Genomic DNA, 44,298 nt, shown 5'->3' with positions numbered 1-44,298 from the left:
CCAATTCGTTCGCTCTATCAGGAGATAACACTCCTGCTCCGATCCAAGCGCAGCGCTAAAAATCCAGCGGCGATTTGCAGAAAATCAATCTGAAATAAGCCACAAAATCGTTGCAGTCGTCGATAACGCGAGCTGACTTTCGCCTCCCCTCCAAAGGCTAAGGCAATCTCAGTTAAATTAATCGTTTTTACCGCAAATAAACTTAACAGCATGCCCACAAAGCAGCTCTTTCGCGCTTTGTTCCACCCTAAATATCCATTTTAAACTGGTTACTAACCCACTGATGTCTTTCATCAAGAACCCCTTATCCTTCAATAACATCAGGAATTCTACTGAATACTCAGCAGCTTTTCTGACCATTTCATCAACTTAACTGCTTTTGTTATGTATAGAGGTTTTCAAAAATGACATTAAGTCATAACACAATAACTCTGTACCTTCACGCTTAATCGCAGAAATTTTATAAACAGGGCCTTTCCAATTGAGTCGATTTATAATTTCCTGACACTGCACTTGCGTGACCTCAGGAGGCAGTAAATCAATCTTATTAAAAACCAACCAGCGTGGTTTTTGCGAGAGGTTTTGACCAAATTGTTCGAGTTCGCTGATGATCCCCTGAATAGATTGAACGGGATCAGAACCATCTAAGGGAGTGATATCGACAATATGTAATAATAATTGGGCTCGTTCTAAATGTTTGAGAAACTGAACGCCGAGGCCTGCGCCCTCGCTAGCACCTTCAATTAACCCCGGGATATCCGCAATAACAAAGCTTCGGTATTCTTCCACGCGAACAACGCCTAAGTGCGGATACAATGTTGTAAAAGGGTAATCCGCAATTTTGGGGATTGCCTTGGAGACAGCATGCATGAAGGTGGACTTTCCGGAATTGGGCAACCCAAGTAAACCGACATCAGCTAATAGCTTAAGTTCAAGTTTAAGTTCGCGGGCTTCACCCTCTTCTCCAAAGGTGGTCTTCTGAGGAGCGCGATTGGTGCTGCTTTTAAAGTGCGTGTTTCCTAGACCATGCCGACCCCCGCGAGCGACGCAGAGTTTATCACCAGCCTTAATCAGATCACCAATAAGCTCGCTCGTTTGTTTGTCGTAAACGGTTGTGCCGAGGGGCACCGGAACTATTAAATCTTCACCCTTTTTCCCACTTCGGAGCCGTCCCATACCAGGCTGCCCGTTTTGCGCCCGTAATAAACGTTGATAGTAAAATTCGACTAAAGTACTGACGGATTTATTTGCTACAAAATAAACATTGCCACCGTCGCCACCGTCGCCACCATCTGGCCCACCGCGAGGTATAAATTTCTCACGACGAAAGCTAAGGCAACCATGCCCCCCATCGCCTGCTTCTACACGCACAAATACCTCGTCAACGAATTTCATGCTTTAGTCTACTCAACCTCATTCTTAATAAATGGAGCCTGATCAAGACCCGCACAAGTTTTACATAAAAGAAGAACACTTCTCTTCCACCCTTTCCACTTACCGGAAATGGTGGAAGAGAGGAAATTATCTGAGACGGCAGAGTAGTCGCAACAAAGGATAATTCTAAGACTGCCTTTCTTCAAGCGGCTCAATGGAGACAAAGTTACGCTTCTTCGGACCCTTGCGTGTAAATTTTACTTTGCCTTCGACCAATGCATACAAGGTATGATCACGACCTACACCCATATTTTCATCAGGACGATAATGCGTACCTCGTTGTCGAACAATAATATTCCCCGCAAGCACACGCTCTCCCCCAAAGCGCTTAACACCCAGCATTTTAGGATTGGAATCACGTCCATTTCGCGTACTACCACCGGCTTTTTTATGCGCCATCTGTTTTCACCTCTTTTTTCGCCTTTCCTAATGCTATTCTCATAATTTTAACTGCGGTAAAGGCTTGTCGATGTCGTTTCCGTTTCATGTGATGTTTACGGCGTTTGAACTTGATGATTTCAATTTTGGCTTGCCGCCCCTGATCTACCACTTCCGCCGTCACCGCTGCGTTTTTCACGGAAGGCGTTCCGATGTAAAGCTCATCACCTGCTGCAACCATCAATACATTATTAAATTTCACGGGTTGACCGACACCTTGCGCCAACTTCTCTACTTTTAACATTTGCCCTTCGGTAACGCGGTGCTGCTTACCTCCGGTTTTAATGATTGCATACATCATCAAATCCTCTGCTAATCAGAAAGAGGTACATTTTACGGAATCTTTTGGGAGATGACAAGCATGAGGACCAGGCGTCTATGAGTTGGCAGATAGGCGAGGGGGCGGGAATTGAGGCATAACAACTGAATTGGTGGATAATACTTTCATAGCCAGGAAATTCTTTTAATAAATCAGTCTCATCAGCTATTTCAAAATCCCGAAAATCAAATCCTGGCAAAACAGCGCAACCATACAAACCCCACAACTCATAGACCCTTTTACAGTAGCCGAAAACCAAACGCCTGCCTTTACTGCAAGCTAAAGCTTCGACTCCCCCCCATCAACTAATGGATCGCCTACAATAGCCCGATTATACTTCCTCGAAATGGGATCTAAATAAATAAAAATGGGATGATCAAGCTCCCTGCATGATGATACCAAACTTCGTCAATTTTATCCGGTGTCAAGCGAAAAAATCGCTTCTTGGCAAAAGATAATAAATTAGACGTGCTGCAGGGCCGTTCGCCATCTTCAAATTCTTAACAGCACATTAACTACTGCTCTTTACTCAGCGTATAAATCTTCTCTTTACGCATTAGTCACCGGATTATTAAAGCTCCTTACGCACAAACAAGCGACATTAAAATCTTTACACGTTTGGTAAAATGCTGCGGTCTCGATATCAATAGCATCTGCGGATTTATCTTTAAAAACAATTTCTTATAATCTTTAAATCTTTATACTAAGTTAAAAAGACCCAAAGGAAAAATCCCTTTACATGAGTAGATCTCCCATTACATGAAGGGTCTTTTTCTGGTGCGTTCGTTCTGATTGTGAGTTTACGCTTTGATATAGAAAGATTCTAGAAAGATTGAAATCAGCCATGGCTGAATTATTGGTGAGTAATTTCTGCTCATTGCTTACACTGAGGACAGAAAGATTGGCAAGTTTTTATTTCTTCGTGGCGAAAACAATTCGTCGTATGGTCATTAACCATCCCCACCGCCTGCATGAAAGCATAACAAATCGTGCTCCCAACAAACTTAAATCCTCGCTTTTTCAGATCCTTGGACAAAACATCCGAGATAGGTGATTGAGTAGGTATTTGCTTGGAATTTTTCCACTGATTCTGGATAGGATGCCCACCGACAAAATGCCATATGTAATCGGAGAAGTCCCCCCCCTTTTTTTTAACTTCCAAAAACGTTTTTGCATTGTCTATAGTAGCTTGAATTTTTAATTTATTGCGAATAATGCCAGCATTTTCTAATAAGCGATCTATTTTACGCGGGTTATATTTTGAAATAATTGATGCGTCGAAATTATTGAAAGAGTCTCGATAGTTGTTTCGCTTTCTTAGAATAGTCAACCAGCTTAAACCAGTCTGCATCCCTTCTAAAATTAAAAATTCAAACAACAATCGATCGTCATAGATGGGAACTCCCCATTCCAGATCATGATAATGAATGTAAAGAGGATCATTGCTTACCCAGGCGCATCGCTCCTTGGGAATATTAGTTTTCTTTTTATTCATGAGATCTCCTGCACTTACAGTCACTCCAATAATTTAAAAAGTCAGAGTTACTTGACAGTTCCAAAGAACCACCCCTAGCATGTGGAACCATGAAAGCGACGCTTAAAAAAGACACATTTGAGATCGAATCCCTTCGACAGCCCGTGCGAAAGGACATTGAAGCAGTGGATGCACTGGTTGTCAAAGAACTTTCTTCGGATGTGCCTTTGATTGAGACCATCACCCAGCATATTATTCAAAGTGGTGGGAAACGGCTACGACCGCTGGTTGTGTTGTTGACAGCACGCGCTTGCGGTTACAGGCAAGACGTTGAAAATCAGGAACTCGCGACGGTTATCGAATTTATCCATACAGCGACCTTACTTCACGACGACGTGGTTGATAAATCAACGCAACGCCGCGGTCAAAAGACCGCTAATGCGCTCTGGGGGAATTCTGCGAGCGTGTTGCTTGGAGATTTTTTGTATTCCCGTGCCTTTCAGATTTTGGCACGGCGTAGTAACGTTCCTGTAATGAAAATACTCGCGACAACCACGAACCAAATCTCAGAAGGAGAAGTGTGGCAGTTGATGAATCAAAATGATCCCGATATCGATGAGGCGACTTACTACGAAGTGATTCGCCGTAAAACGGCTCAGTTATTTTCCGCTGCCGCTGAAATCGGTGCTATTGTCGCAGCAAAAAATAAAACCTGGCAAAAATCCATGGCCGCATTCGGTTTGCATTTAGGCATGGCTTACCAAATTATTGATGATCTTTTAGATTACAGCAAAGATGCTTCGGCACTTGATAAAAATGTGGGAGATGACTTGGCGGAAGGGAGAGCCACACTTCCCTTGATTTACGCTAAACAACAAGCGCAACCCGCTCAAGCCGAACACATCCGCGAAGCTATTAAAAATGGGGGCCTGAATGGTTTGCAGTGGATAATGAAGCTTATGGATGAAACTCGGGCCAGAGAATACACTCAACAATGTGCTCTGAGGCAAGCAGAAAAAGCGCATACTTACTTACAGCAACTTCCGCCCTCACCCTATCGAGATGCGTTGAACGCGCTAACGCAGTTTGTAGTAAGCCGTCATTATTAATCAATTGCGATGTGGGGGACCTATCCAGTAAACTTCGCACATCGTTGGAAACCTACTTTTTCTAAACGGGGTGTAGCTCAGCCTGGTAGAGCACTGCCTTCGGGAGGCAGGGGCCAGAGGTTCGAATCCTCTCACCCCGATTTAATAATCAATAGCGCGTAGGCTAGCTGAGCTTGCAAAGCTCAACGGTGCGAGATTTTATTCTCAAAAACTAGCATTCTTATCAAGATCAGCAGCCAAGTTGGCAGGAAAAATACCTTTAGCAAAATAACAATGAATACTTGAATATTGCCGGTCAATAGGATTTTTTCACATACCCATATTTTACTTGATTGTAATGAATGTAATTGACATCCTTTCCAAAATCATCTTCATTACAAATAAATGTGTTCCAAAAATCATCTTTGCCAAATTTCTCATTCTCCTTTTGATTTCTGAATCGTAGAAATTCTTTCAAATTTTTCTATTGAACGAGAAAAATAACCTTTAATTAAATTCCATCGTTGAGAATATTTTGCGTCATTTTCTGGTAACGATATAATCATACGGAGATGCAACATATTTCTTAATCACTCCTTTTACTTTCTTAACCGTTAATTGTTTTAACATAAAATAAATTCATACCAGCCTCTAAACAAACAGGTTTGTAAGATCCATCATAATTAGTGGTAATAGCTACAATAGGTACACGCAATTTGTTATTTTCTATCTTTCTTATTTCTTCTGTCACTTCTATGCCATTCATATCTGGCAACCCTACATTAATAAAAATGAGTTCATATTTATTTTTTGAAACATTTCAAGCGCTTTTTGTCCGGTTTCAGCAATATCTACGTGATCTCCTAAAATATATCAAAGTTACTTTCGCTATTTTTTTAGCTATTTCAAGGTCTTATACTATCAATTCTTAATACCAATATTTAAAAATTCTCCTTAAGATTCAACAAAATCGTCACTTAAAGGAAGCTTAAAATGTATCGTGCAAATAAATTGCGTTCCTTTCTCATACTCGCTAATTAAGTCGATCTCCCACTCCATTTCATGAATAAATTGTTTAACAATCCGCAATCCAAGGCCAATGCCTTTATAAAATCCTTTATTTTAAAGTGACAACCGAGAAAATTTCTCAAAAATATATTCTTTTTTTCTTTAGGGGTACCAATACCTGTGTCTTCAACAATAAATCGAACGATAACAAATTTATCCGTTTTTCGGACTAAATTTGATTTTAACTTAGCATACTTTTGTACAGTAAAGTTAATTGCGGTGATTAACAAGTTAATAATAATTCTATGAAGTCGATAGCGATCACCAATTAAAATTAGAGGCACACTGGAATAATAATCTAATTTTAATTTTAACTGTTTGTAGATTTAATCCGGTTGCTCAATTTTTATGGAACTGTCAAGAAATTTTTTTAGATCAAATTTATTTTTAAAAACAGATAGTAGCCAAGATTAAAATTTATAAAAATCCAAAATACTATTACAATAATCAAAAATCTCTTTAGCGAACTGCGTAATATCCCCTAAATATTCCTTTTAACTTTATTCGTTTCATGTTCCAATAAATAATTAGCTATCCCAAACACCATTTAAGGGTGTTCGAATATCGTGTTCCATATTTCGCATAAATTCAGTTTTAAAAAGGTCAGCCTGTTCAGCTATTTCTTTTGCTTTTCTCAATTCAGCTTCTATACTTTTAAGACGGGTGATATTAATCGTATTTCCAACAATACCTACGACGTTACCTTTTTCATCTAACAACGTTCTTTTATTTGAAAACTGAGAGATCCGCTCTCCTGAAAGAAAGATATTCACTTCCTCTCTCGCTATCATTTTTCATTTTTTATGACCTATAAGTCATTTTTTCTAAATTCATCAGCGGTTTATTTTTTAAAGAGTTCGTAATCCGTTTTATCTATAACATCGTTTGGTTTCTATAAGAATCCCATTTTCCGCAAACTTTCATTTTCCGTGGCGATTAGTCATAACAACACTCCCTTTCTTTCTTTCCAATAAATATCGCCATGAACGTTATCAACAATGTACTTTAATTTAAAATTTTCTGCTTTCAACTGTTCCACAGTTTTTTTAATTTAGCCACTTCATAGCGAGTATTCGTTTTCCAGAGTTAATAAAAATAAATGATTAAACAGATATATTGTAAAGTACAATCATTTATTTGATTGAAAAATATCTAAATAGGTATATTTTAACCTTACATCTATAGACTGTCGCTGTTTAAGATCCTATAGAGGATTTCGTTTATCCGTTTCAAAACATAACAGTGTCACATGGAGTAGTAACTGTTAAAAAACCTCGTACTTTAAGAGGCTGGAAATATGCATTTAAGTTCTTTCACTAGTATTCGTTGGAATTCCCACTGGCTATTATTTTACGTTGCAATAAGAAGTCAAACAGGTTTTAAAGTCACCCGTATATTGGCGAGCTTGGCTATTGCTTCTCAAAAACAGAGTCGACCCTTTTCTGCTCACCCTCCCCCCCTTCCACCAGTCTTTGATCGCTCACAAGTTGTATCGTCCACATCGACAGAAACCACTCTGCTTTTTATTTACCCCACATCATTTTTCAACAAGGTCTTTACCTCGTCTTCCCATTTTGGACACGATGATTAATAAGGACTTAGCTGAAACAATTTTTTTTACCTTTAAAAATAAAATCCATTGTTTATATTCATCACCCATTACAAACGTCTGTGAATTTAATTGAGACACTAATCAGTCTGGTAGCTAACCCTCAGAATATTTTTGTTCTTGGTAAGCATTATTCCGAATGTCAATTGGTCGTTGAACAAATAAAACAGTTTGGTGTTTTTTATCAGACATGCTCGATACAGATCAGTTTATGAAAATTTTCTAAAAATTTTATCCGAGATATTAATTGGTTATAGTTTAATGTAATGACTCATATAAAAGAAGACGTTGAGGAGATTTTAATTTTTGATCATAGCGGATATTATTTTTCATTTATTCCTGAAAAAATATTACGAAAATATAAAGTGATAGGAGTAGAAAAAACGACAGCGAGGTTAATAAATCTAAATGCACAGGTGTTTCCTCCTTTTCCTTTGTTTGGAGTCGATAATTAAGACACAAAAAAATTATAGAATCGCCTCTTATTACAGAAGCTACAATAAAAAATTACTGCCTTTAATATCGATCAAGGAAAATAATTTAATGTTCGGTGTCATAGGGTATGGATCCATTGGAAAGGCTATTAGCGATAAATTGTTATCGATGAATCATAAAGTCATCGTGTATGAAAATGATCCTAATCACTTAAGAATTGTAAATAAGATAAAAATTTAGTCACTACAAATGAATTATCGGAACTTGTAGAATTTTATGATTATATTTTTTTTGCACAGGTCGTGATGTCGCTACTTCAATTGATTCCTTTAGACTTTCTCATAAAAATAAAACTTTAATTAATTGTTCTTCTGAAGATAAAGAATTTCTGTCTCTATTACAACTTATCTAAAAAGAAAATAATGCTAAAGTAGCTGAAAAACCTTTGTCTGATGTTGAATATAAGACGGATATGAGCGACACTATCCGTATTCTTCGTTGATAATTTCCGATTAATTTCGATAATTCTGGTGAATCTGTTACTGCAAATGATATTCAATTTACTCGAGAACTTGTACTAGGGAGCGTATTATAAGCTATTCAATTTTTCAAAAAACCTGGAGATATTAAAGAAAGGCGGCGTTTATGCACTCGACCCTCAAATTCAAAGTTTTATAATTCGAGAATGGCTAAAATATCAACCAGATCAAAGTGTTAAAAAGGATATTATTGATAAATCCAAAAATAAAGAATAGATTTTAGAACATTCTGTAGGAACTTAGTAATCATGTGAGATTTTTTAAGAAAATTATACTGACAGAGACACTCACCATTTTCTACTAAAATAATTTAAATGTAAAAAAATCACGTAAGTTATACTGAACTTGTGAAGCTAAACAGTATAAAATTTATTTTATAAAAAATTGTCATCCTTATCAAGTTTAGCAGTCCAGCTTGCAAGAAAAATACCTTTAGCAATCTAACAATGAAAATTTGATTAGACTCTGCGATATTGTATTATTTTTCTTTCTTTTTTGTTTGGCTTCGCAAGTTTAGTATAACTTACGTGCTTTATCATAAACTACTAACTATAACTAGATGAATTAAAAGACTCGGACGATGAATATTAAAATCTAAAAATGTAAATATAGCTTATGGTTTTCAGTATCTTGATCATTTGTAGAGACTCTTAAATAGGAAAAATAGGAGTTGCAAAGTGGGTGTATGAATTTAAACAAATCTATGAAATCAATGTGTGCAGTGAAGGCGACATTGCTGAAGATACAAGTTTTATGACGCTATAGAATGTTCTTTAGGGGTGATTTTTTCTGTTCTTCCAGAAGCTCTTTCCAATAGATTATTAGAAAAACATGGATACTCGACCTGAAGAACAAGACACCACGAAAATACTGTGACACGACAGTCGCTATTTCTATAGTAAGAGTGGATTGCACAGCATATTTAAGAAATTTTAAGATCGATCCGATCATATTAACGTTTTTAACAATTTCCTTTTTTGCTTATATTACTTTATAATCTTAAAGACTTCTCAAAAGATATTTACTACCTTAGGAGCATGAATTTCTCGAAATTCAGTGTTATATCCTCGCTGTGTCTTACTCCTAAGTCTCCTAGTTGCGTCGATTCAACCTACAAAGTCATCTCCTCAGCAATCTTTTCTTGAATTTTTTTAAGCACTTTATTCAATTGTATTAGTTTTATTCGAATCACTGTATCTTTTTTATTCGTTAATTCTAAAACTTTAACAGCCATTAACTCGAAGAGCTGATCTCCAAGCAACGTTAATGCGTTCGATAAACAAAGGGAAAACCATCTTCTAAATGTCCCGATTGTTGAGGCAGTTTGGCAAAAGATAACTTCTTTTTTTGAGTTTGATAATTCCGTATTAGATTACCCATCTATTTATTGACAATTTCAGTTAATTTACACACCGCTAGTTTATTTCCATTTCGATAGGATAAGTGGATATAGTAATTATCAACAGTTTTTTCATCATTTAAAATAAAAATAAAAAAACGCTCGCGATCGACTACTGTATGAGTAGCCTCATTGTCTAAGGAATGGAATTCTAATCCAAAGGCTTCAAATTTTTCTGGCAAAGAAGAATCTGGATTTTTATACCGAGTCTAATAATCATTAGTCATTACAACAATATAGATCTTACGCAATTTTTTCTTCAACGGAGTCTTTGTTCGATCCGCTTTCCGCATCTCTTTCTTTTAGCCGACGAATCCGAGATTCAGTTAAGCCTAATCCCTCGCAAACATAATCGGTGACTTCATCATTCTTAAAAACAGCGTTACACAATAACGATATTGAATATATTATCTTTTTTACGGAAAGGGACTGCGAATTCGCGTATCGGAAAACAAATTTAGGATATCTTTTTTCGTCTTCTTCCAAACACTGAAAAAATTCTTACTCGGTAGTGAGCTGCAAGTAAAGACCTTCTAATTTGCGACGGCTTGCTTCCTGCATTGGTGAAACATTATAACCAACCAAGATCTTATAAGCTTTTATAATTTCTTTATACACAGCCCGATGATAATCGTATTCAGCACGAGTTACTGGGGTCGCTGACGCCTTCGCTGGCTTCATTGATTGCTTGAACCAGTTTTGGACAGCTTCTTTTGTTTTCGAGGAATCCCCCCGGGGGATGTGAGATGTTTTATCTTTTCTCAATTCGTCAGGATGCCAAATAAGAACTAACTTGTGATAGGATTTTCTCATCACTTCGTTGCTCGCATCCGAAGTCAGCGCTAAAACGGAATAATAATCCTTTCTGGAATTAAATTTTTTATAGTAAACTTTTCTGTTAATTGATGTCATTAACGAGTCAGTGTTTTTTTCTTCCGCTTCGTTTTCATCAACTTCATCGTCTAGTTCCCCATCATTCCGTTGAACGGCGCAGAACGAAGCAGTTCCGTCAAAGAAACGAATGGGAACCACTTCCTGCTCTGTAAGCGCCGCCCCACGAGAACATAATTCCACTTCAGTGCCATAGGTTCTCGTAGCCAACGATTGACCGGACTCTTTGCGTCGAGCTGCTTTTCTTTCCGGAATTAACCTTTTCTGCAAGTGATTGATCTAATAGCAATCCAGGTGAGACGCACACAAAAACTGTGTGAGTTGTTGCACATCCGGAAGTCGTTTTTGCTTAATTTTTGTATTTAAAAAGAAACGGGTAGATCAGTGCGAAATGGCCTCTTTCGTTTTGCTGCTGTATTCCACCAGTTTGGCACGCATTTCTTCGCTAAACGGCGTAGGCGTTATCGAGGTATTTCAGATCAACTCTAACAAAGGGCAGTTATAAGGGGTTCGAAAAGCCGGTGAGGCCATGCCGCCACCATTCTATAATAAAACTCCATCGCCACGAAGAGAATTTTCTTATCTGTTTCATCAATAGCCACCATACACTGCGCTGCGGGATAATCAAATAAGGACTTCCGATCTCCCTCCTCATCCTCCCAAAATAACTTGTCAGATAAACTCACTTCAATAAATCGGCTGGCTTTTAACCATTCGCTATCTCTAGCAAGTTCGCTTCTATCCTGAAAGGCAATTTCTATTTTAAATTGAAAATCTTAGCAAAATTTCTCTTTATTTTTTGGATTATCAGATTCGCTGTGTCGTTTGTTCAAAAACGCTTGTCTTTCTTTACAATCCAGAGACGTGGATTCCAGTCTATATCGTTTCCCATTAAATCAAGTAAGAATATTTTCTTAAGGAAGAAAAAGAAGCTTAAGCCATTTTTTCTATTTCTAGAGTGATAAATCCGCGCAAGTGCTCGTGGGCAAGCGCTTCAGTAGTCTGATCGTTTAAACTACATTGAGCAATTGTAGCTCCGATATTTTCCTTTGCCACATCTCAGGCTTCTTCTAAATCCGCTTTTAATATTTTTTCTATTCCTCATTTAACTATTTAGGATAGCCTTTCTTATCAGCGAAATTCTTAAATATTTCCACTTTCGTTTTGAGAAAAAGCAACTGGCATTTCGCATTTAGGCATCTCACTAAGCCGAGCCTCTTTGAATTTCCTTAAATAAATTTGACGAGGAGAAACCAATGATGGCCCTAATAAAAAATAAAGATGAGGTAGCCCGATTCCATTGCATTGATCAACAGCTTTTCTTAGCTGGACTATTCGCTAAAGAACGATTATATCGAGAAAGTGCGGAAAATTTATTCAGTCCAACGGTGAAATTTTATTCTATAAAACAATCATCCTTGGGAAAATAATTGGCAACGGTAATAAATACTGGAGTAAGAGCCTGAGATATTGCTTGTTGCTTCTATCTTGTTTCGCTTCGCAAGATCAGCCGAACCTACGCGTTACGGAACTACTTTAGATCACGAAATCCAGGAGATTTTTTTCTAAAGCGCTTGCACATAATCCTGTTTATTTTGAACATACCCTCGTCGATCATGAGCGAATTACTAAGCAGTTCAATTTTTAAATCGGCGTACTTTTTAACTTTAGAGAGGTGAAATTTAAGGTAATCACAAAAATAAAGATGCCTTATAATTTTTCGGTCGCCTGTCTTGAATGTATGTACATAAAGCGATGTCCTAGAATGCAATATTCTCCAAAAGATTCATAGCATAATTTTTCTATTTGGTCATTAAATTTATCCACTAATCGTATATCTTTCACTTCAAGACCAAGAAAAAATGTACTACCAATATGGTGGATTTCAGAAAATATATCTTAAAAATTAACTTAATCAGAAAATCTTATTTTTCAAATTCGTTTGAGCAATCAGGATCACATGGAATAACTTCAATAATTTATTACCCTTTATTCATAAGTTTTTTAAAAATTATTGAAATCTCATCATATAAATTTGGCTCAGCTCAACCATGCGCTGTAATAAATACTTTCGTCATTTCCGTAATGGTGATAATCTATCATAGAGTAAGTTTAAAATTTCAATTACATAAAACTAATCCATTATCGAAATTTTAAGTCGATAAAATGAAACTTTTAGAAATGAAGAAATTATTATTAAAAGGTAAATGAACTACAGTAAAAAATGATGACTTATAAAATTAATCTGAACTACCAATCAAAAAATTTCGATAAACACATTCGTTTTTTAGTTTTACATTATAAAACTGATAATTTTGAAGAATCCTTTTAAATCTTGACGAAAGAATTTTTTGAAGCAAATGTTCATTATCTTATTCCTAAATCACTAATCGATAGAAAAAAAGATTTTTCAACTTATCCTGGAAAAAACTGTGCATGGAATTCGGGAATCAGTTTCTGGAAAGATCGCATACATCTCAACAACTTATCAGGAGGAAGGTGAAAAAATAGATTGGTTCCTATTTCTTGATTATCAAATAGAATTAACATTGAATTGATGAAATAAATTATTGAGCATTATCAACTTCACCCAACCTGCGTTGTCGGCCATTCTGATATTTCGCCAGGAAGAAAAGCAGATCTGGGTCCTCTATTCCCATGGAAAAGACTATACGAGCAGGGTATTGGCGCCTTGTATGACGATGAATTCAAAAAAGAATTGAGCACAGCACAGACTTTCATGAAACGACTGATATTCGGTGTTTACAAAGACATTTAAAAGCTTACGGCTATTCAATTAAGGAAACGGTAGAATTGGATAAAAAAACAAACAACTTGTTTTCACTTTTCAAATGCACTTTCAAAAAAGCGATTATTCAGGCGTCCCAGATAAAGAAACTTATGCGATACTCTATGCGCTGGTTAAAAAATATTTTTCTGAAAAAATTTACTTACCACTAAGTTGATTAAAGAAATACGATCATTTTCTCAGGGATAATAGATTTTTTAATTTTTGTAAACGCCTAGAGAAGTGTAGGCACGATGCACAGTCACGTACAAAGGCGTATTTTAATACCATTTTCCTTTATTTTTGCTGAGCAAACAGATAGCCCCCGAAACAGGCAGCGTTACCACTTACACACTTTGATGAGTCCCTTTTACGATAGAAATGTATTCGGTTAATAACATTAATTGAGAAAACATTATTGAGGTCACAATTATCTTAATAAAATTTCGTTATAAAACTGAATCAGTAATTCTTATTATTAGGTTCGTTCCTATACTCATCTATCTTTTTCAAAATTTATTAATCTTAATAACATATCCTCAGATAACGAAACCCGAGTTTTAGAACCCTCTTCTGCTCTGCGTAGAGAGTCTGAAGAAGAACGATTAATGCTGCCAATTCTACTGCAACTCTCTTTACAAATCGGACTTATTGAACTTTGTAATGCATTGAATAAAAAAATGTGACGACACATAATTACTGAATCCAAAGTAGATTTCATTGAAAATTTCAAGAAAGAACATCCTCATCTTAGCAGAATAGTGGAAAGTCATTTAATAAAATCGGAAAGAAACCGATAATCGAAGAGTATTTATTACATTATTACCGTATTCCAAAAGCGAGTTGAGGTCTGCCAAAGCATGGTCGCTCGCTGGAATAAAATAGAGGAATTAATGCAAGGCCTTTTTTATTTGATAAAAATAACTACTTCTGATCAATTAGAGTCTTTAAGTAAAGAAGAAAATAAGTTCATAAAGAAACTCTCTAGCGTCTCAAATACTATTAATAAAATCTCTCTGCATGCAGGCTTGCTATTTAAAAAAGAAAGTGAGGAGACCTCTATTGATTTTAAAAAAACTTACGCCTTAATACAGGATTGGGTTAAAAATAAAGAACCTCTTTCAGAAATTGATATAAGAACATTGAAAAAATTAAATTTTCTTTTAACTAAAGGCCGCGGTTCTAGTGATTTTCGCGATAAATCCATGATTAGCCCTAGGATGCGACGATTATTTTACCTACTTTACGACTTAGATAGCGTCTCGAATGATATCATTAATTTTCTAAGATCAGACCCCACCACAATTTATAAAGCGATAACAGTTCAAGAATTGTTGTTATGAGACCATTTATTTTGTGATGCCAATCACTGACTTGCATCGCTGATTCGGATTTAGGTCTTAGAAACTCATGGAGTTCCGGCCAATGTTATCTCTACTGAGGATCCAGAATGACTCATGCTGCTGGTGAAGCTGTTACGGATGCCAGGTACTATTCCCCAAGAAGAGCTGAAACAGTTAGAATTTAATTCCAAAGATGCAGATAAGTTAGCAGGTCGGTGCTTTCCTTACGCATCACGATTTCTTAACAATATTTGTCTTTTTTCTCGAATCGAACTAAGTTTAGAAAGTCTCTATGTCAAACGTATGGAAATCTTGTATAAAATCTTACATAATGATTAACGTTGATTTTTTGTCCGGCCATGGCCTGAAAAATCAGTTAAATTATAACACCATTAACTTTGCGATCGATTCTATTATAGCTTCGTTTATCAGCAGCTATCTTCAGCATTATTTCGGATAGCAATCTAACTTTTATTTCCTATTGATTTGCATCATTATTTTTTCTGGTTTGGTACTCCTCTTTTACCGAGAAACACTTTCATTTCAACATTTATGCAAAAATTACGGGATTATTTCACAAAATTTCTACTTTTTACTTCTCGGCATTTTCATAGAAACACTTTAAACAGGGCTACGTAGCGATCTTTAACACAACAGCGCCTTTTTTTAGTCCAAACCTTTTATAGCGGTCAGCCATCACTTAAGGTCATATCGCTCTTCTTATGGGGATTACTTTATTTTCAGGGAATATTGAAAGTCACCTATAATTTTATATCAACAAAAAAATAAATTCAGGTTGCCATTTCGTCTAGATCGTTACCTGTCTTAATCATGCTTTCCCTTACCTTAACTAACCATCCCCCCCTTTTTTTTCATTATTTTTTCAGTGGTATTGTTATTCCTATTCCTCATAGGCGAAGCCATAATATTTTTCCTGAACTAGCGACCTTAGTCAATGCCTGCTTTTTCATTTTGATTTGGTTGACCTTGAGTTTATTCTATACCTAGCTACCTGAATCAAAGTTCATTCTCTATTCCCATTGGCAATTGGCTGTTAAGCATTAACCTATTTTGTTTAATTGGTTACGGTTTCATTTTCCGATTAAACTAAGGTTTATTTGCAATTCTACTATGCTCCAGAATTCATTGATTTTCTGTACTGCACTGATCACGTACTTCTATGCACGCTACTGCAGTGCTCGACAATCAATGAATTCTGATGAGCCTATAGGGGATTGTAAATAGACCTAAATTGGCACTAGTTGCACTCCAAAGGCCGCTAGTCTACGTATTTAAGAAAGGAACTAACTTAAATAAAAGGATTATTTATGACTATTTAAAAATCCGACTCTTCTTACCACCCTATCTTTATCCTTATATCTTTATCCTTATTAGTATTCGGTCTTAGCAGGCTGAGACCAGCGCACCGTTGGCGCGCAACACTAGGGCTGCTGAGGGGGTAAACGGTGCTATGGTGGTGTTACTCTGGTGCAGCCTTGGGGGGGCAGGAGCGCTTACTAGTCGTCGATACCGCCATTACGACTAAAAATCAGCTACCAATCATTTGAGGCTTTTCTGAATTTTTGCCTGCACAAACAAAATCTAAATGTTACTCGGGGATTTTTGTTTCGTGGTACTTCATCTGTGCGAACAAGTTCGCGCAACGGTGACCCAAGAGGAGTGTTTGCCTATTCTCTTTTTTAAATTCCCTGCGCGACCCACCCGCAAGCCGCTCAGAATAAATTTAAAGTTTTTTCAGATTAATAACGAGTATTTCATCGTGGCGAGGAAGTCCTCTTCCGTCCCGATTGCTAGGGGTGACCATCAGGTAAACCATCGGCGCCGCCGCCCAGCACGACGGTTTTCAACCTCCCAAATTCTCCCTCAAAGTATTTGTGGAGGTCATGTTTCTATATTGAATACGTAAAGTGCTTCCCCCCTAAGCCCGACAAAATAAAGTTTCTCCCCAATTAGCCGCGCCGGCTGGGGCCCACATGAGATCGCCACTTTGAAGAATAGGCGACTCAATGTCGCCCCGCGTTTTTCACTGCCTCAAATGATTGGCTAACGATAGTTTTTGCCTGGTTTTATTAGATTAATTTCATCATGCGCGTCAGACCCATGTTCCATTGACCAGAGATTTCCAACTTTATCCCAAGCAACACCTTGAAAATTTCGATGACCGTAAGAATAAACAGAAGAACTTGGAAAAGGATTGTCAGCAGTTATGCTTCTATCGTCTTTAATTCGTAAAATTATTCCTGCAAGAGATTTCAGATTTTGTGCAGCCTTGGCTACTTTGGTGTTCCCCGCAGTGATGTACAGGTAGCAAGGTAACCATCGGGCCCGAATTTGATCCTGCCTCCATCATGCGTGCAGGCAGCGGATATATTATCGAGAATAACTTTTTGATTAATAATCTGATTATTCATTACTTCATAACGAACTGCTTTATTAACATAACGCCAATTAGACTTTAAGTGTAATTAAAGTTAACCCAAATGATTTTGTTGGAAATGCGGGTAAACTGCTATCCCAGATAAACCACTTTCAGCAACGGAAAAAACTTCATCAATTTTAGCGACCACCTTTATCACCGGTTTTTCTGACTGTAAATCGATTAATAAAATCCAGATTTTTCGGTGACTACTAAAAGATTTCGATTGGGAAAAAAATACAGTGTCCAGCGAAGCTCTAAGGCACTGACGAGGACAGAAACCGAGGGTGCTTCGCTAGATCTATGTATTCTCAACGGAGAGCGATTTTGAATTCGGATTAGAATGAAACCTTCTCTCCAATGACTTCCACAACCCAAATACCATGGCAATTACTGCCAGGACCATCAAAAAAATTATAAAAACTGTCACTCTTTCATAAAGGTATTATACATTTTTAACTTTGATACGAAAGGGATTCGATTAAAACGGGTATTTCTAAATTCAATCTGGATAAGCACTAATGGGAAAGTCGCCGCCCTTAGAGTTTGCATTCCTGCTGTCTGCTGGAATGACGAAAAAAGAATATGCATTATAATAGTGAAATTCATAGGATTGATGGGTTTATACAGTGATAAAAATAAAATTGTTAATTATTGAAGATGAAATCGCTATCCGAGATATGATCCGTTTTTCGTTGCCGGATGAGTTTGAACTTCTCGACGCAGAAGATACTGCAAAAGCGATTAAACAATTGACCACTCAAATCCCCGATCTCATCCTATTGGATTGGATGCTTCCCGGAAAAAACGGCATTGAATTTATCGAATGGATAAAACAAAAAGAAGTTTGGCAAGATATTCCTATTGTTTTGTTAACTGCCAAAGCGGAAGAAGAAAATAAAGTCAGAGGTTTAATGAGCGGCGCTGACGATTATATTACAAAACCTTTTTCCCCCCATGAACTAATTGCTAGGATAAGAGCCATACTTCGTCGTGGGCCATTACTTTCCGCCAACCATGAAATTAAAATAGGTGATATTAAAATCAATACAGCAAAACATCTCGTCACTGTTAGAGAGAAATGGATTTCTCTTTCACCCACGGAATATAAAATGCTTCATTTTTTTATGAAACATCCGAATAAAACCTATAGCCGAGATCAGTTGATTACTTATATCTGGGGCGGGAATATTTATATCGATGATCGTACGGTTGACGTTCAAGTTCGTCGATTGCGGAATAAATTAAAAAAATACGATCACCATCATTTAATTAAAACTGTTAGAGGCTCTGGTTACCAGCTTTCAACCGATGATACAAAGAACACATAAATTAAATTTAAAAAAATTACCCAAAGCAGCCAGAGAACATATTAACCAACTCGAACGTATTCGTAGCGATTTCGTTGCCAACGTTTCTCATGAACTTCGCACACCATTGACAGTAATTCGCGGCTATTTAGAGACATTGCTTAAAAAAGAAGTAAGAGACACGAAATCCTATCAAAAAATTTTCCAGCAAATGTATCAACATAGCACGCGAATGGAAACAATCATTGACGATCTTTTGTTGCTTTCTAGGCTAGAAAGCGACGATCATCCTACCAAAGAAAAAAGAAATGTTAATGTCTCTGAAATTTTAAAAATGCTTTGCGCGGATGCCGAACGAATAAGCGGTGAAAAGCAACATCTCATTCAATTAAAAGCCGAACCTAACTTATACATTAGCGGTTCAGAAGAGGAATTAAAAAGTTTGTTTTCTAATATCATCATTAATTCCGTGAAATACACGCCATCCAAAGGCTGGATTAATGTGAAATGGTATCGAGATGACGATCGCGCCGTATTTAGTGTCGTAGATACTGGCATTGGCATCGCCAAGATCCATATCCCCAGAATTACCGAGCGTTTTTATCGTGTAGACAAAGCCCGTTCACGCGAAAGCGGCGGGACGGGACTTGGACTTGCGATTGTCAAACACGTCTTAATGCGTCACGATGGTGAATTACATATTGAAAGCAAACCAGGTAAAGGGAGCATTTTTACCTGCCGATTTCCACTAACTTTCCAAACGATTAAACCAACTCGGAATACTGCTGTAAGACGCGATTAAGGGTTAACAAACGAATATGCGTGTCGAGCAATAAACGAATTACTTACCTTCAAATTGATTAATAATGTCATCAGGCAGTTGAGCATCAAAACAACCACAATTTTATTTTACCTTTCAGAGTCCCTACTTTGCGTTGTGGCTTTACCGCTTCAATAGGAAGCAACTTCGCAATAAGTTTTTCCGCTCTGGTAATAATCACTTCTTCCGCATGCGAAACGGCATCGACTAATTTAGAAAAGTTTATTTTAGCCATATGGATGTTCACCGTACTTATTAGTTTCTCCCCAGGCTAAGTTTAGTTTAGTCTATTTCAAAAACAGAATAGCAATTGTCATCAAATTGTCACAATAACTTGATATCGTAATGCCAAAAGAAACTGTCAGAGGATGCTTATGACCCATCAGGTTCAAAACCCTACGCTAGAATCTTTAGACGAACAGAAACTCAATCGCGTACATTGGCGTATAGTAATTACCGCTGGGACGGGATTTTTTACGGATGCTTATGATCTATTTGTTATCGGCGTTGTCACGGCATTATTGATGCCGTTATGGCATCTTAGCGCCTCTCAAATTGCGCTCTTAAACGGTGCTTCGCTTGCCTCGGCAGCTGTAGGGGCGGTAATGTTTGGATGGTTTGCCGATAAATTTGGTCGAAAGAAAATGTATGGCATTGAAGTGTTTATCCTGTTTATCGGCGCTTTGCTTTCGGCTGTTTCGCCTTCTTTTGCTTGGCTTTTGGTTTCTCGAATTATCGTAGGCATTGGAATCGGGGGCGATTATCCAACTAGTGCTGTCGTAGCGAGTGAATATGCTAATCGAAAAAATCGTGGCTTTTTAGTGTTGCTCGTGTTTGCGATGCAGGCGGTAGGGTTGATTATAGGTCCGCTGTTTGCTTCTTTATTGATGGCGTTTCATCTGTCCGATGCGCTTGTATGGCGACTATTGCTCGCTGTTGGAGCGCTGCCAGCAGCCTCTGTTTTTTATTTACGAAGAAGAATAGCGGAAACGCCACGATTTTTATTAAATAAATCAACACTCGAAGTAAGCCGTGTGGTCAGTGACCTGGCGGGCCACTCTGACACAGCGGTCACCACTCCTGTCGAAAAACTCTTCTCCCCGAAATGGCTTAAATGCTTGATCGGAACTGCTGGTGCCTGGTTTTTGCTAGACGTCGCTCTTTATGGCAACGGTGTCTCCTCCGTGCTTATCATGAAAGCGATTAGCCCTCACGCCTCATTATTAAAACACACCCTTCTTTCTGCTCTTACTTTTCTGTGTTTTGCCGTCCCCGGCTATTTTTTCGCTTCGACCTATGTCGATAAGATTGGACGAAAGACGCTTCAAATAGCAGGTTTTGGCATGATGGGTTTATTTTATCTACTCATTGCTGGAATTCCGCATATTAGTGATCAGTTGCCTCTCTTTGTGGGAATTTTTGGAATCAGTTTCTTTTTTATCAATTTCGGGCCTAATGCAACAACTTTTCTGATTCCTTCCGAAATTTATCCCATTCACCTGCGTGCACGAGCACACGGATTATCCGCCTCTGTGGGTAAAGTAGGCGCGTTTATCGGTGCTTTCTTTTTACCTTTATTATTAAAAAATATGGGGCTGGTCTATACAATGGCGGTCGTAGCAATCGCTTCTTTTCTCGGCATTTTTGCAACTTTTTTAGTACCTGAAATGAAAGGGATTTCTCTGGGAAAACCCCAGTAGTATTGTTGTTCATTTTGTACTACCTTCAAAAGATCGGCCCACCGGCCACTTTTAAAAGGAACTACGTAGGAAGCGATTCAAATGGACAATCATATTATTGGAAGCCCAGCCAGAGCTCGAAAATACCTGTAAATTCATAGTCATTCTTGTTCAGATGACATACCTTTAACTCCTAACCTTAAAGAGGTCGAAGGCGACGGTCAGTATGCTTTAGAAATACCGGTCGTCACGTCCCTTTGTAAAAACGGCGGGTATTGAAAAGGCTGTTCTTGGCGAAACTCACGGCTCTTTTTTATTAATCGATTCCGAAATTAAAGAAATGCTCAGTTTTTGTGCTGAAGCGGATTTTGACATGATATTTTTGCCCAGCCCTCGCCCCGAGTACGACAGGAAGGCCACTTTTTAGCGAAGTTAGTTTTCCATCGAACAAAGACGGCGCCTCAACAACAACGATGCGATCGCTTATACAGTCAAAGACGTGCTTAAACTAACGGATTTTGATTACCGCGGCATTGTTATTTACATCTCGGGCTCCTTAAAATATTATTAAACGAGATGTGAACAAAGCAAGCCCTGCCGAATGATCTTATACTCGTCGCTAGACTGCAGCACCATTAGCAATTCCGTCACCACGACGAGTGTATTTGCGATTTAGGCACTGATCAAATAGTCGCGCTGCATGATGTAGGACTTTCCGTTCTGTAAAACATGCGTCGATTATTACCTTCCGCCGTAACGTTGAGCGCACCTATATGATACTTATGAAACTAAAAGCAGTTTTATTCGCTATTATATTCCGGAAATTTTACAAATCACATCGCCGATTTTTCTTAAATTAGGTTCGAGCGCTCAGGCGCATCCCTATAGCCCTGTCAGCAAGGGGATGCTTAAAAAAAGAGTATCGAACGACTGCTACTGGGAGTAGGAAAATTAAAAAATCAAATTTAGCCCTCAAAGAAATATCTTATCTCTCAAAGCATTGGTGTCTTCTGAAAATTGGATCTGATAGAATTAAAAATTTCAGAATCATTAGTGTCTGCTAGGCACCTGCGCAATAAAAAAGACCATCGAGCAGTTAGTCCCAAAAATAACACCGATTTCCAGCGAGATTCACGCTCACCAAAAGTGCCTTTCAAAGAAAAAACAACCGCTTTAGTGATAAAAACTTTGCGCGCCCATGGCTATGAAACTATCGAACGCTTTTGGAAAATGGTGTCGTTGCGACTTTAGGCACTAAAGGGCCAGGAAAGACCCTTGGATTTCATACTAACATGGATGCTCTTCCACTCCCTAAAACAAATACTTTTTATCATAAATGAAGTACAAAAATGTCATGCATGCCTGCGGCCATGACGGGAACACCGCCATTCTCTTAACCATTGGTGTAGAATTAGCCATTCACAAGGAAAATTTAAACGGAAAATTTAAGCTAATTTTTCAACCTGCCGAAGAAATTAGGAAAAGCACAAAAGTAATGATCCAAGAAGGTAAAGAAGGTGGCTTAAAAAATTTTAATATAAATGCTATCTCTTTAGTTTTCATAATTATCCTACGTTGGCCGTGTGCAAAATTGATTTAAAAGCGGGCGCAATGTTCGCTGGCATAAGTTAATTTACTATCAAAATTAAAAGCTAAAATGACCATGGACATCATTCTTCGGAAACGTGCAATCCTATCTATATTGGCAATGGTGAAAATTTCTCTATGGTCCATACCAGTACCTATGATTTCTGTGATGACTGCCTGATTCATGGAAAGAATGAAGTAAAACAGTCGGCATGGATTTTTTATCACTAACTGTTACCATTCCTATCACGTCGCTCTTATACGAAGAAATTAAACCAATACCAGAAATATGAATGCAAGGCGTAGCTATTGCTTCCAACATACTCGTAATTCTAACCCGGATTTTATTATTTCACTGCTGAATCAATACTTCATTACCTCGAATCACTGCTTTTTCACACCAGATAAATAACTGCCGCCAATTCCCTACCTTGTCCAATTCCGAAAAAAATCTATCTCATCGATCGACAACTCGAAAAAACTGAAAGGCTTTTAAAAGGACTCACCGATATAGAATTAATGTTTACTACCATTAGGAGCAGTGATAAATTGAATTCCGGAGCAATTCCCCCAATTATTAAATTAACTACTAATTACCTTCGTACTCAAGCGCATGGGAAATTATTCCCTCTATTCGCGGAATAACAGCTGCGCTTATTAGCTTGGCATCAGCTAATATAGTAATATGATGCGGAAATTATCGCTAGAAGTATTTAGTAATCAATTTCAATTTTTTGGAATGTCTTTACAAACTTCCTTTAACCTAGTTATGTCGCTTTCTCTTTTGGCGATGTTGATGTTTTCTACTTTTATCGGTTATGCTGTCGATTTTTCCCGCGATAAATTTTTCTTCTGCATTACTCTCATAATTAGTCATTATTTTTAGCCACTAATGAAGCTCAAGGAATTAATTTTCAAATACACCAACCATTGCGATACTTTACTCGCTCTCGTCACAAAACTGCCGACACTCTTACCGACTTTAAATAAAAATTATATTGATGACATCTACGCGATTATTCCTGAACAAGACATCCACCACCGCCCCTGCATTTCTTAAGTGAACCTTGGCAAGCTCTTTTACGGGACCATTATCAAGAGTTAACCATCTTGAATACCGTACAGAGCGCTAGATTCCCGCCTGCGTGGGCATGACCTTTAAAAAAACGAAACCTTGATATAAATATTTCCATTTTATGTTTTTTCTATGAGACTAATTTCAAAAAAATTTCATCGTCGCCGCGAAGGCGGAGACCCGGCGCACGACGTACGCAATGATTTTTACATAACCAGACGGTCCTTTGAAGGCTTTATTTCTTCTATGCTGGTTCGAGAATTAATTCTTCAAAAGGGATTGCAAGTACCATTTTAATTAGGCTTGCGTTATTCGAGTTATCCGCATACCAAAAAGCAGAACACCCTATAAAATCACATATATTGAGTTGTAGATTAGGATCGTGACTGAGTTTACGAATAAAAACAGCTTTCATCAACCCACTCTTGGCAGCCAAATGCAATCCATTACCGCCATTATTTTGTTGCGCTTCCCAAATACAATCCCCAAAGTATTGATTACGTATTCTATTGCTTTAACGGACCCGCTCAGTGCGGCATAATGCAAAACGTTAACGCCATTTTTATGTTCCCTAGTATTCACACCCAAAACATAAATTACATATCTCACGGCCTCTATCCCCACTGTGCAGCATAGTGAAGAATACTTTTGTCATTAGCCTGTATTGTTTGTGTCGACCCCTAACGTTTTAATGGCATACTTGCTTTAATCGAACGACTGAGCACAGTGTAGTACAGAACGTCGTGTTGTAATCACCGAGACTGTTTGGTTTAATTTCCACAATCGGCCAACAGCAAGGAGGAATGGAAGAAAACCGAAAAAATGAGTAGTCATGATTTTAATTAAGTCAAATTATAACCAGTTTATAGTTGTAGTTTTTCAAGCAGCGAAATACTGGCAAACAAAAATACCGAGAATGCTTTGCAGAGAGTAGTGGGCGATGTTAAGATGGCTCATTATGGATTTTCTGGCAAACTACGGTTTATTTCTAGCAAAATTAATCAGCTTGGCCCTAGCCATTGCTGTGCTTTTTTTTATTTTCTTTGGCCTAATCGCCCACACCAAAAACAAAGCAAAAGGTAAGCTGGATATTCACAAATTAAATGACAAATATAAAAGCTATCATCGTACGCTTTCAATAGCAATTAAAGATAAATATGAGCTTAAACATTTTTTAAAATCTCAAAAAAAAGAAAAGAAAAAGAAACCTAACATCACCGAAGCAAAAAAACGTATTTTTGTCCTTGATTTTCAGGGCGATATTCTGGCTTCCGCAGTCTGTGCATTGCGTGAAGAAATCACGGCCCTCCTAACGACCGCCACTCAGGACGATGAAGTGCTGCTTCGGCTAGAAAGCGGCGGCGGGACTGTACATGGTTACGGTTTAGCCGCCTCTCAGTTACAACGAATCAAAGATGCTCATATAAAATTAGTGATTGCCATTGATAAAGTGGCAGCGAGTGGTGGTTATCTAATGGCCTGTGTGGCCGATCGCATCATTGCTGCGCCTTTTTCTATCGTTGGATCGATCGGCGTGTTGGTGCAACTACCCAATTTACACCGTTATTTGCGAAAAAAATATATTGATTTTGAACAGATCATGGCTGGTGATTATAAACGGACCCTTACCCTCTTTGGTGAAAATACTGAAAAAGGCCGCGCAAAAATAAAAGAGGAAGTTGAAGAAACGCATATGCTTTTCAAATCATTTATAAAAAAACACCGCCAGAAAGTGGACGTTGAACAAATCGCGACGGGTGAGCATTGGTATGCTTCGAAAGCACTCGATCTCAGACTCGTTGACGAACTCAAAACCAGTGATGATTACTTACTCGCTGCTAGCCAAAATTACGACCTCTTCGAGGTACAATATAAACGTAAACCACCTTTAGCTGAACGTGTTTTCCAGAACGCCAGTCGTACTCTTACCACCAAACTTTTAAATGGCTTAATGAATTAACTTTAACCCTGTGCTTGTAAGATTAAGAGAGGATTTCATATCGTTGCCTACAAGTCACAGCCATTTCCAATTTTTAGGCTTCGTGATCCCGCGCAGGAGTCCAGGAACGCTTTAGCGCGCTGCGCACGTCGTGCTGCGCGCTGGGTCTCCGCCTTCGCGGCGACGATGAAATTTTTTTGAAATTAGTCTCATAGAAAAAACCTAAAATGGAAATATTTATATCAAGGTTTCGTTTTTTAAATGTCGTTCCCGTGCGTGGGCCGTCTACTGACAGACAAAGAATCGAGGGCTTTCACAGCCGAAGTCACGGGAGTCCCGGCTAAAAGGCTAAGAAAAGCACCATCGGTGTTTTTCTTAGCCCCTAGTCTTTTAGGTCTCCTCCTGACTCCGCCGTGAAGGTTTTGTATGCTTCAATAATACAGCAGATGCCCCGCGGAGGGCGACGGGGTTTAAGTTTTTCACGCTTCACCACGGGTGGGTAATGATAGAGGCCCCTTGTATCAAGGAGCTTTGAAAGGAACAAGGCGAAAGAGAAGCATCAACTTTACAGTCATTAGGGGTTTATGCTTAAGTTGATGGCTAGGTGCGCAGGCGGGGATGACCAGTTATTAAAATTACTAGCGGTTTATTATAGATAAACTTGAAAGATTCGTTATTTACCTTACTAGAATCCGCTAGATGGATATTTTGGATTTTCTAATGGGGTTATTCTATTAAACAAATTTTTTCTTTATGGGATGCTAATTTCTTTACTTCGAGTGGAGTGTCACAACGTCTTATTTTTCTTGCTATACATAATAATTTTGTATTGAAAAACCTACCTCGCTTAGTGCCTCATGGACCTGCTATATTAGGGAATCTAACAGCAGTAATTTTATTCTTGATTTCAGTGGTAATAATTTTGTTTATTATTAGGTGCAAAGTTATGTTTTTTACAGCTACCTCGATATTTTTCTTTTATTATTTATCGCATTTTAGTTTTCTAGGCATATCGACGTTTGAATATTTATTGCCTTTTTTATATTCTGGATTTGTATGGTTATCCTTTTTGTCAAATCATGACTTGTTGCAGAGAAAGAATAAAAGAATTCAGTTCTTTGGCTTTAAAGTTTTTGAAAATAACCAAGTTTCAGTGAATGTTATTCTTGTCGCTTCCTTATTGCTTTAGTACATTAATTATTTATCAAACAACCTTAATTATTATCCAGCCTTGCCAGCATTAAAACAGAAATGACTTTTTAAATCTTTTGAATAATCAGTTTATAGATGTATAAATTACGTTATAAAATCAGACTCGGAATGACTATGATAATAATTCGTCTTTCCGTACAGTCCCCGTATTTTCGCTAAATTACTGAATTTCCTATTGTTAGAGTTATTGACAGTGCTGATTGGGGCCATGTTAGTATTTCAAATTTACGAAGACTATCTGTTTCATTAGTTTACTATATTATGGGCTATCAACAGATCATCGATGTTTACAGAAAATACAGATTCTCTGCTTTTTTCAGAACCTTCATCGAATTTCTCCGCACTAAAGCAGAAATTATAATGTCCATCCAGCTTGTAGTGGAATCCATTTGTGCGTTGTCACTAGTAATTTTAGCACTATGCGTATCTTTTATGATTATTGCCACACTTTTATTTGGGTTATTAAATAACTTATGTTGAATTCGGCGTTCTAGCAAAATGGCCAGCGACGGCTCTATCTATCTAGAATTGGACGTGGGAATTATTGTTTACGATTGTAGTTAGTATTGGACAAGAACTACCTTTTTCTCCTGAAGAAGATCTTTATATTTTAAATCTGCCTATTTCCGCCATGCGTTCTGGTTTTTAAGATCAATCTAGATTTGCTAAGTGGTTTTCTACAAATTATCCAAATATAACCACCCCGTTTCCATCCAGAACCTATTTTAGTCATTATTTAACCGATTTATCTATCTCTTTGCAAGAGCAATCCTAACGACAGGGCATCACAGTAAAATATTTTCTAACACTGAAGTAACTGCTATTAAGGCCTTAAAGCAAAATCAATATGAAATTACGAAGACGAAGGGCGTCAAAGGGGGATTATATCGTTCTTTTCAGTGGTCACATGTCTAATAATGGGTATTCTAATTTAAGAGGATTTCGAGGTTATCGACATAATCAATAGCTTGAGGGGGCTTTTGATAATATAGATTCGAATGAAGCAGTTGAAATTCTTAGATCAAAATTATTGGAAATTGATGTTGTTCGTAAATTAGAAAGGCAAGGTCATGAAGGAAAAATTTTTATGTTTTCTCGAAGCAGTTTATTACCTGCTGTGTTAGGTAAGGAGGTGACGCTTTATCCTTTGAAGCATCTAACGCTTGATAATTTTGACCGCCTTAAAAAAAGTGGGATACAAAATTTACCGTTAGATGCCCTGGTGGAGTTATTTTGGAAAGAAATCAACGAGGCATAAGTCAAAAAATATCTTATTTGACAGTATTAAAAAATCCTCTTTTGAGATTTCGGGAATCGAATGAATGGATCGCGAGATTAGACAAGAAGAAAAATCTCGTGTGCTTGGCAACGAGTCTTATTTGCATTCTATCCTATTGTCCCTCGAGTATAGCGATTATTGTCTTTATGAGGAGAAAAAACGATTTTTGAGAGAATACTATAGTCTTTAATATGACTTATTTAGCGATTTTTCCATTAGATAACGCTTATAATATTCGTCAGATATTACTTGCTGGTCAGTTAGAGGTAATTAGTGGATATTATCAATATCAATATTTTATCATTCAGACTAGCGATAAAGAATATCGTTTTAAAACCTTATTTAATGCTATAGGTCCAAGCTATGACCCAACAGCTTTTCCGCTTTATCGTCGGTATTGAAGTTGAGGAGCGGCATCGCCATCTGGATAAGGCGCTACTTTCTCAGGACCTCGAATGAAGCTTCGTGTTTTTAGAGTTGCTACTCGAATTTAAAAACAAAATAGGAAGGCGTCTTAATGAGGTTGTCGGTATTAGCGATTGCTCCTTATGTATTTTGATAAATTTAAAAAGTCATCTTATATTTTATATTTTCCCTTTTTCTAATTTTTCGTTATCAATAAAACCGCTTTTAAAAAAAGCTATCGCACTTAAAGTACAATGACGTTTTTTGAATTAATTGATCGTATTGATACCTTTTTATCTGGTGTTAACAACGTTCAAGAAAAACTACGACGCTTATAAAGAATTCTTGGAATCTATTAATTAGTGACATTCCTAATTTTACCTGGATCTACTGAAAAAAATAAAGAGTTTCTGATCTTAATATTAGAGCAATACATAATTCATTTAAACGAAAGAAAATAGGATTATGAGTCCCAGTTTTTTTATTCTTTAGAGAAGGAATTTCAATAAAAGAAAAAATGGTGGCGGCATAAAAATTAAAGAATATAGTAGTGGATCACTGGGAGAAAGGATAATAGAATAAGTTAAGAAATTTGAAAGACGACCCTGTATTAGGGAACAAGCGACTAGGACAGATCTATTTCCATATGTTAAAATTACAATCTGCGGAAGACAAGCGTTCCTTGAATGAAGGCAGATGCCAGATTACTTCAAGCCGCCCCTTTTCCTAAAGAAATCTTTAATAACTGTTTTTTAATGGGTGATTTATAATTTCATCTATTTTTGGCTGTCTTGTGTTCGAGATTATGTTTATCTGATGGACTTAGCAGAAGCTTATTGACTAACTTTTCTATTATTGTCAGTAGAAAAACTCTCTAATTTTAGCCGTTTTTATGTGATCTCTAGGAGTTCAACTTTAAAAGTGTATCACATGCTATTGAGCTGGTGTCAAAGAAATTTACAATGTATTTTTTGTAAAGTTTCTGATGGACTTAATCTATGGTGAAACCAAAGAGTAGAGGAGACAGCATGCACCTGAAATTGTCTAAATCACCTCTGACATACGTATTAGCGCAGGTGAAGTTTACTAACATCGGGGCATCGAAAAATATGTTCCTGAGTTGCAGGATAAGATTCGTGATCTCTTCCTTCATTATCAGTTTTCTAATATTTAGGCGCTTCAATTAAAGGAAGGCCAACAGCTCAATCACCCTATTTTGAAGCAATAGAATTTTATAGATAAAAACGAGAAAACCGGTATTATCCTTGATAAGCAAACAATCATCAATTGGAAAAATTTGCAGGGGTATTGAAAAATTCCATGAGTTTTTAAAATTTTCTCTCTTTATTCGTTTAGGATTACGTTATATCAATTTTTAACTAAAACAGAAACCACTTAGTACAGCGAAGATTGTCTGGATCAGGTAAGTTTATAACTTTTGAAGGACGACGTGAGCCAGAAAAAGATTTCTTATTATTAGATCTTGATTATTTCAGTACGGACAAAAGTGATTTTGATATAGACCTCATTTTAAGACGGCTTCATCGATTACATGAAGTAATTTATTAAGGATTCTCTCAAGCAATTTGGGCGGCGAACATGGCAAGCTGGAAGTAAGGGATGTATGTACAAAAGCAAGGTCTCATTATCTAATCTGCCACATAGTGGATTGGTTGAGGTGGAAGATAGTTCTACGAAAGGGCATGACTTTATAGAACACAATCCTAAAGTGACTCCTACCCTTGTAGCTGCCTTATTGGTAGGGTTATTGGATTGGCACAGGGTACAACTCAATTAGGCTTCTATCCCCCTGCTAGGACAAGAGTCCACCGCTGTTGTCGGCACTCAATCGCAGCAAAGTGCTGTGCCTCATGTCATTGAGGTACGATTATTTAATAAGCAGTTCCAGCAAGTAAAGCGATCAATGGATCTCAATGTTTTAGAATTAGCAGCTATTTTACGAGTCACTCGTCCTACGATTTACGGTTGAAGTTGGATGGTATCAGAAGAAATTGAAATGCGTAAGAATAACCAAGAGCGCTTAAACGTCTTTATGAAATTTAAAGCTTGGAGAGAAAAAATTCTGGCGTCTAGGAAGTTGTTTTCATAAAACATTAAGCGATTCTAATGAGTCGTTTTTAAAAAGATAGACAATAGGATTTAGGTAGAATCTATCAATATTTAAACAGCGATGATCGATCTATTACAACCAGACGGCAATAAGAGGAGGCGCATGAGGCGTTCTAAAAACATGGTTTTAACCTTTATGTAAGGAGGAGAGGGAGGATAAACTCAATGATATTGATTTCATGGATTCATAATCCAAAAACATTCATCGACTCTCATAAAATAAAACAGAATGGCTGGAAGAAATGAGCCAGTCGTTGAAATTATTCGAACATATGACATTTGGCAATGTTATTAATATCAAGCTAAAGGAAAAATCCTAGAGAAATAGACTTATTTATTGACGTGATTGGTAATTTAGCATTTTCCCTTATGAACGATATTTTATTCAACGAGATCAGCTAAAAAAACTTACAAGCAGATTCTGTTGTAACGGCAGATCAGCCGTTAAAAATTCTTACTACGTGGATTTTTAAAAGATACATACGCCAAGGATTTCCAGATGAGCCCAATGATCGCATTAAGGAAATCAATAGAAAAAAAGAATATCATGGAAAAGAACGTTTGGGTTATTTATTGATGTGTTACCTGATCAAGAAATTTCTTCCGATCAAACCCTATAAAATTAGTGTGGTTGTATTGATGTACCAGGAATACGAAAATAATGAAGAAGAACTACAAAAATTTAAAGATAGTTTCGATCGAATACTCATTTTACTAGATAAAATTAAAAGAGTTGAGATTGATGAAATTTCTCAGTTTCTTACAACTAACATTTAGTTATTTTGAAGCCAAGAAACTGAAATAGTAGGATTTTGATTATTTAAATTTCTTAAATGACGAAGATCATGAGATTATCAATAATACAGTGTTATAGCGAATAAAAAAGAAATGCAATTAAATGGATTACAAAATCTCAAAAGCGGATTGAACTCTATACCAGCATTTGCTTAAATCCTGTAAGGAAAACAATAAGTTAGAAAGACGAAGGCTGATTAACTCAGTTCATAATGAACAGAGCGTGATGTTCTTGAAGCATTCTTTAGCAAGATTATAATTAAACCATTTTTCGATTTTATTTTGAATCAAAAGGAGGTGGAGCAGGGTTTCCGTCTAAGTTCATTGTCCCTGGTTTTTCTATGAATGAGTCTCTGAGAGGGAAAATCCTAAATAGAAGTGTGAGAGTCTAAAAATCCTATATATTTATTTTCTTGAGAGACTTGAATAACAAGGAGACTATTGTAAGTATACTCATTTGTTGATCTCAGATCGACGTTATTTTTATAATTGCTTGAAATAGAGTTGTCCATGACGGAGATAACAAAGCAGTTATCAAAGTATCGGAACTCTATACCGAGAACTGAAAGGCAATAGTGATCCGGATGGGTACTGATCCTAAAAGAGCCAATTAAAAACAGAAGAGCGGGCAAAGCAAAAACGGTTAAGCAAATTATAAAAAATGGCGTATTGCGGGATTACGTTGTCAGAAGCTTAAAAAATGGAAAAATACGCTTAAATTACGCAAAGGTCTGAGGACATTGCAACCAGAAAACTTTGGACACTGTGAAGAAGATACTGTTCAGTTTAAGGGAACGAAAGAAAAAGTCGTAACAATATTAGTTGAACGAAAATATCGAAAGGTTTTTCTAATAAAAAATAACCGTAGATATTTTCGAGTTGTGATGGATAAAATAAAGAAAAAACTTGCCACCCCTTTCCGAAAAAATGTTTAAAACTATTACTTTTGGTCAAGGCATTAAGGCATTGAGTTCGCTGATTACAGGCATTTGAACCCGATAATGAATGTAAGGTTTATTATTGCGAAAGATATTCACCTTGGAAAGGGGAGCAATGAATAATATAAATGGTCGGTTAAAATTGTACTTGCAAGGAAGCTGACATTGACAGGATTACACAAAAAGAGCCTGATCAACTCGCTACAAAAATGAACCAGCGCCCTCGGAGATGTTTAGGGTGCAAAAACCAAAGAACTATTTATTTATACAGCAGTACAAAAATGATCATCGTATTTGGTTCTAGAATACATCGAGCTCTCTTGTGCAAGATTTGAGAAATAGTCTTTAAAATCAAAATATTACATTGTGGAGGCGGCGGGAATTGAACCCGCGTCCATAAATCATCCACCGTTGACACTACATGCTTAGCATCGTCTACAATTTAACAGCCAATCGCCCGACGAGCAGGGGAAATTGACTGCTAGCTCTTCTGTTTAACCTTTAAGTCATGAGCCATGCTTGAGGGCGAGCTTATATACTATGGCCGCTGGTAGGGATCTATAAGCAAATCCCAGCAACGGAGGAAGCTTTATGCGTAAGCTTCTTGGAGATAATTACTATCGTTTGCAACTATCTGTTTGCAACTGATGGATTTACGAGCCTTCGTTGCCGGCTCGACATGCGTCTCGGGTTTCAGGATCCATGTCGAAGCCTTGTCGCCCCCGAATTCACACTTTATTGTAAATCAATTGGGCGGTAGGGTAAATACTGCTATCGAACGGAAAAATAGACATTTAAATTGGCCTTCAGTAAAATGCATTTCACGAAGACCTTGCAAAAATTATTTGCTCTCATAGGATTGGTTTTATCTTAAATAATGGCTGTGCCCCCATTTATGAGGCTAGCTTACACTCACATCCTTCCAAAATCGTTTCGGGCATGTCAATGTGTTAATGAATGTTTGGTAAAAAAGTCTGATTCTCAATCGCATTGTAGTTTTGGGGAGTAGCGGTGTCGAATAAAAGTTGTAGCGGAATGATTATTTTGCGTATTATTTTTATTGTTCTTCCAATTGCGGTTGTCAATCGGATAATCATCAGTGTTATTCCAATTGTGGCGGCAAAGTGATTCCACACACCCGCTGTATCGTGTTTTGTAAGAAGCAAAATGCTTATTAAAGACGCTTTACATAGTGATGACAATAAGGCTGTTCCTTTTTGATAATAATCCTGATGATAATCTTCCGCAGGCCAAAAAATACTCACTGGCGCTAGTCCAGTGGTAATGCGATAACCCTTTTCTGTTAACATATTTATTGCCGTTTCAGCCATCCGTTTGTGTGGGATCGTGAATTTCAAAAAATAATGAAGTATTTTTTCATAATTAATTTGTTGAGGATCGTATAAAATGCGGATAGCTTCGACATGTCCCGTCGTACCGCTACACACTTCTTGAGAGGTGGGGTTGTTTTTATGTCCGCCTGTGTAGCCGACTTCAGCTTTTAAAACGCCCGGTAAACGTTTAAAATAATGATTTCTACAGCCTAAAAGCACCCGTCGGCGAAAATCGCTTCTTCGGTATCGCGGATCTGGTTATCAGTTACAAAATCCAAACTCAAGGAATTTACATAATAACGTGTATTTTTAGGCGTTAACGCTTCTCCTTTAAAAACATGTCCTAAATGGGCCCTCAAATGTTCGCAACGAATTTCAATGCGCTGTCCATTGGGATCGGGGGCAATCGCTTTATTATTTCCGCAATAGTCGTGTCGAAACTCGGCCAGCCAGCCGCAGGGCGAATGAAATTTATCTTGTGAACGAAATAATGCTATCCCGCATTGTCGACAGAGATAGCTGCCAGTCTCTTCTAAATCGGTATATTTACCCTGGAAAGCAGGCTTCGTCCATTTGGTCGCAAGTGACGTGACGAGCTATTGGTGGAAGCGAGGAGCGTTTATCCATGAGATTTCAATACACGATGTTTCTCGTGTTCCCACTCGCGGCGTTTGATGGTTTCTCGCTTATCGTGGGTTTTTTTACCTTTTGCAAGGACGATTTCAGCTTTGACATGATTTTTATGCCAATGTAAATCCAGTGGAACCACTGTTAAGCTTTGTTTTTGAACTGCTCCAAACAGTTTTCCAATTTCATGCTTGTTCAAAAGTAATTTCCGCGAGCGTTGAGGGTCAGGTTTCATATCTTCCGCGACATTGGGAAGCGGGGAGATGTGCGCACCAATCAACCAGGCTTCACAGCCTTTAAAAACAACATAACTATCCCGCAATTGCACGCGGCCCGCGCGAATACTTTTGACTTCCCAGCCTTCCAGCACTAACCCTGCCTTAAATCGCTGCTCAACGTAATAGTCGTGCAATGCCCTTTTATTTAGAGCGATAGTTTGTTGTGCCGGTTTTTTAGAAATTTGCTTGTCCATGGCGTTGGCTATATTATCGGAATGGTATGCCCAATATCAATAAAAGTAAAGTTGTTTCTTATCCTCAAAATCAAATGTACGAATTGGTTAATGATGTGGAATCGTATTCTGAATTCGTTCCTTTTTGTAGCGAAAGCCGCATCAATAGCTGCACGCACGAAGAAATACGCGCCACGCTCTCGTTTGCCCGGGGTGGATTCAGCAAGTCATTTACTACTTTAAACCGGCTCCAGCCTTACAGAATAATAAAAATCCAGCTAATTAATGGGCCTTTTCGGAAATTGGAGGGTTTTTGGTGTTTTGGACCCCTGGATGGCGACCGTTGTCGAATTTCTCTAGATTTGGAATTTGAATTCGCTTCGTGCTGGTTAGGGTTAACGTTAATGTTTGGGTCACTGTTTAACCAAATGGCCACCCGGTTGGTCGATACTTTTTGTGAACGAGCGGATGTCGTTTATGGAAAAAAGGCATGATCTCCGTTATTGTCGCCTACGCTATTCCTGAAAAACAAGTTGAGATCCCATTAACGGTTGAAGAAAGTTGCACTTTGGTGGTGGCTGTTAAACGTTCCGGGATCTTACAGCAATTTCCTGAACTTAATTTATCTCAAGCGATCGTCGGCATTCACAATAAACGCACCACACTCGATTCGGGGCTGCGTGATGGTGACCGGATCGAGATCTACCGCCCTCTAACCATGGATCCTAAGCAAGCACGTTTATTGCGGGCTAAACGCGGAAAAATTCGGCAAATGGCTAAGGGTGAGGGAGGATAACCCTGTGGCTGAGTTGATTTTTATCAGTCCAGAAACTCACGACGCGATTATCACGTAAATACACAATTAGACGCGTAGAATGTATTTTGTGATGTCCTTTTTTAAGGGTATACACGTACACCAAACGGTTGTCAACATAGATATTGGTCAATACAGGAGTTCCTAACAGGGATTCCACCTTGGTTCTTGTTATGCCTTTATGCAAAGCACCTAAGTCTTTATCGGTAATCACATTGCCTTGTTGGACGGGCGGACGGTAAATGCAGCCAGTTAGAGTAATGACCATACAGATCAAAAGAGAGAAAAAAGTCATTGTACGCTGCATAGAAGCTCCTTTTTTATTTGAAGAGTAATGATTATATCGCATCTGTTTTTGAATGCCATCCAATCAGGGATTTTTGATTGGTGTGTGATAAGATACTTCTTCGACAGTAAATTTGCTGGGAGTCGCTTTGGAAAATCAAGAATTGCGAAAGGCAGGCCTCAAGGCTACCCTGCCGCGAATTAAGGTATTAAAAATTTTAGAGAATGCGGACCCGCACCACATGAGCGCAGAAGATGTCTATCGTAAATTAATAGAAATGGGAGAAGATGTTGGGCTTGCTACTGTCTATCGGGTACTCACGCAATTCGAAGCGGCGGGCCTGGTCAAACGGCACAATTTTGAAGGCGGCCATTCTATTTTTGAGATCGATCAAGGCGAGCATCATGATCATTTGGTGTGCGTGCATTGCAGCAAAGTGGAAGAGTTTGTAGACGCTCTAATAGAGGATCGCCAAGCCGTCATTGTGAAGAAATCTAAATTCAGAATGACGGACCATAATCTGACGATTTATGGCATTTGCCATGATTGCGAAAAACAGTTGTTTGAGAGGCAGCGGGCATGCTGAAAAATTGTACATTTTATTGCGATAAGGTAATATTATCCCATTGCGTTATTGCGCAACGTTAATAGAAAGAGGCGATAACTTTATGAAAATTAATAAAAATTATTAATCACCCTAGAGCGATTAGTGGCTATCACTAGCCTTTTTGCAGTGACGCCTTCTTAGGCCTATGCTCATTACTGCTCCTATTAATGTCATCACTACCACCACGGTGGTGACCTTTTTGTTGCTGCACTTATTTTTGGAGCAGCGTTAGGAATGATTCTAGGTGTGGCTGCAAGTCATGATTATGCTTACCGACAAGTAACTTACGTTCGTCATTGCTGATACAACCCCTGGTACGGCGATCGCACTTGCTACGTAGAAAGGTACGTTCCCTGCGTCTGTTAATTTAACCCTCTAAGCGGGATCTTTGCAGATAGTAGAGATTTTCTAGATGGGATTATCTGTCCTATTTGGCGGGCTCACGCAAGTGCTTCGCACACCGAGTAAGACTTCTAATTTGATGAACCTGCAGTAAGGAAAAATATATTATGTTTCGTCAAGCGTCGCCTTCGTCGCCCAGCAAGGGACTAAAATTGAAGAAAAAAATCGGATTGGCCAATTGTTTCCTATCAGGAAATTTCTGAGATTGCCTCTACATTTAAGTTTCAGGATTACCGCACACCCGAAGAAGCCTTGGTTGTTTTAAGTCGATCGGTGAGTGAAGGTCCCTTTAAAGGAGCTACGGCTTTATGGATGAAACTTCATTATTATTCTAGGGATGATAGGGATGAAGAAATTGAAAATTGAATACGGAAATCCAAAGTTTTTTTGAATAGCTAATCCCCTAGTTAAAAGACGCATACCCTAATCTAAATTTTGTGGCGACGTTTTTTCAGTTGCTCCAACAACAGCCTAAGCCGCAAAAAATGAGCACCTTTCTTTATTGTTAAAGATAACGCTCTATCCTCCCTCCACACCACTCCGATTTGTCGTCGAGATAATTGAAGAAGAGCACTTTTCGTTGATTGAAAGACATTGGGAATATTCTCCGGTTTTACCAGATCTAAATGAAAAAAATAATATTTACTCTTATCTCGATGGAATTATCAACCGCCTCCCTTTCTCTCGGGGGATAAGCTTTCTTGAAAATCATTATATATGACGAAGACAATGATTCTGTCACGCTGTTTTTCCACTATGTTAATAAAATAGAATCACCCTATTCGAATTTTCTAAAAGAGAAATTGGCAGAGTTGGTTGAATATATTTGTGGTTTACCTGATAATGAATTAATCGCTTTTTTATGGAAGGGAACGAAAAAAGATACCTGTGTATCAGATAAGGACGAGGAAGGCCCTTTTTGGTGTTTATATATCAGGTGCCTAAATAAAATAACCCCCAGGTTGCTTTAGTGCCATCCAGATGTTTTAGAAAGTTTCTTATGTTCTAAATACTACGAAGATAAATCTACTATGAAAATGTTCTGGAGCTTGCTCTCGAAAGTACTGTAGAAATAGAAGCTTTTGAACAGTTATTATTTCGTGTTAGCCGAACTAAGAGATCTGTGTTTCACGATCAAAAACTATAGCGTAAATTATATCAGAATTAAGCGGAATCTTTGCAGTCTAGCAGGGATTCCGAATGGGCAATTTTTTGTTTGGTAATTTTAGTTCCACTTAGCATTCGCGCTAATTCTTCTACACGCTCTTTTTGCGTTAGTTGCTCAATTGCGGTAGAAACAATGTTTTTTCTAATTACTTTTTTGACGTAAAGGTGATGGTGTCCCAGTGCGGCAACCTGTGGCAAATGCGTGATGCAGAACGCTTGTGTTTTTTCGCCGAGTTCACGCAATAATTGGCCCACAATTCCCGCTGTTTTCCCGCCGATTCCGGTGTCCACTTCATCAAAAATCAATACTGATGTATTTTCTTTTTTTGCGGTAATGACTTGAAGCGCTAAGCTAATGCGAGAAAGTTCTCCAGAGGAAACAATTTTTTGTAACGGTAAAAAATTTTTCCCGGGATTAGTGTTGATATAAAAAGCCACCTTTTCTTTTCCCTGGGGTGAAATTTCGGTTTCAGCTTTTTCAAATCGAACCATAAATTGGCCATTGTTCATTCCTAAGAGCTGCATTTTTTCAGTGATCTTTTTTTCTAAAATTTTCGCAGCTTTTTTTCGGCTGCCTGAAAGTTCGCTTTCTGTTTTTTCATAATTAGTTTTAATTTCAAGCTGGCGTTGTTTTAAGCTCTGAATGTACTCTTCAATATTTTTGAGCTTTTCAATCCGCTTTTAGAGGGATTTTCTCACATCAATTAAATCGTTCGGACTGATATGATGTTTGCGCGCTAAATCGTGAAGTAAGGATAAACGCGTTTCTAATAAAGTTAAATTCTCTGCGCTTAAATCCAATCGTTCGCAGTAATGATTAATCTCGGTTCCAGCCTCTTGCAAATAAATAGCGGCGGTATTGAGCATCTCTTTTATGGTAGCCAATTGCGAATCTTCCATTTTAATTTCATTCACTTGTTCAATCGCTTGTTGTAAAAGTCGCGAGGCTGATATTTCATCGCTTTGCACGGTAAGCGAAATCGCTTTCGTCAATTTTTCAATGAGTGATTTGGCATTGTGCAATTGTTGATGTTGTTGACTTAGGGTCTTCCATTCGTCTTCTTGTAAATTTGCATTTTCTAATTCTTCAAATTGATAACTGAGAAGCGATAATTCGTGATCACAGTTTTTGGCTTGTTCATTTAATTGATTTAATTCCATTCGGAGATTTTTCCATTTGAAATAATCCTGTCGAATTTTATCAAGCGGTTCGTGATGATGCTCAAAATTATCTAACCATTGTTGCTGTCTTTCACGTTTTAATAAAGTTTGATATTGATGTTGGCCGTGAATTTGCAAGATAAAGTGAGCAAACTCTCTGATTAACTGCTGTGTACAAGGATGGCCGTTAATCGTACTACGGCTGCTGCGCCCATCAGAAAAAATAATTCGTCGTACAATGCAATCAAAACCATCCGAAAAATCTTTTGCTTTTAACCAAGCTTTCGCATCGGAGTTATTCAATATGTCGAAGTATAAACTGATATCGCATTGATCGGTTTCCTTGCGGATAATAGCCGTATTTGTTCTCTCGCCCAGAGCAAGGTTGACGGCGTCAACAATGATGGATTTTCCAGCCCCGGTTTCTCCTGTTAACACAGTTAAACCTTTATCCAAATCAAGATTAAAGATTCTACGACAACAAAATTTTTAATGTGAATATGCGTAAGCATACCTTATACCTTAGCCGTTCGTTTTTCCCAATCCAGCTTGCGACGCAATGTCTCATAATAATTGTAATCAGTCGGATGAATAAGGTGCAATGGGTAAAGATATTGACGGGTATAAACCTTTCCACCAGGTTTAATCGATACGCGTTCTTGTCCGTCGTTACTCACATAAGGGAAAACGTCATTTTCAGGCGAAATAGTAATTTTTATTTGGCTTTCCGCATCGACCACGATAGGGCGACTGCTTAAAGTATGGGGAAACATAGGGACTAAGGCCATCGCATTTAGCTGTGGATGCAAGATAGGTCCTCCGCCGGATAGGGCGTAGGCGGTTGAGCCGGTCGGGGTTGTGATGATTAGCCCATCGGCGCGCTGGTTGCAAACAAATTCGTCGTTGATAAAGATATCAAACTCGATCATTTTGGGAGCATTGCCAGACAACAACACGATATCATTGAGGGCGATGCCTTTCGCAACGATTTCATTACCTTCTTCGACTGTCGCTTCTAACAAAAAACGTACCTCTTCGCGGTAATGACCGTCGAGAATATTACTGATTTGGGTAAGATCATTTGGAGGGATATCAGTTAAAAAACCAAAACGACCGCGATTGATGCCAAGCACAGGGAGTTGCTGAGGCACGGCGATATGAGCTGCATTTAAGAGACTTCCATCTCCGCCCACGACGATAAGTAAATCTGCTTTTTTTTTGAGATCGCTGGCTGGGACAGTGAGTAAACGACCACCATTAATTATATGTGCCGCATTTTCTTCTAAAATAACTTCCCTGTTTAACGAGACAAGATAATCTTTCAACGCGACTAACGTTTCGGGCACTTCCTCGACCCCTTCCCGCCCCATTAAGGCAATCCGACTGAATGATAGTTTACTCACAATTTTGAGCATAGCTTTTTTGCGCTAAGAATTCTAGCTGGATCGATTGAGATTGGAATATACTTTTCAATTATGTATATTTACATATTTAGAGGCGAACATGAAAGCATCTATTTTAAATTTACATTATAACATGAAATCTGTACTAAAAGCACTGGATCCAAATGAGGAAATTGAAATTCTCTATCATGGTAAAGTGAAAGGGACAATTCTTCCCTATCGAAAGCCCAGCACTAAAAACAAGATCACCGAGAACCCCTTTTTTTGGCATGCTCGCTGATGAAGAGAAAAGTGTCACTGAGCAAGTGGATACATTACACGGTGGTTGTTACAATGATCTTTGATACAGACATATTGATTTGGGTTCAAAAAGGGAATATGAAAGCGGCAGGATTAATTGAAAAAGCAGAAGAGCGAATGATTTCCATCTACTCTTACATGGAAATGGTCCAATGCGCCACCGCTAAATCCAAACACAAAATTATGTATACTTTTCTTCGCGAATACGATTTTAAAATCCAGCCGCTTTAAATGCATCAAAGACTTGCAATTCAATTTGTTTAGGCCTTAAGAGAGTGTGAATCTTTTTGTGAAAATCAATTTTTTGTTGTAGTATGTCCCATCATTAGGAGGCTGTATGAGTAGCAAAAACAATCCAGAATCTGAAACCAAACAAAAAAATAAATCGGAAAAAGTGATGGAAGCTGAGCAAGAGCAAGAGGAAGGCGTTGGGGATGGTGTTCAAGAGATGGAGACTCATCGAGAGGGCCTTGAATTTCTCAGCCGCGAAAAGCTAGAAGGTCAGCTCACTCGCATGGAGCGCAAGGTCGATGAGTATAAAACTCAATACCTGCGTGCTCAGGCAGACATGGATAATTTGCGCAAGCGCAATGAACGAGAAAAAGCGGATATTATTAAATTTTGTTCAAAACAATTAATTACTGACCTCTTGCCCGTCGCTGACAGTCTTATTCATGGACTTGAGAGTCCAGCCTCAGAGGATCCTCAAGTGAAAAGCATGCGCGATGGCATGAGATTGACTCTTGATTTATTGCATAACACGTTAGCGAAACATGGCGTTCAGGTCATTAACCCAAACCCAGGTGATCCTTTCGATCCTGCCCTTCATGAGGCCATGTCTGTACAAGCAGTACCTGAGGCAAAACTAAATACAGTTATTCAAGTACTCCAAAGAGGTTATCAACTCAATGGTCGGGTTCTGCGTGGGGCGAGGGTCATTGTGGCGAGTTAAAAATCTCGGCTGAAAGCGGACCCATATTTTTACTATTTTGAATTTCGCCTGCGCTGGAACTCGTACCAACGCCGACCAAAGGGGAGCGTTGCAATTACTTCTTTTTGGAGACCCCATCGCTCTTATCTCTGGCGGCAGAGATTTTTCTGTTTAAATACCTTGTCCAACTCATAAGCGTGTAACAAGCGTTGTAAATTTTGCCCAACATACGTGGAACGGTTGTAAACATAGAATTGAATATAATTTCGAGAATATATTCATATCCTTTAGTTTTTAAGATTTTTATAATCGGCTTTGCGCGTTCAATATGCTGTGGGTTATCCGCACAGAACACTGTTGAAAAAGGACACCGGCTAGCAAAGCCGCAATCGATGCTTTACGGGCCGGTGAGGCTGATTCAAATTCTTGGATGACCGCTGATAATGCTCGATGTGTATCCCAATCCCGCCAGCGATGAAAAAGTTCTAAGCTATTAGTAATTAAATGATCCGTAGAGGAGGGTGGCTGCGGTGATTCATGAGATTACAGTTGTAACATCAAAGTGAGGCTGGGAATAATGGCTTCTACGTTTGCCCATGAACAATTTCCAATGACTTGATTTTTTAAAGGAATCTCTGCAATAGCCTGAAAATATAATTTTCTTTGCAATGTGTTTTGAATATCTTGGATGGATTGTTTATGAAACAAAAGATCGGCTATCAATGGTACCGTTATATTTGACGATCGATTTATAAAATAAATTGGTATGTGATCGAAAGGTTCCGATTCTAAAGAGCGATCGCAAATCGCTAAAAGATTTTTATATTTTACGCCCGTTATCGCATAGCCTTCTTGGCTGATGGGTAAAAGGATGGGATCGTTTTTTAATAGCCGGACAATGGCTTCCTGTTGTTGTTCTGGTTTTTTTAAGTAGTGATCGTATTGTAATACCTCGCGCTCTTGCCAAAATACCGTACTTATTGTTTGAATATAGCTAAACCATGAATTAATGGGACGGGCGGCGAAATTGTGGGAGAAATTTAATAACGAATCCCGAATTAAATCGAGGCTGAACTCCAAATAAAAACCTTGATAATCAACTTCCATGAAAACACCATCCGCATAAAGAATATCTACACTGCCAATCAATTCAAAACGATGAGCTAATAATTTTGCATGGATATAGTTGTTGGCGAAGGTATACTTGGCGCCGTGTTTAATCAATAGTTTTTTATCGTGACGTAAAATCGGTTTTGCTAAAATAGGTTCGCTCAAGCGTATAAGCATTGGGATTAGCACCATTGGTGACTAACAGTTCTATCAATTCATATTTATTATTAGCCACAGCCCAATGTAACGGGGTGCGGCCAGTGATATCTTTTTGATTAACGTCTGCACCGGCGGTGATAAGCATTTTTGTTTTTTTAATATCATCAACAATAACCGTTTGAATGAGGGGCGTATAACCATACTCATCCAAATAATTAATCTCGGGCGATTATTTTATCTGATGTTCCAGATCTTCTACGGAACCGATGATAATCGTGTCTAATAAATTCATAATTATCGACTAAGTGTGGGTGATTTATGCAATGCAGATCTTGTTTGCAATTGTTGTTGTAATTGCTGACTAAGTTGTTTAGCTAATTCTGGATTGTGAATAGCATTATCTGCCGTTTACTCTATGGCTGCCTTATTCGTGGCTACATTGGCGCTCATTTTATTGAGTGTGCCTTCTTTCATTCCAAGCAAGTGAGGATGAGGTTTCACTGAGCCTCGGTAACCCATTCCACTGCTGCTGGCTTCTGGAGCATCAAATAACGATTCTGCAGAATAACCAAATGAGCGCTGACCTTGGCGTTTAAGCCCACGTCGCCCGGCTTCACCTAATTCCCTATGAGAGTTAACTTCTGCAGAATCCGGTTGAAAATCGTTGACGTCAACGACGTCGATAGTAAATAGTATAGTAGCTGCCCAGTACTCTGTTTGCTCGGATTTTATAAAGATATGATGTATCCAACCGTTATAAGCGATCACCACGGGGGTGAGCGCTTCTCCAGATTTAAGTTTCAGCAGCGTTTGACCCTGGCGAATTCGGTCGCCGCGCTGAACTTATATATATCGGTTACGGTACCGGTTATTGGCACGTAAATTTTCTTTAGCATTTTCTTAAAGTACCCTTTTCTATTGCTATCCTCTTCCCTTATTGTAATGAAGAAAGCTTAACTTTCTATTAAGAAGTATTCTTCAAATTTCCATTTCCTCTATACATAACAAAAGCAGTTAAGTTGATGAAATGGTCAGAAAAGCTGCTGAGTATTCAGTAGAATTCCTGATGTTATTGAAGGATAAGGGGTTCTTGATGAAAGACATCAGTGGGTTAG

General features: G+C 38.1%; 35 protein-coding genes, 1 tRNA gene, 1 other RNA gene and 13 pseudogenes. 24 read left to right on the top strand and 26 right to left on the bottom strand.

Features of this window, described 5'->3' with window-relative positions; all coding sequences use genetic code 11:
- Positions 1 to 369: 369 nt before the first annotated feature.
- The 4 genes and pseudogenes from cgtA to FIV31_RS08105 form a co-directional block, all read right to left on the bottom strand.
- Positions 370 to 1,395, bottom strand: coding sequence for an Obg family GTPase CgtA (cgtA, locus tag FIV31_RS08120; RefSeq protein ID WP_280124411.1), 1,026 nt, complete (start codon positions 1,393 to 1,395; stop codon positions 370 to 372).
- Between the two features lie 165 nt (positions 1,396 to 1,560).
- Positions 1,561 to 1,833, bottom strand: a complete 273-nt coding sequence (gene rpmA / locus FIV31_RS08115) for a 50S ribosomal protein L27 (protein ID WP_280124410.1) — start codon at positions 1,831 to 1,833, stop codon at positions 1,561 to 1,563.
- Positions 1,823 to 2,176, bottom strand: a complete 354-nt coding sequence (rplU, locus tag FIV31_RS08110) for a 50S ribosomal protein L21 (protein WP_280124409.1) — start codon at positions 2,174 to 2,176, stop codon at positions 1,823 to 1,825. Before rplU ends, rpmA begins: the two co-directional genes overlap by 11 nt.
- An 896-nt stretch (positions 2,177 to 3,072) precedes the next feature.
- A pseudogene (locus FIV31_RS08105) lies at positions 3,073 to 3,710 on the bottom strand (DNA-3-methyladenine glycosylase I).
- A gap of 65 nt (positions 3,711 to 3,775) precedes the next feature.
- On the opposite strand from FIV31_RS08105, the gene FIV31_RS08100 reads away from it, so the two are divergent.
- On the top strand, positions 3,776 to 4,774 hold the full coding sequence (locus FIV31_RS08100; RefSeq protein ID WP_280124408.1) for a polyprenyl synthetase family protein: 999 nt from the start codon (positions 3,776 to 3,778) through the stop codon (positions 4,772 to 4,774).
- A gap of 66 nt (positions 4,775 to 4,840) precedes the next feature.
- Positions 4,841 to 4,914: transfer RNA gene (locus FIV31_RS08095), tRNA-Pro, on the top strand.
- Positions 4,915 to 5,360: 446 nt separating this feature from the next.
- On the opposite strand, the pseudogene FIV31_RS08085 reads toward FIV31_RS08095, so the two are convergent.
- The 4 genes and pseudogenes from FIV31_RS08085 to FIV31_RS08075 all read right to left on the bottom strand — a co-directional run.
- Positions 5,361 to 5,558 (bottom strand): annotated as a pseudogene (locus FIV31_RS08085) (response regulator); the annotation flags it as partial.
- Between the two features lie 149 nt (positions 5,559 to 5,707).
- On the bottom strand, positions 5,708 to 5,854 hold the full coding sequence (locus FIV31_RS08755) for an ATP-binding protein (protein WP_425278288.1): 147 nt from the start codon (positions 5,852 to 5,854) through the stop codon (positions 5,708 to 5,710).
- Between the two features lie 494 nt (positions 5,855 to 6,348).
- Positions 6,349 to 6,594, bottom strand: a complete 246-nt coding sequence (locus FIV31_RS08080) for a hypothetical protein (RefSeq protein ID WP_280124407.1) — start codon at positions 6,592 to 6,594, stop codon at positions 6,349 to 6,351.
- Between the two features lie 764 nt (positions 6,595 to 7,358).
- The gene (locus FIV31_RS08075) at positions 7,359 to 7,511 is read right to left on the bottom strand and encodes a hypothetical protein (protein ID WP_280124406.1); all 153 of its coding nucleotides are present in this window, start codon (positions 7,509 to 7,511) and stop codon (positions 7,359 to 7,361) included.
- 185 nt (positions 7,512 to 7,696) lie between these two features.
- Between FIV31_RS08075 and FIV31_RS08070 the strand changes: the two genes are divergently transcribed.
- Positions 7,697 to 7,885: a hypothetical protein gene (locus FIV31_RS08070; RefSeq protein ID WP_280124405.1), complete on the top strand. Its 189-nt coding sequence runs from the start codon at positions 7,697 to 7,699 to the stop codon at positions 7,883 to 7,885.
- Between the two features lie 88 nt (positions 7,886 to 7,973).
- Positions 7,974 to 8,105, top strand: a complete 132-nt coding sequence (locus FIV31_RS08065) for an NAD-binding protein (protein WP_280124404.1) — start codon at positions 7,974 to 7,976, stop codon at positions 8,103 to 8,105.
- Positions 8,106 to 9,515: 1,410 nt separating this feature from the next.
- On the opposite strand, the gene FIV31_RS08060 is transcribed toward FIV31_RS08065, so the two are convergent.
- The 4 genes from FIV31_RS08060 to FIV31_RS08045 all read right to left on the bottom strand — a co-directional run bounded on the left by FIV31_RS08060 (position 9,516) and on the right by FIV31_RS08045 (position 11,380).
- Positions 9,516 to 9,638: a hypothetical protein gene (locus FIV31_RS08060; protein WP_280124403.1), complete on the bottom strand. Its 123-nt coding sequence runs from the start codon at positions 9,636 to 9,638 to the stop codon at positions 9,516 to 9,518.
- A 146-nt stretch (positions 9,639 to 9,784) separates the two neighbouring features.
- Entirely contained in the window at positions 9,785 to 9,985 is a 201-nt protein-coding gene (locus tag FIV31_RS08055; RefSeq protein WP_280124402.1) for a hypothetical protein, read from the bottom strand.
- A gap of 319 nt (positions 9,986 to 10,304) precedes the next feature.
- A complete protein-coding gene (locus FIV31_RS08050) occupies positions 10,305 to 10,964 on the bottom strand; it encodes a DnaJ domain-containing protein (RefSeq protein ID WP_280124401.1) in 660 nt (219 codons plus the stop codon).
- Positions 10,965 to 11,179: 215 nt separating this feature from the next.
- Positions 11,180 to 11,380 (bottom strand): hypothetical protein, encoded by a 201-nt coding sequence (locus FIV31_RS08045; RefSeq protein WP_280124400.1) that lies wholly within the window; start codon positions 11,378 to 11,380, stop codon positions 11,180 to 11,182.
- Between the two features lie 570 nt (positions 11,381 to 11,950).
- Here FIV31_RS08045 and FIV31_RS08040 point away from each other — a divergent pair.
- Entirely contained in the window at positions 11,951 to 12,124 is a 174-nt protein-coding gene (locus FIV31_RS08040) for a hypothetical protein (protein ID WP_280124399.1), read from the top strand.
- Between the two features lie 101 nt (positions 12,125 to 12,225).
- Here the strand turns inward: FIV31_RS08040 and FIV31_RS08035 are convergent, their stop codons facing one another.
- Positions 12,226 to 12,465: a GrpB family protein gene (locus tag FIV31_RS08035; RefSeq protein ID WP_280124398.1), complete on the bottom strand. Its 240-nt coding sequence runs from the start codon at positions 12,463 to 12,465 to the stop codon at positions 12,226 to 12,228.
- A 1,301-nt stretch (positions 12,466 to 13,766) separates the two neighbouring features.
- Positions 13,767 to 13,898 (bottom strand): annotated as a pseudogene (locus tag FIV31_RS08030) (hypothetical protein); the annotation flags it as partial.
- Between the two features lie 444 nt (positions 13,899 to 14,342).
- On the opposite strand from FIV31_RS08030, the gene FIV31_RS08025 reads away from it, so the two are divergent.
- Both FIV31_RS08025 and FIV31_RS08020 read left to right on the top strand, forming a co-directional pair.
- Entirely contained in the window at positions 14,343 to 14,825 is a 483-nt protein-coding gene (locus FIV31_RS08025; protein WP_280124397.1) for a hypothetical protein, read from the top strand.
- A gap of 123 nt (positions 14,826 to 14,948) precedes the next feature.
- Entirely contained in the window at positions 14,949 to 15,164 is a 216-nt protein-coding gene (locus tag FIV31_RS08020; protein WP_280124396.1) for a hypothetical protein, read from the top strand.
- A gap of 1,725 nt (positions 15,165 to 16,889) precedes the next feature.
- Here the strand turns inward: FIV31_RS08020 and FIV31_RS08010 are convergent.
- On the bottom strand, positions 16,890 to 17,102 hold the full coding sequence (locus FIV31_RS08010; protein ID WP_280124412.1) for a PQQ-dependent sugar dehydrogenase: 213 nt from the start codon (positions 17,100 to 17,102) through the stop codon (positions 16,890 to 16,892).
- 745 nt (positions 17,103 to 17,847) lie between these two features.
- On the opposite strand from FIV31_RS08010, the pseudogene FIV31_RS08005 reads away from it, so the two are divergent.
- A pseudogene (locus FIV31_RS08005) lies at positions 17,848 to 18,593 on the top strand (response regulator).
- A complete protein-coding gene (locus tag FIV31_RS08000) occupies positions 18,574 to 19,374 on the top strand; it encodes an ATP-binding protein (protein ID WP_280124395.1) in 801 nt (266 codons plus the stop codon). The pseudogene FIV31_RS08005 and the gene FIV31_RS08000 overlap by 20 nt, the downstream one beginning before the upstream one ends.
- Positions 19,375 to 19,459: 85 nt before the next feature.
- Here the strand turns inward: FIV31_RS08000 and FIV31_RS07995 are convergent, their stop codons facing one another.
- The gene (locus FIV31_RS07995) at positions 19,460 to 19,639 is read right to left on the bottom strand and encodes a type II toxin-antitoxin system Phd/YefM family antitoxin (RefSeq protein WP_280124394.1); all 180 of its coding nucleotides are present in this window, start codon (positions 19,637 to 19,639) and stop codon (positions 19,460 to 19,462) included.
- 121 nt (positions 19,640 to 19,760) lie between these two features.
- On the opposite strand from FIV31_RS07995, the gene FIV31_RS07990 reads away from it, so the two are divergent.
- The gene (locus FIV31_RS07990; RefSeq protein WP_280124393.1) at positions 19,761 to 21,092 is read left to right on the top strand and encodes an MFS transporter; all 1,332 of its coding nucleotides are present in this window, start codon (positions 19,761 to 19,763) and stop codon (positions 21,090 to 21,092) included.
- A gap of 1,054 nt (positions 21,093 to 22,146) precedes the next feature.
- Positions 22,147 to 22,724, top strand: a pseudogene (locus FIV31_RS07985) (M20/M25/M40 family metallo-hydrolase); the annotation flags it as partial.
- Here FIV31_RS07985 and FIV31_RS07980 read toward each other — a convergent pair.
- Positions 22,668 to 22,844: a hypothetical protein gene (locus FIV31_RS07980; protein ID WP_280124413.1), complete on the bottom strand. Its 177-nt coding sequence runs from the start codon at positions 22,842 to 22,844 to the stop codon at positions 22,668 to 22,670. The pseudogene FIV31_RS07985 and the gene FIV31_RS07980 sit on opposite strands and share 57 nt — an antisense overlap.
- Before the next feature lie 499 nt (positions 22,845 to 23,343).
- On the opposite strand from FIV31_RS07980, the gene FIV31_RS07975 reads away from it, so the two are divergent.
- The 7 genes from FIV31_RS07975 to FIV31_RS07935 all read left to right on the top strand — a co-directional run bounded on the left by FIV31_RS07975 (position 23,344) and on the right by FIV31_RS07935 (position 30,558).
- Positions 23,344 to 23,544 carry a hypothetical protein gene (locus FIV31_RS07975; protein ID WP_280124392.1) on the top strand — a complete coding sequence of 67 codons (201 nt, stop codon included), beginning with the start codon at positions 23,344 to 23,346 and terminating at the stop codon, positions 23,542 to 23,544.
- 6 nt (positions 23,545 to 23,550) lie between these two features.
- Complete coding sequence (locus FIV31_RS07970; RefSeq protein WP_280124391.1) at positions 23,551 to 23,718, top strand: hypothetical protein; 168 nt, start codon at positions 23,551 to 23,553, stop codon at positions 23,716 to 23,718.
- Between the two features lie 397 nt (positions 23,719 to 24,115).
- A complete protein-coding gene (locus FIV31_RS07965; RefSeq protein ID WP_280124390.1) occupies positions 24,116 to 24,274 on the top strand; it encodes a hypothetical protein in 159 nt (52 codons plus the stop codon).
- Between the two features lie 399 nt (positions 24,275 to 24,673).
- Entirely contained in the window at positions 24,674 to 25,693 is a 1,020-nt protein-coding gene (gene sohB / locus FIV31_RS07960) for a protease SohB (protein ID WP_280124389.1), read from the top strand.
- A gap of 2,221 nt (positions 25,694 to 27,914) precedes the next feature.
- Positions 27,915 to 28,142, top strand: a complete 228-nt coding sequence (locus FIV31_RS07945; RefSeq protein ID WP_280124388.1) for a hypothetical protein — start codon at positions 27,915 to 27,917, stop codon at positions 28,140 to 28,142.
- A 212-nt stretch (positions 28,143 to 28,354) separates the two neighbouring features.
- A complete protein-coding gene (locus FIV31_RS07940; protein ID WP_280124387.1) occupies positions 28,355 to 28,564 on the top strand; it encodes a hypothetical protein in 210 nt (69 codons plus the stop codon).
- 1,868 nt (positions 28,565 to 30,432) lie between these two features.
- Positions 30,433 to 30,558: a hypothetical protein gene (locus tag FIV31_RS07935; RefSeq protein WP_280124386.1), complete on the top strand. Its 126-nt coding sequence runs from the start codon at positions 30,433 to 30,435 to the stop codon at positions 30,556 to 30,558.
- Positions 30,559 to 32,795: 2,237 nt separating this feature from the next.
- Here FIV31_RS07935 and ssrA read toward each other — a convergent pair.
- From ssrA to smpB, 4 genes and pseudogenes are all read right to left on the bottom strand, one after another.
- Positions 32,796 to 33,155, bottom strand: a transfer-messenger RNA (tmRNA) gene (gene ssrA, locus FIV31_RS07930).
- A 450-nt stretch (positions 33,156 to 33,605) separates the two neighbouring features.
- Positions 33,606 to 33,984 (bottom strand): annotated as a pseudogene (locus FIV31_RS07920) (peptide-methionine (S)-S-oxide reductase).
- Positions 33,975 to 34,286, bottom strand: a pseudogene (locus tag FIV31_RS07915) (peptide-methionine (R)-S-oxide reductase); the annotation flags it as partial. The pseudogenes FIV31_RS07920 and FIV31_RS07915, both read right to left, overlap by 10 nt.
- Before the next feature lie 98 nt (positions 34,287 to 34,384).
- A complete protein-coding gene (gene smpB / locus FIV31_RS07910) occupies positions 34,385 to 34,864 on the bottom strand; it encodes an SsrA-binding protein SmpB (protein ID WP_280124385.1) in 480 nt (159 codons plus the stop codon).
- Between the two features lie 26 nt (positions 34,865 to 34,890).
- Between smpB and FIV31_RS07905 the strand changes: the two genes are divergently transcribed.
- Together FIV31_RS07905 and FIV31_RS07900 are read left to right on the top strand one after the other, a co-directional pair.
- Positions 34,891 to 35,337: a type II toxin-antitoxin system RatA family toxin gene (locus FIV31_RS07905; protein ID WP_280124384.1), complete on the top strand. Its 447-nt coding sequence runs from the start codon at positions 34,891 to 34,893 to the stop codon at positions 35,335 to 35,337.
- The gene (locus FIV31_RS07900; protein WP_280124383.1) at positions 35,334 to 35,639 is read left to right on the top strand and encodes an RnfH family protein; all 306 of its coding nucleotides are present in this window, start codon (positions 35,334 to 35,336) and stop codon (positions 35,637 to 35,639) included. The genes FIV31_RS07905 and FIV31_RS07900 overlap by 4 nt, the downstream gene beginning before the upstream one ends.
- On the opposite strand, the pseudogene FIV31_RS07895 reads toward FIV31_RS07900, so the two are convergent.
- Positions 35,583 to 35,964: pseudogene (locus FIV31_RS07895) on the bottom strand (outer membrane protein assembly factor BamE). The gene FIV31_RS07900 and the pseudogene FIV31_RS07895 overlap by 57 nt on opposite strands.
- 127 nt (positions 35,965 to 36,091) lie before the next feature.
- On the opposite strand from FIV31_RS07895, the gene fur reads away from it, so the two are divergent.
- On the top strand, positions 36,092 to 36,529 hold the full coding sequence (gene fur, locus FIV31_RS07890; RefSeq protein ID WP_280124382.1) for a ferric iron uptake transcriptional regulator: 438 nt from the start codon (positions 36,092 to 36,094) through the stop codon (positions 36,527 to 36,529).
- A gap of 1,587 nt (positions 36,530 to 38,116) precedes the next feature.
- Here fur and recN read toward each other — a convergent pair.
- A pseudogene (gene recN / locus FIV31_RS07885) lies at positions 38,117 to 39,792 on the bottom strand (DNA repair protein RecN).
- 3 nt (positions 39,793 to 39,795) lie between these two features.
- Positions 39,796 to 40,695, bottom strand: a complete 900-nt coding sequence (locus FIV31_RS07880) for an NAD(+) kinase (RefSeq protein WP_280124381.1) — start codon at positions 40,693 to 40,695, stop codon at positions 39,796 to 39,798.
- Between the two features lie 60 nt (positions 40,696 to 40,755).
- On the opposite strand from FIV31_RS07880, the pseudogene FIV31_RS07875 reads away from it, so the two are divergent.
- From FIV31_RS07875 to grpE, 3 genes and pseudogenes are all read left to right on the top strand, one after another.
- Positions 40,756 to 41,027 (top strand): annotated as a pseudogene (locus tag FIV31_RS07875) (type II toxin-antitoxin system Phd/YefM family antitoxin).
- A pseudogene (locus FIV31_RS07870) lies at positions 41,017 to 41,211 on the top strand (PIN domain-containing protein); the annotation flags it as partial. The pseudogenes FIV31_RS07875 and FIV31_RS07870, both read left to right, overlap by 11 nt.
- A gap of 109 nt (positions 41,212 to 41,320) precedes the next feature.
- Positions 41,321 to 41,935 carry a nucleotide exchange factor GrpE gene (gene grpE, locus FIV31_RS07865; protein WP_280124380.1) on the top strand — a complete coding sequence of 205 codons (615 nt, stop codon included), beginning with the start codon at positions 41,321 to 41,323 and terminating at the stop codon, positions 41,933 to 41,935.
- Between the two features lie 122 nt (positions 41,936 to 42,057).
- Here grpE and FIV31_RS07860 read toward each other — a convergent pair.
- Positions 42,058 to 43,475: pseudogene (locus FIV31_RS07860) on the bottom strand (ankyrin repeat domain-containing protein).
- Between the two features lie 2 nt (positions 43,476 to 43,477).
- Positions 43,478 to 44,079: pseudogene (locus FIV31_RS07855) on the bottom strand (acetyl-CoA carboxylase biotin carboxyl carrier protein subunit).
- Positions 44,080 to 44,298: the final 219 nt, after the last annotated feature.

It is taken from the genome of Coxiella endosymbiont of Ornithodoros amblus, assembly GCF_019425495.1.
In the GTDB taxonomy this organism is placed as follows: Bacteria; Pseudomonadota; Gammaproteobacteria; order Coxiellales; family Coxiellaceae; genus Coxiella.
This window is presented reverse-complemented; position numbering and strand designations above follow the sequence as displayed.

Coding starts and splice junctions, on each gene's coding strand:
- FIV31_RS08100 (WP_280124408.1), top strand. CDS start 3,776: ATGAAAGCGACGCTTAAAAAAGACACATTTGAGATCGAATCCCTTCGA.
- FIV31_RS07970 (WP_280124391.1), top strand. CDS start 23,551: ATGAAGCTCAAGGAATTAATTTTCAAATACACCAACCATTGCGATACT.
- FIV31_RS08000 (WP_280124395.1), top strand. CDS start 18,574: ATGATACAAAGAACACATAAATTAAATTTAAAAAAATTACCCAAAGCA.
- sohB (WP_280124389.1), top strand. CDS start 24,674: ATGTTAAGATGGCTCATTATGGATTTTCTGGCAAACTACGGTTTATTT.
- cgtA (WP_280124411.1), bottom strand. CDS start 1,395: ATGAAATTCGTTGACGAGGTATTTGTGCGTGTAGAAGCAGGCGATGGG.
- FIV31_RS08025 (WP_280124397.1), top strand. CDS start 14,343: ATGGTCGCTCGCTGGAATAAAATAGAGGAATTAATGCAAGGCCTTTTT.
- FIV31_RS07990 (WP_280124393.1), top strand. CDS start 19,761: ATGCTTATGACCCATCAGGTTCAAAACCCTACGCTAGAATCTTTAGAC.
- rpmA (WP_280124410.1), bottom strand. CDS start 1,833: ATGGCGCATAAAAAAGCCGGTGGTAGTACGCGAAATGGACGTGATTCC.
- FIV31_RS08065 (WP_280124404.1), top strand. CDS start 7,974: ATGTTCGGTGTCATAGGGTATGGATCCATTGGAAAGGCTATTAGCGAT.
- grpE (WP_280124380.1), top strand. CDS start 41,321: ATGAGTAGCAAAAACAATCCAGAATCTGAAACCAAACAAAAAAATAAA.
- FIV31_RS07880 (WP_280124381.1), bottom strand. CDS start 40,695: ATGCTCAAAATTGTGAGTAAACTATCATTCAGTCGGATTGCCTTAATG.
- FIV31_RS08060 (WP_280124403.1), bottom strand. CDS start 9,638: ATGGCTGTTAAAGTTTTAGAATTAACGAATAAAAAAGATACAGTGATT.
- FIV31_RS07980 (WP_280124413.1), bottom strand. CDS start 22,844: ATGAATCAGGCAGTCATCACAGAAATCATAGGTACTGGTATGGACCAT.
- FIV31_RS08040 (WP_280124399.1), top strand. CDS start 11,951: ATGATGGCCCTAATAAAAAATAAAGATGAGGTAGCCCGATTCCATTGC.
- FIV31_RS07975 (WP_280124392.1), top strand. CDS start 23,344: ATGATGCGGAAATTATCGCTAGAAGTATTTAGTAATCAATTTCAATTT.
- FIV31_RS07900 (WP_280124383.1), top strand. CDS start 35,334: ATGATCTCCGTTATTGTCGCCTACGCTATTCCTGAAAAACAAGTTGAG.
- FIV31_RS08070 (WP_280124405.1), top strand. CDS start 7,697: ATGACTCATATAAAAGAAGACGTTGAGGAGATTTTAATTTTTGATCAT.
- smpB (WP_280124385.1), bottom strand. CDS start 34,864: ATGGACAAGCAAATTTCTAAAAAACCGGCACAACAAACTATCGCTCTA.
- FIV31_RS07940 (WP_280124387.1), top strand. CDS start 28,355: ATGACTTATTTAGCGATTTTTCCATTAGATAACGCTTATAATATTCGT.
- FIV31_RS07905 (WP_280124384.1), top strand. CDS start 34,891: ATGCCCAATATCAATAAAAGTAAAGTTGTTTCTTATCCTCAAAATCAA.